This is a genomic window from Marinobacter sp. Arc7-DN-1, assembly GCF_003441595.1.
GTDB lineage: Bacteria > Pseudomonadota > Gammaproteobacteria > Pseudomonadales > Oleiphilaceae > Marinobacter > Marinobacter metalliresistant.
On record NZ_CP031848.1, the window covers coordinates 343,943 to 401,613 of the forward strand.

Below are 57,671 nucleotides of genomic sequence, written 5' to 3' on the forward strand. Positions count from 1 at the left end.
TGGCGATTCTCGATAAACACCAATTTGCAGAAACCCAATTCTTGCCAAAAGCAAAACTCGAAAACCCGAACCCTACCAGCAATTTCGATTTTCGCATTTGGAAGGATATTCAAGAGCGCGTCTTGTGCCGTGCAACTCGAAGTACTGGGTGGAACGGTAGGAACTATGACTCAGTGAATCGCTCAGATTTCTATACTTGTCATAGATTGATCCGATTTCGCCGAAATCAGCTGCTGCTTAGGGATAGTATTCTGAAACAAATTAGTAATCAGCTCTCTAGAATTGGTAGACCTTACAATGCTGAGTTCTCGGTTGCGGTTTCAGTCACTACCCAATTACCTACCGTTGAAGAGTTAAATGAATTAGAAATTAGTTTGGAACGTGAAGAGGCGGGATTCGATGAAATTTTGGATTTTTGCTTCCAGCGTTGACTCGCTTGTCTTTAAATGACGGAAAAATGAAGTGAGGATTTCAAGAGCAAATAATGAGTTTAAGTCCATACTCTCGGCATTTAAGAAGGCGGATGAGATTTTAACAAGTTTATATTTGCCCCTTGGTACGAGTACGGAGTAAACGAAGAATTTGTGCAAAACGAATTTGCGCAGATGGTGCAAGGTGCGGAGCGCCGTGATAGACGAACATGACGAGTTCATGCACGGGGGCGCTCTCTACATTTTGCCTTCCGTGGCCGAGCATTCTGCAAGCGTTTTATTTAATGAGGGCTGAGAGGTGATCGCAGAAATTGTTACAGGTCTTGCCGCCGCTGCCAGCATCTCTGGAGTTACACTGAAGATGCTCCTTTCGCGTAGTCGAGCGAGCAGAGTTGAAGTAGAAAAGTACATCAAGTTTTTGGCTGGCAAAAAGGTCCTAACAGCTCCTTTTGAGCAAGAGGTTCTGCCGGCTGTTATTAAAAGTCTTGAAAACATTAAACATGAAACAGAAGCAGCTAGGCTTCGAATTGGAGATGATTTGGTTGACATAGTGTTTCTCAACTTGGTACTCAAACTGAGCGAGGAACTCATGCTCTTATATGAAATCGATGATTCAGATCCCAAAAGGAACATGAAACTGTTTAGAAGTATTCAGGAGATCCGAGCAAGATTTGCAAGAGCAATAGCCTTACTGAGCACTGCATTTAAGATAGATCTGGCCGGTTCAAGGCTTGTGCCATTGGTTACTGATATGAATTTCCGAGCTAAGCGTGGTTAAAGCCGGCCAGTGAAGGCATGCGGACGTCCTTTACATCACGTCCTCGGCTTCATGCCAAGTGTGCGATACTGGTGTTGTATTTATCGAACACTGGAGGGGAAGGAGTCGGGCAGGCCCTGACTAACTGGAACCTCCTGTGAGGGGGCTAGCTGGCCCCCGGTTGCGGCCTAGCAAGCCGCTGAAGGTGGAAAGTTGTGGAGGCGTTGGTGTTTGATCGAGGTCGAGTCTCGTAAAAAGCGCAAACCCTACGCTAGCTACCAAAGCAGCTTGAAGCTGTCGTTCAGAGCCGATTCGCGGTAGGCGATGAGCAAGCGCCTGGCAAGGCGCTATATAAGTGCCAGGGTTAATACCTGGGCGCCCAGGTCGAGATTCGAGGCTCTTGCCGATGAAAATCGATCTGAAAGTAGTGGTATCTATTAACGTAGCGAGCGTGATAGTGGCTCTGACGGGTTTGCTGTCACTAGTAGCGAAATTAGCTGGGTACCTCTAGAAGTCCTGGGCCGGGTTTCGGCTCGGCCCAGGCACCCAAAAAATAACCAGTGTAGGCACGTCGATTCCCACTAAATTGCGCCTTCGGCTTCATTGCGTGGGCTCACATGCGGCAAGCGTTATGCACTGCTAATAGGAGACACTTACTAGTGAAAGAAACCCAATACGTAACGGTTGACGGTGAACCCGTCACTGTCGATGGCGATCCGGTAACCGTGACTGTCGAAGGGGTTGCTGAGTACATTGATGCATCTCGTGAAGTGCTCGATGACGATGTTGCCGATAGTGTCTTGGATTGGCTTAGAAACCAGTTTCCAGACTGGTCATATGTCATCGATAGCATTGACTCGTTCATTGGGGTCATGAGGTCCGGATTATCCAGATTCTTGGATCCAGACAACATCGAGTTGGTAGTACAGTTACTCCAGAGTTGGTTCTACTGACTCGAATTTGTATAACCGTCCATTCCATTTCGTTACAGCCCCGAAGGACCTCCACCGGACGATCTTTTCTACGCTTCGGCTCCTAACTAAAAAGGCCTTTGAACAACGGCGTTAAGCGTCTTCAAGCATCGGTCACCATGCCCATGATCCACGCTTGGTGTTGAGGTGGACCCAATCAGTTGGACAACCTGATGGTGTTCCTAAGCTATGATCCTGTTGTTTCCCTGGCTCAGGCTGCCAAGGCTATGGTTTGCCCATAGTACACCTCATCTGGTGTTTGATAATCAAGGTTTTGGTGGTACCGGGTCTGGTTGTAATGCCGGAAGTACCGGTGGAGCGCCTGTTTCAGGTGCTGTCCATCCTCGAATGCAGTGAGGTAGACGCACTCATGTTTGACGCTGCGCCAGAGCCGTTCCACGAAAATGTTGTCATGGTAGCAGCCTTTGCCGTCCATGCTAATCCGGTAATGCCATGCTCTCGTTGAGACATTGTGAAGGCCTCGCTGGTGAACTGGGCACCCTGATCAGTATTGAAGATTTCCGGCGCTCCCATGGCGCTGTAGGGCTCTTCCAGGGCATCAATGCAGAAGTCTGTGTCCATGGTATTGGAAACCCGCCAGGCCAGCACCTTGCGGCTGTACCAGTCGATGATGGCGACCCAGGTACAATGAAAGCCCCGAGCCAGCGGAAGTAGAGTAAGAGGCAGGGCGTAGTCGGACTATTTCCCTGCCTCTCCTCTCCGAACCGGACGTGCACCTTTCAGCGCATCCGGCTCTCCGCCTAAACGCTGGCGAAGGCCATAGCAACTTCGGGAAAGCGAGAGGTCCACGTGTTTTCTGGACTCTGTCCCTCAGGTAGGGATTACATCTGGAAGACGCCAACGGAATCGCTTTTTCCCGTGACCGACCGAGTCGGTATAGGATAGCTCCACTGAATAGCCCCTGATTGGTTTTGCCATAGCAGCACCCCAAGTCTTACTTTGACCTGAAGCCGGGACTTTTGAACCAGTGACGCATCAGCGTTTGAGCCGGGAGCGATATTTTGCGGCCCAGCCAATGGGCCAGTTTCCAGAACACGACACCCATCGATGTAGCTGAAGACTTTCGCTTTGTAATCGACGAACTGATAGAAACGCCGCCCAGCCTTTCAGCTTTCGGTTGATGGATTCGACATGTCGATTTTGCTTTCACTATAATTGCCCTGACAGCTTAGCGGTTAAGATGCTGCAAAGTTACGTGCCTTATCCCGGGGGATCGTCGCCACCACCCGCATATCGCCATAAACGGCTTCGCTTGCGATGATGCGATGCCCCAGGAACACGAAGCCGTCGTTCACATGGGTAATCTTGGTTTTATCCATGTTAAGTTTTCAGCTTAAGAGTTCCTTCCAGCATCTCCCGGCATTCTTCTCTAATCGCCCTCTGCCTGGGCTTTGGTGCCTCTTGACGATAACCACAAAGTCATCGGCGTAGCGGCAGTATGCGACAGCTGGCTTCCATTGTCGGTTCTCTCGGATGGCTGAGCTTCGACCGATCTGGATACTGTGGTTCCAGTACCATCGATCTTTCCGGGCTTTCTTGCCAAGGTAGCGCTGGTTCAGGTGCTGATCGAATTCATGCAACATGATATTCGATAGCAGTGGTGAGATAACGCCACCTTGGGGCACGCCTTCGCTTGCCGCCCGGAATAGGCCTGCATCAATGTGACCGGCTTTGATCAATCGCCAAAGAAGGTTCAGGAAGCGTCGGTCCCTGATTCTGCGGCGTACAGCTTTCATCAGCAGCCGGTGATGCACGGTGTCAAAGTAGCTGGACAGATCCCCTTCAATGACCCAGCGTCCACGCGTTTCACCATTGTCCGTCAGTTGTAGTTTTACTGTGCGGATTGCATGGTGAACGCTTCGCTCCGGTCGGAACCCGTAGGAGAGCGTATGGAAGTCGCTTTCCCACATGGGCTCCATCGCCATTAACATAGCCCGTTGAACGATGCGGTCGCGCAAGGTGGGGATGCCCAGTGGCCGTTGCTTGCCGTTGGCCTTCGGGATATACACCCTTCGAGCCGGTAACGGCTGATAAGCATCAGAGAGTAAATCGTGCCTGATTTGCCTTCAGAATGGTCGGCAGTCCTGGCCTGAACAGTCCAGCTGGTCTCCCCGTCTATCCCGGGCGTGTTTTGCCCCTTTGGAAGATAGGTGATCCGAGCTGCTTCTGTAAGCCAGTCAGGCTGTGCTATCAGGCGCAACAGCCGGTCCACCCGGCGAGCGGGGTCGGCTGTTGTCCAAGTCGCTAGCTTGCGTTGCATTTTCGCCTGATTTATCAAAAGGTCTTCACCTTGTTTGGTCAGGTAGTTTGCTTGGCCAAACACGTTTAAACTGCTCCCTTCGCGCCATGTAATGGGCTTTCCCCATCGCGGACTACTACGGGAGCTCCGCCAGTCAATTGGCATCGGGGTCATGCCCCTTTGGCATCCAATATTGACCTTCCCCGGTTCACCCCTATCTGGACTCCAGCATGCTGAGGAGGGCTGCCCATCGCACTCTTTACCCTTGCTTGCCGCAAGTTGACAGGAAGCCAGCAGTCCGTTCTGTGATGGATACTGCTGTACCAAAGGCCGCTCAGCTACTAATGTCCAGGCTTCCTTCGTTCGCAGCGCTTACATTTCAGACCTGCCTCACCTTCCTGTACGGCTTATCAGGTCACGTAAGCCGTGTGACATTTCAACCCACAGAGGCGGATGAATGGGTTCATGTTCTTCAGCCTTTCAAACACTGCAGCCTTGAGGATCATCTTGGCTTAGTGACGCTCGCCTCAATCCGCTTGTCAGCGGGTTTACATCACCCTGCGGGCATACCGCAGGTCACTGCCGCTCAGGCCTCACCACCCTCAAGTAGGTGGGATTGTTTCGTTACCCTCTTCATGAGGTAATGGTTCAATATTCCAGATAGACTCGTGGTTCAATTTGAGCTTCCGTGCTCGCCCTGAACTCCGGGCACACTATAACTGATATCAGCCGCCCACACCTGATTGGGGCGGTCGATCATCAGCCCTTTGAGCAGGTACGGATAGATCTTGTGCCCGTCACCCGGAATGCTGGTTCTGGGCCGCGGATACACGGCCTGAATGCCCATGATGCGCATCAGCCGTTGCACTCGCTTGCGATTGATCTGATGGCCCTTACGCTGCAAGTAAACACGCATCTTGCGAGAACCATAATACGGTGTTTCCAGATGCTGCCGGTCGATCAGATACATCAAATTCAGGTCCTCCTGTGGCTGTTCACGAGGGACATAATAGAGGGCTGGCAGACAAACGCGAAAAATAGCGCAAAAACACTCTCAACCTATTGAACTACTGATTTTTTGGTCACCCAACCTCCCGAGTACATGCCATTCTGGCCGATAAGCGGAACTTGGCCTTGTTGTCGACCCCGCATACTCTACCCGACTGGGGACTGACCTTAGCGGATGCGGATTGCCTGGAAGACGTCGTGCCGAAGACCGGGCTGGTTTCGAGTGAAGATGCTACAGCGTTGTGGAGCGCTCGGCGCCAGCTTTTTTAAGCCGGTTGCCGGTCACGGTGCAAGGGTGTCTACCAGGGCGACAATACGCTGAAGGCCTCCTGTCTCTGAAAAAGTGAGGAGTTACCTGTCTCACTGGAAGGAGAAGTTCCTTAGCTGGCCTCGGAATCCGCGTGATGTTGCATATTGATCTGGCGCAAGCCTGATCCCAGATCAATGTGTGACTTATGTTGGCCTCAATGATTAGCTTACGATTTACTGTTACTGAGTCAGCAATAGCAGGACAGCGATATGGACCCACAAATCCCTCGAGATCAGTTTCCTTTCACCAGTGCTCGGGTGGCAAGGCGCTGGCGCAAGTTTACTGGATGAGCGCTTGAAAGACCTTGGGGTTACCCAGGCTCGATGGTTCACCATGGTCTGCCTGCAGCGTGGTGGTGGAGGATTGACCCAGCGGGAGTTAGCCCATTTGATGACCATCGAGAATCCGACATTGGTCCGCCTGCTTGACAGCCTCGAGGAGCAGGGTATGGAGGCTATTCTCTGTGCTGCGGTGCACGGCATCTTTGCCGAGGCTTCGGATCAGTATCTTTTGGCTGCGGGTTTACAGTCTCTGGTGACCACCAACACCATTCCACACAGTACCAACGGTATTGATGTCAGTGAGTTGCTGGCGCCACCGATCAGGCATTTTCTCAATCAGGACAGGAGTAAGAGTCGATGAATATTACATTCCTTGGTGGCGCAGAGACGGTTACCGGATCCAAGTTCCTGATTGAAGCGGGGGAGACGCGGGTTCTGGTTGATTGTGGTTTGTTCCAGGGTTACAAGTGGCTGAGAAAGCGCAACCGGCAGCCATTGCCGCTGGATATAGAATCACTGGACGCAGTGCTTCTGACCCACGCCCACCTGGATCACTCGGGCTATATACCTGTGTTGTACAAGCAGGGGTTTCGAGGGGCGGTTTATACCCACCACGCTACCCGTGATTTGAGTGAAATACTGCTGGCTGATAGCGGCCATCTCCAGGAAGAGGAGGCGCATTACCTCGGCCGCCATAAACTGAGTAAACATGAAACTCCGGAGCCTCTGTATGACCAGGATGATGCGGACGCCTGTATGGAGTTGTTTCAGCCGGTAGACTTTTACGAAGAAGTCCAGCTCGGTGATATACGCTTCCATCTTCGGCCGGTTGGGCACATTCTCGGTGCTGCCTGCATCATTATTGAGACGGAAGGTAAACGCATCGGTTTTTCCGGCGATGTTGGGCGCCTCAACGATATTTTCATGAGGCCACCTGCGCCTCTGCCAGCTCTGGACATGCTGATGCTGGAGTCAACGTATGGCAATCGTCGCCACGACGATGCGGACCCGTTGTCGCAGTTGGCAGACATCGTTAATGAAACCGTCGACAAAGGGGGCAATATATTGATTCCGGCCTTTGCTGTGGGCAGGGCGCAGGTTTTACAGCATATGTTCACTACCCTGATGAAGGCGGGGCGAATTCCAGTGCTTCCAATTTACCTCGATAGTCCCATGGCAATCGATGTTTCCGAGATTTACTGCCGCTACGAGGATCAGCACCGATTGAGCAGTTCCGAGTGCCACGAAATGTGTAGCACCGTTCATTACAGTCGCAGTGTTCAGGACTCCAAGGCGCTGGCTGGCCAGGCATACCCCCACGTAATTATTGCCGGCAGTGGCATGGCAACAGGTGGACGCATACTTCATCATTTCAAGCGCCTCCTGGGCCAGCACCGCACAACTGTTATTTTCGCCGGCTATCAGGCCGGGGGAACACGAGGGGCCAAGATGATTGGCGGAGCGGAAAGGATCAAGATCCACGGTGACTGGTTTCCTGTCAAAGCCAGATTGGAAGTGTTGAGTGGGCTTTCCGGACATGGAGATTTCACAGAGATCGAACAGTGGCTGGCTCAAAGTGACTTAGCCCCCGAAACGCCGATCAACTTGATTCATGGAGACCCTGATGCGCTGGAGGCCATGAAGGATCACTTGCGTCAGAACACCCGGTTTGAGGTGGAGGTGGCAAGCTACCAATCCATTTTGCGTCTTTGACGATGCCCTGACGGCCATCTTCGAGGGCGACCTGAATGAGCCGCTTAAGATCCGGCAACGACCTTGCTCGCGGCGGCTGCCGAGTGCTAGAGTGGGCGATCTCATTGGCTGGAGTGAGAGGCAGTGGCCCTGATCCCGGCTCCAACCTGAACAGTAATGTCATAAGGAGTGTTTGGTGAAATCCCAATCCTGGCTCTGGTCTCTGATAGCGGTGTTGGTGCTCGCCGGCGGTTCTTATGGGGTTTTTGTTCTGTTTGGGGAAGAGCCCTTGCCGCAGGGAATCGTCTATGGCAATGGCCATATCGAGGGGCGGGAAGTGTGGATCGCGGCCGAAGTGGCCGGTCGGGTCATCGAGCACCATCTCGCGGAAGGCAGCAAGGTTTCGGCTGGCGACACGGTAGCCGTGATCGACCCCGCCGATGCCAGAGACCGCCTGCGCTCGGCACAGGCCGAGCTGGCCTCGGCGCGGGAAGTCCGTGACGGCTTCGACAGCCAAATCACCACCTGGCGTCATCATCTCAAGAATGCCGAGAAACAACGGCAGCGGATCCGGGACTTGCGGTCCCGCAATCTGGCCAGCTCGAGTGATCTGGATCAGGCGGAAAATGCCGTCAGTGAGGCCCGGGGCCGACTTGAGTCTCTCCAGCGGCAGAAGGATGCCGCCGAAGAACAGGTGGCTGCAAGGGCGGCGCAGGTGGCACTGGCTGAATCGCAACTGGACAAAGCGGAGGTTGCCGCGCCGCTCTCCGGAACCATCCTGATCCGGGCGGTGGAGACGGGAGAGGTTGTCGATACCGGCCAGCCGCTGGCCACGATGGTGAATCTGCAGCAGCTCGAACTCAAGGTCTATGTCCCCGGTGATATCCTCAACCGGATCAGCTTGGGGGATCCCGCCAGAATCCGCGTGGACGGTTTGCCCGGGGACTTTTCCGCCAAAGTCGGCAGGATTGACGATTTCGCCCAGTTCACCCCCCGCGATGTCCACATGCCCGACGAGAGAGTTCGGATGGTCTATGGCGTTACCCTGGTGCTGGATAATCCGGCCGATGCTCTGAAACCGGGTATGCCGGCAGATGCCTGGATTCGCTGGGATCCGGACGCCGAGTGGCCAGCGACCCTCTCGGTTCCGGCGCGCTGAGCCGTCATGTCTTCCCCGGAACCCATCGTCGCCAAAGGCCTTGGCCGCCAATTCGGAGACAATGTTGTCATCGAGCCACTGGATGTTTCCGTTGATCGCGGCCAACGAGTGGGCATTGTCGGTGCTGATGGCGCTGGCAAGACGACGCTGTTACAGATGTTGGCTGGCATCCTGGACCCCACTGTGGGGGAATGCCGGGTCCTGGGCTTCGATACCCGTCGTGAGGCCAAGCAGGTTGCTGCCCGGATTGGCTATATGTCCCAGGGATTTACGCTTTACGATCGACTCAGCGTCAAGGAAAACCTGAGCTTTGCCGCTCGCATCCGGGATGTGCCCGACGAACTCTATCGGGAGCGTTCAGAAAGGTTGCTATCCATGTCGGGGCTTGGCCGCTTTACTGACAGGCCCGCCGCCAAACTGTCCGGTGGCATGCGGAAAAAGTTGTCGCTATGTACCAATCTGGTCCATGAACCGGAGCTGCTGATCCTTGACGAACCGGGGCTCGGCGTCGACCCCCTGTCCCGGCGCCATCTCTGGACCATGCTCGACCGCTTCCGGTCGCAGGGCCTGACCATGGTTGTGGCTACCTCCTACATGGACGAGGCGGAGCGCTGCGACAGGATACTGCTGCTGGAACAGGGCCGCGTTCTTGCGGATGGGTCGCTGGAAGAGCTGCTGAGGCCCGCCGCCGGAAGGGTGTTCACTGTAAATGCTGGAGATACCGGACGAGGCTTGCGGGAGTTGTCCGGCATCCTGGCTCAAATTGACAGCGTCCATTCAGTGCAGTGGTTGCCGGATCACCTGCGACTGGTGATGAACGCGGACATCGCTGAAAACCAGCTCGCCGAGTTATTGCCCGAGGGAACCCACCTGGCGGCGGCCGAGCCCCGGCTCGAGGATCTGTTTGTGCTGCGGACGGACAGGAGGGCCGGCGAGCAGCAGTTTCCGGAATTGGCCCGGCAAGACAGGGGAAAAGAGGAAGGGCTGGTGGCCACCGGCCTGAGCGTCCGCTTCGGACATTTCAAGGCCGTTGACCGGGTGAGTTTCGAGGCGCCATCTGGCGAACTGCTTGCGTTGCTGGGGCCCAACGGGGCGGGCAAGACAACCCTGATCAGGGCCTTGTGCGGGCTGGTGGCCATCGATGAGGGCAACGCCCGGGTGGCCGGGGTGAGCTCCGGCGGGGGTAGCACCGCATTGCGCCGGCAAATTGGTTATATGTCACAACGGTTTTCACTCTATCTGGAACTGACCCCCTGGGAGAATCTCCGCTTCTTTGCCAATGCCTACGGCCTGGCCGGAGGCGCGGCGCGGGCTGCGATCGACTGGGCCAGGGAAGTAACGGGGCTGACAGATATTCCCGACAAGCTCACCGGTGATCTTTCAAGTGCCTTGCGCCAGCGTCTGGCGCTGGCCTGCAGCCTGCTTCACCGGCCCCGGGTCTTGTTCCTTGATGAGCCCACCTCGGGTGTCGATCCCGTCGCCCGGTACCGTTTCTGGCGGGTTATCCGTGAGCTGGCCGCCAGCGGTATGACCGTGCTGGTCACTACCCACTACCTGGAGGAAGCGGCCTATTGTGATCGTTTGGCGTTAATGCTGGACGGGCGGCTGCTTGCACACGGTAGCCGATCATCGCTGAATCATTCGCTCGGCCTCGAAGCCGACGCCACGGTGGAGATGCTCTTCACGGCGGCCATAGAACAGGCGGGAACGGCCAATTCCCGGGCGTTGGGACCATGAAGGCTCATCGGCTTGGAGCCCTCATCGTCAAGGAAAGTCGCGAGCTGATTCGCGACCCGGTTACCATTGCGTTGGCCGTGATCATGCCGCTGATCATGCTTTTTCTGTTCGGCTATGCGGTCAATCTGGATGTGGAACAGGTTGCCGTGGGCATTTACGATCTGGACAACACGCCGGCAAGCCGCGACCTGTCAGCCCGTTTCGACAGCTCGCGGTATTTTCAATTAGAGCAGAAAACGACCGATCTCCGCGATCTGGAGTCGGCACTGCAAAGCTCGACCATCAGCATGGGCGTGGTGATTCCAGCCGGCTTGGCCCGGCAACTGCTCAGAGGCGACGAGGCGCCTGTCCAGGTGATCGTGGACGGCGGCTATCCTGTTCTGGGTCGATTGGCATCGGCCTATGCCGAGGCGGTAATCGCAAATTTCCCCGCCCCGCGTCAGAGCGCCGTCCGGGTCCAGGCCAGGGTCTGGTTCAATCCCTCCCTGCGCAGCGTCAATTTCGTCATCCCCGGGTTATTTGCCGTGATCCTGATGGCGTTCCCACCCCTGCTGACCGCCCTGGCGATCGTGCGTGAGAAAGAGACCGGTACGATTGAGCAGATCTATGCATCGCCGGTCACCTCAACCGAGTTTGTTGTCGGCAAGCTGGTGCCCTACGGTCTGGTGGCTTTCCTGGAGATTCTTATGGTCATGGTGGTGGGGTTTGCCTGGTTTCAGGTCCCCATTGCCGGCAGCCCGATACTGCTGCTGACGTCCGCTTTCGTTTATGTGCTGACCACGGTGGGTATCGGCCTGTTGGTCTCATCCCTGGTCCGTACCCAGTTGGCGGCCATGTTGATAACGCTGATTGTCACCTTGATGCCGTCGTTTTTGTTTTCCGGTTTTCTGTTCCCTCTGTTCACCATGCCTCTTGCCCTGCAACTGTATAGCTGGCTTTTCCCTGCCGGTTATTTTATGGAAATCTCCCGGGGCATCGTACTGAAATCAGCCGGCCTTGAAGCCGTTCTGCCAAATCTGATGATGTTGATCGTCTATACGGTCCTGGTATTTGTCTTCGCGGCCTGGCGAATGAAGCAGAAGGTGGCCTGATGGGAATTGCCTTATTTGGTTTGTTGCGCAAGGAGCTCGTGCAGTTCTTTCGTGACCGGTTGATACTGACCCTGATACTTTGGCTTTACACCATTGAAGTCGTCATTTGTGCCGTTGCGCTCAGTTTTGATGTAAGCCACCTGCCCCTGGCGGTGGTGGACGAGGATCGCAGCGCCTTGAGTCGCTCGTTGATCCAGAAATTTGCGGTGAGCGAAACCTTCGACCTGAAATTTCAGGAAACCCGTGTGGCAACCGCCACTGACCTCCTGGAGAAAGGCGATGCCACCATGGTGTTGGTCGTTCCCGCCGGGTTCGAAGGTGCTCTTCTCGCTGGCAAGAGTGCTCAGCTCCAGTTGCTCCAGGACGGCACCAATTCCAACATTGCCGCCAATGCCGTCAATGATGCTCTGCAGATCGTCCAGCGCCAGGAGCGCGAAGCGCTCCCTGCTGCCGGGAAGAAGGGGGTCGCGGTACCCCTGATCCGTATCTGGTATAACCCCGATCTGACAACATCGGGTTTTATCGTGTTATCGATGATTGCTCTGGCCGGTATGATGGTGGGCGTTATTCACCCGGCCGCCTCTATTGTCCGGGAAAAGGAGCGAGGCACTATCGAGCAGCTGCTGGTGACGCCCATTTCCACCCTGGAACTGTTCCTGGCCAAGGTCACACCCACGCTGATCATGGGCGTACTGTCCATCTTTCCGAGTTTGGTGATTGTCAGAGTCTTTGATGTGCCCCTTCAGGGCAGTCTGCTTTTATTTCTGGTGCTGACCGCCATCTTTTTGCTCAGTGCGATTGCGCTGGGCGTACTGATTGCCGCCTACAGCCGGACCCTTCAGCAGGCGTTGCTGCTCTCCTTTTTCGGACTTTTCCCGCTGATGTTCCTGTCGGGCAGTTTGACGCCGGTAGAAGCCATGCCGCCTTTCCTGCAAAGCCTCTCCCTGCTGAGTCCACTGCGTTATTACATGGATATCATCGTCGGTATTTTCCTCAAAGGCGCCGGCCTGGCGGTTCTCTGGGATGAGGCTCTCGCCTTGCTGGTAATCGGTGTCACGCTGTTTATTTTCTCCCTTTGGGTCTTTCGACGCCGGGTACAATGAGATCGGTTGGGTGAGTGCCTGACGTTTGTCGCTACACGGCCAAGAGGATACGGCGCATAGGCATCAGGATTACCGTGATTATTCATTTTCATCAGTAACCTGAATCAATGGGATGGACTCCTCCTCACCTCACCGGCATCTACGTGCCAAAATGGTGAGTGATTTGGCGAGAGTCAGTGGGGCGATTTCATCCATGAACTCAACCATCATCCCTGTGTTGATTTTGCCGAGCGCAAACCGAACAACCAGCTGCATGTCGTCTACGATGGAACCCATTGGTCTCTTGACGAGTTAATGGAACTGATCAAAACCCACGGAGGCGGGTTGCAGGCCGGGTGGTGGACCCAGCGGAAACTGGCGTGGTGTCGGTTTACAGACGACAATGTTCGGGCCAACGCAAAACATGATCCGTTTTGCTGTTCCAAAATCCCACCTATGAAGCGTAAATAGAAACGACAATAACCGGAGGTTGAATGAGCAGGGAGCAAGACAGAACCACTCGCTATCAGGAAGGCAGTCTCACCCTGCCAGGAACCGTCATGCTGGGTACCGGCGTCATGATAGGCGCTGGTATTTTTGCGTTGACCGGACAGATGGCACAGATGACGGGCGTTCTGTTCCCCCTGGCGTTTCTGGCGGCCGCCGTGATCGTCAGCTTCAGTGCTTATTCCTACATCAAAATTTCCGATGCGTACCCGTCTGCGGGCGGTATCGGCATGTACTTACACAAGGCCTACGGAAACCGGCTGCCGACCGCATTTAACGCCTTGCTGATGTACTTTTCCATGGTGATCGCCCAGAGTTTTCTGGCCCGCACGTTCGGCTCCTACACCATGCAGCTCTTCGGTGGCGACGAAAGCGGGCGAATGGTGCCCATTCTCGGGGTGTCACTGATCCTGGCAGCGTTTCTCATAAATCTGCTGGGTAACCGGATGATTCAGGGTGTGGCTTCCTTTATCGGCGTCCTGAAAATCGGCGGCATACTGATTTTCGGGTTGGTGGGGGTATGGGTCGCCGACTCCATATCGGTTGACTTCTCGAATCCCGGAGAGGCCGGAACTGTGGGCAACTTCCTTGGAGCAACCGCGCTCGGAATTCTAGGGAGACTCTGAATAAGTCTCAAAATCAGCGATAATACGGTCATCGTTAACTGCACAGGATTCGTTGCCACCATGGATCAGATCACCTTCTCCGAAGCCGAGTACCAGACCAAGAAGCGTAAAACCCGCCGCGAGATTTTTCTGGAACGGATGGACAAGCTGATTCCGTGGAAGCAGTTGGAGAAGAAGGTAGCCCTATATTACCCCAAGGGCCAGACTGGCCGGCCACCGTATCCGCTGCCGACCATGCTGCGAGTCCACTGCATGCAATTGTTCTATAACCTCAGTGATCCTGCCATGGAAGACGCATTGTATGAGATCGAATCCATGCGCCAGTTCGCCGGCCTGAAGCTGGACCGATTGCCGGACGAAACCACCATTCTCAAGTTTCGTCATTTCCTGGAGCGCCATGGCCTTGGCAAGGTGTTGTTCAAAGAGGTGAACAAGCACCTGGAGAAAAATGGTTTGATGCTGCGTGAAGGCAGCATTGTGGATGCTTCCATCATTTCTGCACCAAGCTCCACGAAGAATGAAAGCGGCCAGCGCGACCCTGAGATGCGACAAACCAGAAAAGGCAACCAGTGGTACTTTGGCATGAAGATGCATATCGGCGTGGACGATACGCTCGGCTTGATCCACAGCATCGATACCACCGCTGCCAATGTCCACGACATCGTGTCCGCCGGCAACCTTCTTCACGGTGACGAGCTGCGCGTGTTCGGTGATGCCGGTTATCTTGGCATTCAAAAGCGGGATGAGCATAAAGATCGCCAAAATGTATCCTGGTTCATTGCCAAGCGCCCCGGTTCTCGTAAAAAACTGGACGACCGAAAGCTAAAGGCCGAGAAGCTCAAAGCCAGCGCCCGGGCCAAAGTGGAACACCCATTCCGGTACATCAAGCAGGTCTTTGGCTATAGCAAAGTTCGCTATCGCGGCTTGGCCAAAAACAGTAACCGATTGCACTTGCTGGCTGCGTTCAGCAACCTGCTGATGGGTGAAAAATACCTGCTGGCGTAGGGTCAGTGCGCCTGTTTTCCGCCAAAACGGCGGGAAATAGGCAAAAATCGAACAAAACAGAGGGTGATAACGCCAAAATCGCGCTTGAATGGCTTTTTTTCGAGTTGAAAAGCGATTCAGCGATAAATCAGGCGTTAATCAGACCCTCCCTAGCTTTCAAGGGCTTCACCACCATTACCAACAGCGGCTCCGAAGTAATAGACCCCAAGCGGAACGTAGGACGGGCGATCATTATTTCCATTGCAGCCTGCGTGGTGATCTATACGTTGGTTGGTTTTGCTGTTGCCAGCAACTTGTCCCTGGCCGAGATTATCGAGACACAGGACTACTCCCTTGCCGCCGCCGCCCGCCCGGCACTGGGGGAGTACGCCGTGTGGTTCACCGTTGCCATTGCCATGATGGCTACTGCCGGAGGCATTCTGGCCAGCATTTTTGCGGTCTCACGCATGCTGGCCATGCTGACGGAGATGAAGCTGGTCCCCCACCGGCATTTCGGCATGCCTGGCAGCATCCAGAAGCACACCCTGGTCTACACCGTGGTCCTGGGGCTGATCCTTACGGCCTTCTTCGACCTCTCCCGAATTGCAGCACTGGGGATCGTGTTCTACCTGATCATGGATATTGCCATCCATTGGGGTGTACTTCGCTATCTACGCGAAGACGTGAAGGCCAGCGCCTGGGTGCCAGTCATGGCCATTTTGCTGGATTTGCTCGTTCTTGGGGGCTTTGTGTGGGTCAAGCTGAATACGGACCCGTTTGTCATCCGTGTTGCGGTGGCCACCATGATCGTTATTGCAGTGGCAGAGCAGATTTTTTTGAAAAAGTCCGAGAATTCCCGGCAATCGGGAGATGAGGAATCTCATGCTCATGATCACCATTAACCGGCATTCGACGTGGAGGGCAGTGCTATGATGGAAGGTAATATGTTTGGCAACACCATGTGGGCAGGGCACTGGCTGTGGATGCTGGTGATTGCCATTGTAGTTGTGATTCCGGCCTGGCGTATTTGCCAGCGTACCGGGTATCCGGGCTGGATGGGCATCCTGATACTGATTCCCATCGTCAATCTCGTATTACTTTATTTCATTGCGTTCAGTGACTGGCCAAGCAACAGAAACAATGACGGGAGATCTTGATGAACAGTACGAAAACATAGGCACCGCAAAGGCAAAGGGACCTTGAGCTGATTGTGCCGGGAATGGGGTCAGACCACTGCGCCGGCATTATCAACAAAACGATTGGCCGCTTGGACGGAATCGACCAGATAGAGACTAACATTGCCAAACATAAGGTGAGTGTTCGCTCCCTTGCGTCGGGGCCTGACGGGGAAGCCTTAAAACACGCTGTGGAGGGTGCCGGTTACGATGTGGCCTCCGTGAGGGAAGTGGGTGGCAGGACTTTCAGGGTCACGGTACCCGGAATGGGGTCCGACCATTGTGCGGGTATTATCAAGAGTACCCTTGCGCGACACGACGGCGTGCAGACGACGTCAACCAACATAGCCAATCACACAGTGAGCGTGGTGGTCGGCTCGGATGGGCCGACAGAAAATGAGCTGAAAGAGCTGATAGAGGGCGCCGGATATGATGTTGCTGCTGTCGCTCTTGAGGGAGATGCCAGTCAGGAGGAGGACTCGGCCGTTGAAGAGGCCTATCTGAAGCTTGCATTACGCAGGTTCTGGATCGCTGCGGTACCGACAACACTGATCATGGTGTTGATGATGTTTCATATGTTCTGGCAGCCCATTCCGGGGTATCTGGCTATTATTGCAGTGCTCGGCTTCCCGGTAGTGTTTCTTTATGGCGGTGCCGCTACCCACAAGGCTTCCTGGCGTTCACTGAAGAATGGCACCTTCAACATGGATGTGCTCATTTCCATGGGCAGCCTTCCCCCCTACCTGATTGGTCTGGTGGGCTTTGTCTATCCGATGACCTCTTTCATCGAAATGGCCGTTACCATCATGACCTTCCATATGCTTGGTCGGTACCTGGAAGCAAAAGCCAAGGGCAAGGCCTCGGAGGCCATCCGGAAATTGCTCACCCTCGGCGCTAAGACCGCGCGCGTGGAACGGGAAGGGGAAGAGGTCGAAATTCCCGTGAAGGATTTGGCTCCAGGCGACATCATGATTGTCCGGCCCGGTGACAAGGTGCCCACTGATGGTGAAGTGGTGGATGGTGAGAGTCATCTGGATGAATCCATTGCCACTGGCGAGTCTGTCCCGGTATACAAAAGCACGGGAGACACGGTTATTGGTGCCACCATTAGCAAGGAAGGTCGCCTGAGAGTCAAGGCTACCCGTGTTGGTGGTGATACCTTCCTGGCCCAGGTGGTGAAACTGATCGACGAGGCTCAGGGCTCCAGGGTGCCAATCCAGGAGTTTGCTGACCGCATGACCGGTCGCTTCGTGCCGCTGGTTCTTGTTATTGCCCTGGGCAGTCTTGTGGTCTGGCTGTTTGCAGGCGATACACTCCGACCAATCCTTGAATGGGGCGCCGCTTTCCTGCCGTGGGTGGACCCGACGGCGGCCACGCCGGTGCTGGCTATCCTGGCGGCTATTGCTGTGCTGGTAATTGCCTGCCCCTGTGCATTGGGGTTGGCAACGCCGACTGCGCTGATGGTGGGTTCGGGCGTCGGCGCCGAGCGGGGCATCCTGATTCGCTCTGGAGAGGCCATTCAGACCTTCAAGGACGTCAAGGTAATGGTCCTCGATAAAACAGGCACCATTACCAGGGGTGAGCCGAAGCTTACCGATGTAGTACCCGCCGCCGGCGTTTCGGAGACCGAGCTGCTGGAGCTTGCCACCGCGGTAGAAAATGCGTCTGAGCATCCCATCGCCCGTGCCATTGTGGACGGTGCCCGGGAACGTTGTTGATTTCCGCTCCACCGGCGCCAGAGGTGTTTCGGGAAGGGTCGGTGAGAGCACCGTGCTGATTGGTAACCGCCTCCTGCTGGAAGAGCAGGGCGTTAATGGGCTGGATGCCTTGGACAAGAGTCTTTCCGACCTTGAGGATCAGGGCAGAACCGCCGTTATTGTTGCCCGTGATGGCGAGGCCTACGGCATTGTCGCGGTAGCCGACACGCTCAAGGACGAATCGGTGGCCGCCATTCGGGCCATGCACGAGCAAGGACTGTATGTTGTGATGATTACTGGTGACAACGAGCGTGCAGCCAACGCCGTTGCCCGTGAAGTGGGCATTGACGAGGTTCGCGCCGGGGTGTTGCCGGAAGGCAAGGTGGATGCCATTCGGGAACTGCAGGAAAAGTACGGCAATCATGTTGCCATGGTGGGTGATGGCATTAACGACGCCCCGGCACTCAAACAGGCTAACGTAGGCATTGCCATAGGCGCTGGTGCGGATGTGGCTATCGAAGCTGCTGACGTTACCCTGGTCCGTGGCGAATTATCTGGTGTTGTTGACGCCATGGTGCTGTCACGTGCGACCTTCAAAAAGATCGTTGAGAACCTCCTATGGGCCAGTGGATACAACGCTGCGGCTATTCCTATAGCTGCGGCGGGGCTGCTGCACCCGATGATTGGTGTAGTGGCGATGACTGTCAGCTCGCTCTCGGTCATTGGTAACTCAATGTTACTGCGTCGGCGTTACGAGAAGGATCACCGGTAGGCCGGATGAGCCCTAGAAAAACGGCCTGGCCGGTAGGGAGTCCGCCGGCTGGCCTTTGCAATGGCTTGGAATGTCAGTGATGGACCAGTCGATCAGTCACGGAGGGGCTTGGGGTATCGCGATTATTTTTATCGTGCTGGTATCCTGGTTTTTCTATCGTTATTTTGCACCTAGAAGTTGGCGCGAGTGGGCGGGCGCCGGGGTGGTACAGGCCTTTATCATCGCTCTGTATGCCGAGATGTACGGCTTCCCGCTCACCATTTACCTGCTAGGAGTCTGCGCGGCAGAAACGTTTTGAGCCCTCGTTTCCGCCAGACCGGATCATTGTCTGGCCGGAAGGAGTGTTCGCGATATCGGATCGGCTCCATCATCGCTTTCGATCCAGCCAGTTAACCGGTTAAAAGGGGCATCGCAGGGCCCCAGCTGTACCTACCGTGAGCCAAAGGCTGCCTCAGCGACTTATGCCAGCCTCATCAGTGAACTCATGCGCCTGAGATTGAGCGACAGACAGACAAGATCCCATTCACCCTGCACCGCCTGAAGGCCCCGCAAGCCGAACTGCCGGAAGCCCAGGACATTCTTGATCCAGCCATTCACCGCCTCAACCATGTGCTTGCGCTGAGCGTAGACTGCTCGCCCCTCCGCCGTGGTAAGCTTCTCCTCCATGCGGGCCGTCGCCGGGTACCGGCTCGCGTTTATATCTCCGGTTTTTTTGCCTTCCCGGCGCAGCGAGACGTAGCCATCTATGCCTTTTGTCTCCAATGCCTGCAAGTCTTCCTCTTTGCGATAACCCGCATCAGCCAGACATTGGCCCGGGTAACTTCCCAGAGTTTCTTTTACCTCGCCCAGCAGCGGCACCAGACAGCCGTTATCACTGGGGTTGTTACCCTGGCGGTTGCCCACGATGATCTGGAACTCGCCATCCACGGCCAGTTGGCCGTTATAGCATTGCTGGAACCCATCATTCGTTTTCATGATCCGGCTTTGGGGGTCGGTAAAGTTACTCTGAGCCTTGTCCTCCGGAACTCCATAATCTCTCTTGAAGTTCCGGCCACCCTTGGGTGAGCGGCGATCATCGTCTGGATGCCGGCCTTTGGCCTCATCTTGCGTTTTTTGATCCGCTTCCAGTTTCTCCTTCGCTGCCCGGATCTTGTCCAGCCGCCCCTGACGGTGCTGAAGCTCTTCGGGTAACTCGTCGCCCCGCTGATCCGGGCCAAACTGTTGGTCTTCCGATTCATCCACACGGCGAGCCTGGCCACAAAGCTCATCAACCTCTTTTGACAGACGGGCTTCTTCCTCCCGCATGCGGTCATAGCTCATGGCCTTGTGCTTACTGGCGTTGGTTCGCTGAGAATCGATGATGCCATGTGGAATTACCTTCCCAAAGTGGATCGCACCATCAAGATTCCGCCGTCGATGATGCTGCAGCCTTGGATGGGGTCCAACTTCAGTAATGATGATCTGGTCAAGGAAAGCTCCTTCGTTGACGACTACACCCATGAGTTGGCCGGGGTCGATGACTCTGGCGAGGTGACTGTCTACCGGGTCACAACGGTCGCACGCAAACTTCTGAACTCACTCGAAACCCCTTTTCAGTTTGAGGGCACCGACCTTCGTGTCTCTATCGGAACCAGCATCGGGATTGCAATGTACCCTGAAGACGGGGCGGGAGCGGAAACGCTGGTAGAGCGGGCAGACATGGCCATGTATGCCGTGAAACAGAGGAAAAAAAACGACTTTTATTTTTACAGCTAAGCATGATGGACGACAAAAGACCGGACAACACGTCGCCCTAAACCCGCCATCCAAACCACTCGGGCTCCCCCAATGAAAAACACCTGAGACTTGAGCGACAATAGCCTTGCAGTAGGCTTTAAAACATAGTCTGGAGGAATTTCAAGAAACCCTGTTCACATCGTCGGAATTGTTGCCAGCGCTCAAGCGATCCAACAGCTCATTCTTCACGCTCAGCTCGGTTTCAAGCTGCTGCACCTTCGCTTTCAGTTGGTCGTTCACGCGCTGCTGCTTCTCAAAGGCAGCCTTTCGTTGGCGTAACGCCACGGCTTGCTGCTCTAGCCGCACCGTTTTGTCGGCCAGACGACGATTTTCGCGCTCCCGCTCGCCCAGTTGCTGAGTCAACCCATCCGACTGCTTTCGAACTTCAGTCACCTCCGTGAACAGCCGGGTGATCTCTCGGGTGGCCTGGGTCTGCTCGTCGCGTTTCACGGCCAGGGCTTGTTGCAGGTGGCGTTGCTCTTCCTGGACTTGCTGGACCTGCTGCTCATGCCGCCGCTGATCCTGCTCGCGCTGCTCTTTCACGGAACCGCGATAGTGCTCCAACGCCTGCCGGGCATGCTTGTGTTTTTCTTCGAGTGAATTCACCTGGCGTTGCTTGTCCTGAACCTGCTCAGTCAAACTTTCAATACGTTGGGCCTGTGCGCGGTTATCGCCTTCGAGTTTTGAGAGCGCCCCACGCAGCCCACGGACCTCCGCCTGTAAATCATCCCGCGCCTGAGCCAACACGGTATTTTGTGCCTGGTGTTGCCTGGTTTCAGCGGTCTGTACCGTTAAGGCTTCCTGCAGGCCGGCCACCTCGGCTTGTTGGCGCTGTTCGGCCTGCTCGATGGTCTCCTGCGCATCCTGGCGTAATTGCCGAGCCAGTTGGCCTACCAAGTCGGTTACGTGGTTGCTCAGAAGCGCTTCGTCGTCCAGACGAGTACTTTCACGCGCCTCAATCGCTCTCAGGTGGTTGCTGATGGTGGTCTTTGAGCCGGTGTTGCCCAGCTCGGTTCGTATGGCGTCGATGGAGGGGTGAACATTGCGAGCCAGAAGACGTTTACGGGCGTCCTCGACCAGGGGTTGGGTGATGCCGCCTCGGGCCATGATCGTGTCCTCATGTTTATTTCGTACTTTGGTACGTAATATGTAATTACGTACTATATACACCAGAAAGTTCGTTGGAAAGTACAGCTTTACAGGCATGTGATAATCCAGAGTTATCCATTGTGATACCCATTTCGACGACTATACTGACCAAAGCCCGGTACGATATGGCGTTGGTCAACTACCCCGGCCCGAGGCCATACGCTCACAATGAAGGAGCCCACAAGTGCACAAACAAGCCGACCCACTTGACCAAGTGTTTGCCTTTCGGGCGTTTGATTTTCGGAACCGATTTCCAGACCCATTACCGAACTTCCGTGCCGCCCTGGAATGCCTGCAAAGCGAGGACGCCTATATGCCGGATGTTGAGGCACAGATCAGGGCCTACCTCAAAGACGGCCGCTCGATTGCCATTCCAAACAGTTTCTTCTGGGTGGAGCAAAAGCCGTTTGCGTCATTGGCAGAGGCCCAAAGCTGGGTGCAGGCCCGCCAGAAACGAGCAGCCAAGGGTTCTCCGCTGGATAGGCTCGCCGGTTCACTGATCTCCAACCCCGACGATCCAACTGAAAAACAAGTGCGCGATGCGGTGACTATGACGTTCACAAAGATGGTTTCAAAGGCAGACAATGAGGCCGTGTGCGCGTCGGCAGAAAGGTGGTTAAGGGAAGCGATACGAGCACTGCCGAAGTCGAACGACGTCGGTGCGCCCAATGACGATTGATCGGTACGTTAGCGCCGCCACACGGGACAATACACGGCGCAGCTATCGGTCAGCGGTCGAGCATTTTGAGGTGACCTGGGGCGGGTTTCTGCCCGCAACAGCCGACAGCGTGGCTCGCTATCTGGCCGACCATGCCGGACGTCTTTCTGCTGCCACCCTGAAGCAGCGCCTGGCGGCGTTGGCTCGCTGGCACTGGGACCAAGGTTTTCCAGATCCGACGAGAGCTCCTTTAGTACGCACGGTTCTGAAGGGCATTCGCGAAGAGCATCCCTACCGGCAAAAACAAGCAAAGCCGCTGGCCATCCCCCAGCTCCAGCAATTGGATCAGTGGCTAGCAGGACAGATCGCAGAGGCGCGGCAGCACGATGCCCGGCGTCTCGGGACCTGGTTGCGTAACCGGGCCATGGTCTTGCTCGGATTCTGGCGCGCCTTTCGCAGTGACGAACTCTGTCGGTTAACCATTGAAGACATCACGCTGGCCCCCGGTGCCGGTATGTCCTTGTACCTGCGGAGAAGTAAGGGGGACCGTCAGGCCGAAGGTCGCCTGTACAAGGTACCCGCTCTGAGGCAGTGTTGTCCGGTCGAGGCCTGTCAGGATTGGCTGGACTTTTTGAACCAGCCCAGCGGTGCGCTATTCAGGGCGATTGATCGTTGGGGAAATATTTCCAATACTTCATTGCACCCGAACAGCATCGTGCCGTTGCTACGTCAGCTACTGTCTGACGCAGACATTGACGCAGCACAAGCGTTCAGCAGCCATTCGCTGCGACGCGGTTTTGCCACTTGGGCCAGTGCTTCCGGCTGGGAAATCAAAGCGCTGATGGAGTACGTCGGTTGGCAGGATACCCAGACCGCCTTGCGATACATTGAAGCTAAATCGCCGTTCGAGCAGGCCCTGATGCAAATTCCAACCGAAGTGGCGTCCTGCTGCCGGTCAGCCGCGCTTGGCGAGCGTATCCGAGCCAAGTTACCGGGCATTAACCGTTCAGCTCACCCTGGAGCCGCAACGTCCTCGCAGCCGGAAACACCATCAGGCCCGCACGGTAATCGAAGCCCACTGCCTGAAACCGTTCGAGATGGAACAGCAGAACAATGGGGACTACCGCATTGAGGTGCCTGCAACGTCGGATGAGCAGCTGGACGAAATGATGGACGACTTGATCGATGAGATACACCGCATTGCGTCCGATAAAGCCTGCTGGGTGGAGACACTGATCAAGGACCCGGCCACCGGGCAAGCATGGGATTGAGCCGGTTATGAGTGCTATTCAGGAAACAGCCTATCCACGGTTTCGGACGGATATCTCGCAACAGGAACTTGATGCAGTATACACGCCCACGTCCGGCGAACAGCACTGGGCTCGTCGGCGCACCCGGCCGATCCTGGAGCGCTTCTTTTTACTGCTTCACCTGAAGGCGTATCAGAAACAAGGGTTCTTTTCCTCGTCGGTCGATTTGCCGGGCGATTTGCGTCGTCACATTGCGCAGTGCCTTGGTCTCGACAAGCAGCCGACCAAAGCCCAACGACAACAGTATGATCGTTCTGCCACCCGTAAACGCCATATCCCGTGGATTCGAACTTATGTGGGCAGCCGGACTCTGGACGAGGCGGCTCATGCTTGGCTGTCCAGTCAGGCCATAAAAGCCGCCGAGTCCCGCGAGGTGTTGGCCGATATCATCAATATTCTTCTGGAAGAATTGGTACGTCACCGTTTCGAGATCCCCGGCTTCACGGTGTTATTGAGGCTCGCCAAGGATTCCCGGGCTATCGTCAATGACCGCTGTTACCGATCCATCGTCAGCGAACTCAACGACGAAACAAAGGCACTGGTCAATGACTTGCTGATATCACCACCAGGAATCGAGATCAGCGGCTGGCAACGTCTGAAGCGTGAGATTCGCAAGCCGACGAATAAAGAGATCCGGTCCTACCTGCAACACCTCAAGTGGCTGAAGGATATCGTCGAACAATTGCCGGGCGTCAAATCAATTCCCGTGACCAAGCGGCGACAGTTCGCCCACGAAGCACGAGCGTTGGATGTGGCCAAAATGGCTCGAATCCCTGCGCGTAAACGCTATGCCCTGGCGGTGATTCTGATCCGGCAACAGTATGCCCAATCGCTGGACGACACCGCTGAGCTCTTGATCAAGCTGATGAGGCAGCTGGAAAACACCGCCCAGCAAAATCTCCTGGCCTATCAAATGGAGCAGACCCAGCGCACCGATCGACTGGTGTCGCGCTTTAAAGACGTGTTGACTGCCATGGAGGCCGAGCCGAACCCGTGGCAATCGCTTCAAGCCGTTGTCGGAGACAAGCGCCAGGAGTGGCTGGACGAATGCGAGGAGCATCTGGCCTACGCGGGCAATAACTACCTGCCTTTCATGTTGCGACCGTTTCGAACCAAGCGAAGCCTGCTGTACAACTGCCTGGAAATACTCACGTTTCAAAGCACCTCCAGCGACTTGCTGTCGATTCAACTGATCGAGTTACTCCGGAACACCCGTTCATTGAAAGCCGAGACGCTGGATTTGCGGGTCCATGCGCCGGATCTGGTCGAAAGCATCCAACAGACCAAGTGGACGCTCGAAAAGTGGCGCCGTCTGATTTTCATCCGGCCGGACAGTCTGACGGTTCACCGCAAATATCTTGAATTGGCCGTTTTTAACCTGGTGAAGCAGGAGCTGAAGTCGGCCGATATTGCGGTCGTTCACGGGGATCGTTTCGATGACCATCGCGATCAACTGGTGAGTTGGTCGGTTTACGAGCAGGAAATTGACCAGTACGGGCTGGAAGTGGAGCTTCCCATCGAACCGAAGGCTCTCAGCCGCCATCTCAAGGATCAATTGACTCAGGTGAGCCGCTCGGTGGACTCCGCCTTCCCGGACAACACACACGCCGCGATTGAAGACGGTCGCATCGTAATCAAACGCAACCAGAAACAGGGGCTACCGACCAATTGGCAGGCGCTCGATGACGACATCACGCGTCGGCTTGGCACCCGCAGCATCGTCGACGTTCTGGTCGATGCGGAGCGCTGGCTTGGGTTACATCGGGAATTCGGGCCGCTGTCAGGCTATGAGGGGCGCGTGGAAAACCCCCGGTTGCGGTTCATCGCTACGCTTTTTTGCTACGGCTGCAATCTGGGTCCCTCCCAGACAGCCGACTCCATCAAGCAACTAAACCGTCGCCAGGTGGCCTGGCTCAATCTCAATCACGTCACTGAAGACAGGCTAGACCGCGCTATCGTCAAAGTCATCAACGCGTACAAGAAGTACGAACTGCCCGGATACTGGGGTACAGGTCGGCGGGCCGCCGCTGACGGCACCAAATGGAATCTTTACGAGCAAAACCTGCTCAGCGAATACCACATTCGCTATGGCGGCTACGGTGGCATCGGTTACTACCACGTCTCCGACACCTATATCGCACTGTTCAGCCATTTCATCCCCTGTGGCGTTCACGAGGCGGTGTACATCCTCGACGGACTGCTTGAGAACCAGAGCGATATCCAGCCGGATACCTTGCACGGTGATACGCAGGCCCAAAGCTATCCCGTTTTCGGGCTCGCGTATCTACTGGGGATCAAGCTGATGCCGCGTATCCGGAATATCAAGGATCTGAACTTCTACCGGCCCGACAGGCGATTCCGTTACGCGCATATCGAAGAACTGTTCAACGGCCATATAGACTGGGCACGAATTGAACGACACCTCCCGGATATGTTGCGTGTGGCCGTATCCATCAAGCTCGGTAAAATTACCGCATCCACGATCCTGAGACGGCTGGGAACCTACAGCCGCAAGAACAAGCTGTATTTCGCCTTCCGGGAGCTGGGCAAGGTTGTTCGGACCGGCTTCCTGTTGAATTACATCGACGATGTGGAATTGCGTCAGACCATTCACGCCGCAACCAATAAGAACGAGCAGTTTAACGGGTTTGCAAAATGGAGTTTTTTTGGTGGCGAGGGCATCATTGCGGCCAACCTCCGGCATGAACAGCAAAAGGTGGTGAAGTACAACCACCTGGTGGCGAATATGCTGATCTTACACAACGTCGAAGCCCTCAGCCGGGTGTTGCGCGATATGGCAGCGGAAGGGATCGCCATCACCGAAGATGTCCTGAAAACGCTCTCGCCGTACCGAACCCGTCATATCAATCGTTTTGGAGATTACACATTGGACTTTAGACGTCCGGTAGGGCAGCAGTTGTTTGATTTGAAACTTGCTGAGCTTACCTCTCAAAGAACGTCCGGTGATCAGGTGAACCCCAAATATGAGCCGAAATAGAAACGGCTAAACTATTAATTATTCATTGGGTTAGGGGCATTTTTAGACAATTTTTCACGTTTGTCTGCCAACCCTCTAATAGATCGAGGAACGGCTCAGCTTGAGCAGCTCACACTGGCGCGAAATGCTGACCTGGGGATGACCACGCTCGATCATCGTCAACCGCTGTTGACGGCTTACTGATCGAGCTTGCGCGACAAAAAATCGCGTTCTACCGTCAGTCGGCCGATCTCGCGATAAAGCTCGTCAGAACTGGGCTCGTTGGACTGCTTGCCAGACTTTTTCTTGCCTTCGAAGAGGTCCGGAGCATTCTCCAGCAGCTCACGCTTCCAAGTGCTGACCATGGTGGGGTGGATCTGGAAACGGGCAGCGATTTCGGATGTGGTCTGGTCACCCTTGAGGGCGGCCAGGGCGACTTTGGACTTGAACGATGCGCTGTATTGCTTGCGTTTCTTGCTCATGATTCTCCTCCTTGTGGAGATGATGAATCAGAGCTTAGGCACCTGTCCAAATTTCGGGGTCCACTTCATGGGCCAGAGCCCCCCATACGTGACGATCTAGAGAGGGCAGGGCAGCGATGTGAACGCTACACGGACAAATGGGCTGAAAATTGCAACTTGTCAGGTAAGCTAACTATCGGCTACTCCCGGGGAGTTCGGCCAGGAATAATTACTGAGCTCTAAACTTTATTCGTTTGCTGGACTAACTAACATATTTGTACCCAGCATCTTGCAATGCTTCCTTTAGTGACTTCTCGGGAGGTTCCTCGTAGATGAGCGTTGTTGACGGTGACACATGGCCGGCGATTTTCTGTGCGACTTTAACGGACTTCTTTTGTTCATGAATGATATTCGTCAATAAAGTCCTCCGGCCACTGTGGGAGCTGGCTCGCTCAATACCTGCCCATTGCCGCTGCATGAGAGCGAAGTGTTCCTGGAGAGTATTGGGTGAATACGGGCCTCCTTTTTGAGTCAGGAATAGAGGATCGGTCTTTTTCACTGAAGGTTGCGCTGCCAAGCGGATCGCAAGGTGATTTTCGATAGCTGTTCTCAGTGCAATGTCATCCATGGGAAGATCCCGCGATTTACCACGATGTTTTTTGACCTCAGGATAAAAATCCTCCGGTTTGATCTCGGCGCCGGCCTTGGCCATGGCTTCAATTCGCTGAACAAGCTGGTGGAAGTCGTGAACACTAAAACTGATCCGACGCCGCTGATACGTGGATTTGGACCGCTTCAACGCATCGGCACCCTTAGTGTAAGCCGCAGGCAACGCAAGGATTTCCTTAAGTTTGAAAGAGCGCTGACCAGAACTAGAACTTCCAGGGCCAAGCTCGGCGACGTCTTTGATCTGGAGTAGCGCGATCTCCTGAACTCGAAGTCCGAGTTTGAAGCTGATCTGAACCAGCGCTGTATTCTTTTCCGGGTAACGATGCTCTTTGATCTCACCTAAGAGGTGGGCGAACTGCTCGGGAGTGAGCACGCGTGCCTGGCCGGTTTTGCTCATCGGAGAAGCTCCTGGTAAGCCGCTAGAATGCGAGGAGAGGGTAAAGATAAAATCCGTAATAATGTTATTTTAACGGATTTATAGCATTTGGACAGGAAATGATTGCTGAGGGCAGCTATAACTGGCTGATACGCGCCTGACGAAAGAAAGCTTTCGTTGCCGTGTTGGTGATCCTCAAGTCCTTATCCCATGAAAGTTTTCGAGAGCTAGACCGTGCTCATCCTAAATACCTGGGAAGAGATCATCGCTTCCACGCAGGCTATTCCAATCCAGAGAAAGGTCCAGGGCGTTGGATCGCATTAACTCAATAAACCTACGTCTTAGACCTCATGTTCTTCTGCAATCCCAAGCCGTGTGTTTCATTCTCACGCACGTCGCAAACCATCAGCAGTGACTTAGAAGCTCGATCCTAACTTAGGCGGAAAAGGTCTGACGCATGCGCGATTTTGAGCCTCAAAAGCCGTTATTGACGTAAATCCAAAAAAGACCTAAGAAACAGGGCTATAGGCGAGTGGACGACGAATTTAGTACTTCCTGTGAAAATTTAGGACTTTCTGTGGCTATTCTTTAGCACTTGCTGTGGTCGTCCACTCTGATCAACCAACACAACTAAACGTCACACAATACTGCGCATAATGTATATTATGTTAAATCAGGTGCGGTGTATCTTTTTGCTCACGAGTTTTTGGTAATTACACTTTGCGGCGAAATGATTCCATTTAGAGGAAATCCTGGTAATCCCCTGTTCAAACTCAAGATTCGTTGTCTAATCACGGATTCCTCACACGGCTAGTAAATCTTTACGTCGTATCCCAACGCGCGGAGAGATTTGCTGGTTCGACCATTCCTTGGTGGAAACCAATCTGGCTGGGCCCACCCCGCCAGTTCTGCGAGTTGATTTATTCCTATGTGAGGGATTTTGAGAACTGGATTGTGTTGGGCTTCGAATAAACGGTTCGGCAAATCCTTCCGCGGTCCTCCGTATAGCACGTACCTGACAAGTTCCGTAAAGCTCTGCCCGCGCTCATTGCGTTGGGTGCTCAGCCAACTGGCGAAACGTTCTACTCGATCAGTCAGCTTTACTACTGTCCCGCTTGGCAAGCCCAGCATGGACGCCGGGAATTTAGATACGTGATCCTTCGTTGAGTGATTTGCCCAGATAATGGCAATTAGATCGTCCTCCTTAAGATTATTGACTATACTAGGATCTAGCAGTGACCTGATAATAGGCGCTCGGTCATACAGATTAACGTCCTCCTCTGAGGGAGCTTTCGGTTGGGCTTGCCACCAACTAAGTGCCCGTTTCAGTGCTGCCCTCGGATTAGCTCTGTTTTCCCAGTAATATTTTTCATAGGGATGGCCACCGCTGCCAGTGACCTTATTGTAGTAGTAGGCATGTAGAAACTGATCTGCCTGCCAAGATGGGGGTATGTCGGGACGTAGCCAATCTGGTTTATGGTTTTCCACTACTGATGCGATATCGCGTAAAACGGTTAACCCATTTTCCCATTCCTTTAAAAAATTTTGTTTTCGTTTTTCCACCGATTGTTTTTTATCGACGAAGGCCGGACCGTCCCATATTGGCTTTCGTCTTTTCGATTTAGCCATGTCGTCGAGACTTTTCAGCACCTTACGGCGTTCTTGATATAGTTCTCTTTGCTCGTTAACAATTTCCTGTGTTAGTGGAAATGCAGCCTCTAACGATTCAAGGTACTCGAAAAAATCAGCGACCTGCTGTAAACCGCCAGCATTTTCCAACTCTTCTTCGCTGAAAAAAATTCCGGCTTCTAGGTTCGTGACCCAAGCCCGGTCCGTCAGATTTGCTGAACCAATATAGACGCCATAACCCTTCCACCAAATTGTCTTTGCATGGTGAACATCAGGGATCATGTAACAGAAAATATTCTGGCTGGTGGAATTCAACAGTGTTTCGAGTAAGTTCGGGGAAACCGGTACCGTATGGTCGTACCGCATCCAAATATCCAACCTACGTTGATACTGACGGCAATTTTCAATCAGGGTTTCGGAGTCGCTTCCATAAGCAATTGCGGCTTTGACCCAGTCAACCTCATGGTTCGGGCCTGGCAGCTCACTTCTCAAATAATTATTGTTCGCATGGTTTGCGATGAGCTTCATTATGCTCTCCGAATATCTGAAGTTTAAGGCTCCGCTCAGACGGTTTCCACTAAAGAGACTTGTGTTCGCAAGCTGCCAACAGGCTTTTCGCGTAACGGATCGCTCGCCAGTACACGTGACGCTCGTTGACAATGAATAAGAATATAAAAAGAAAAATTGCCGAGACGGACAGCGCGCCTAAACCGGCCCAATTATGGAAAAGGCGCTGTGTAGTGAGAACTTCTGCTCCACCAACCAGGAAGGTAGTATTCACAGTCACTGCAACAACAGCTGACACCAACCCTAAATCCCGTAGTGCAAGAAGATTTCTAGCATAGCCGTAGGCAACGTTATCTGTGTAAATCATTGGGTACTTCTTTTTATCTCTGGTGTTCTCACGTAGAAAGTTGGTGGCGCTCTCATAACGAGCGTCAGCACAGCGAGGATCTGCTAATTCCTCCTGACGTGTTGGGAGCGACAGACCATTGATGCGTCCTTCCAGGTTTTGGTGATACCTCTGCTTAGAGTAATCGTCCAGTTTTGAATCGGAATGCCTTAATAGCAATGTAGTTGGTGCCCCGCCCCACTTCGAGAATAAGCGAGTTTGCATTCTGTTCCCTCGGTTTGAAACCCAATTTGAAAGAAAGCCAATAACACCAAATGCAAGCAAAAAGGCCATTATTGCCCCACCAAATTCCTGAACCTCGGGCCACCAAGCCAAGGTAGTCAACGCGATAGGCAATACAACAAAGAAACTGGGCTTAATTCTGGCGCTAATTACGTAGTGGTCGAAATACTTTGCCAACGTCTCCATATCAGGTCTCCTCCTCGAAATCCCAGTGATATGGTTCAGGGCTGAGTGATGACCAACCTTCACGACCAGGCGAACCTGAGTGATGGCATATACCCATGCCTCTCGTCGCAAGCACCTTCGCTCCACGATGAGTAAACGCATTCAGCACTGATTTTCGTGGGTGTTTCGGTTCTCCATTTTTCGCCGTTGAGGCACGTCGTCTGTCAAGGTAGTTGGCACCTGATTCAGTTGGGCTCTAATGAGCCACGCATTGTTCTTTAACAGTTTGCTCTTCTGGTAATGGATTCAACCACACAGCTCCGATCGGCTCACAGTTCCGGATGCTGGTTGACCAGCGGCCAGGGTTCTTTTCTCTGGCCTTTAGCAAGGTGATCTTTCGGCGTGCCAGTATGTCAGCGTCTTTGCCTGCATGGCGGTCTGCCGGTGTCACATAGCGGATAGCGCTGTGACGGTGTTCTTCGTTATACCAGCCGATGAACTTCCTTACCCAGTCACGTGCCAGCTCCAGGTTCTCAAAGCCTTCAGGCGGGTATCCCGGACGCTGCTTGGTGGTGCCGAACAGCGATTCGATATAGGCGTTGTCGTTAGACACACGCGGCCGGCTGTAGGACGGCGTGACACCCAGTTTCTCGAACGTCGCCGGTAACGTGCCACCTTTCATGGCACTGCCATTGTCCGAATGCACCACCGGTGGGTTGTTGATACAGCCTTCACGGAGCAGCGCTTTGCGCAGCACGATTTCACTATTGGCGGCGCTTTCTGCATCGAAGACTTCGGCACCCACGATCTTGCGGCTGTAGACGTCGAGCATGAAGTACAGATAAAAGAATTGACCCCGAACCATAGACTTTAAGTAAGTCACGTCCCAGCACCAGACCTGATTCGGTCTGGTCGCCTCGTGCCGGCGTGGCGGGCCCACTCGTCCGGATGATCGTGTGCCCCGGCGATGGTTCTCATTGTGTTCGGTCAGAACGCGATAAAATGACGATTCTGAGGCGATGTACCAGCCATGGTCATCCAGCAACAGCGGCACGACCTGAGACGGTGGCAGACTGGCGTAATCGGACTGGTGGCAAACGGCCAGGATCATGGCTTTCTCCATTGCGGTCAGTGCATGAGGCGGTGTGTGTTTTGGTGCGCTTGGCCGGCCATCCTCATCACCGGCTTTCCAGCGGCGATAGGTGTTGGTGCCAATGCCCAGCTCGGCACAAGCGCTTTTCAGGCGCGCGCCATCCACACGGGCCTCATCAACCAGCTCTAAGGCATGCTGGCGATCTCGGGTGCTGGTCAGTCGTCCTCGTCCCCCCAGATCGCCTGGGCCTTTTTTCGCAGGGCCAACAGCGCGGCTGTTTCAGCCAGGGCGGCGTCTTTACGCTTCAGTTCGCGTTCAAGTTGCCGGGTGCGTTTTTTCTCCTGCTTGACCGCTTCACGAGAGCGTTTTTCGACCTTTTCATCGCGATCATTGGCGATTTCACAACTCTGGCGCCAGCGTCGAATCTGCTCGGGATAAACGCCCCGTTTGCGACAATACTCATTCAACTCGGACTCGCTCAGTGCGGCGGTCTCAAGCACGGCATTGAACTTATCGCGAGAACTCCAACCTTCCGGATCTGAACCGTGATCTGGCAGTAACTGTCCATTTTTCCGAGCTTCGTTTCGCCAGTTGTAAAGAGTGGCATCGGAAATACCTTCTTCCTCTGCCACTACGGCAACTGGCCGGTTATTAGGTGGCAGTAACTTTTTAAGAATGGCTTCGCGACGCTCCGGTGAATATTTCATGAAAACCTCTGTCTCTCGCCCCACTTTATTGAGAGAGTCTAACATCGGGTGGGGTTCCAACTACCTTGACAGAGGGGGGGCAATAGCTGTAATGGGCCGCCTTTCGCCCTCTTGGACCGGAGATCCAATTAGCCGATTTAATACAGTAGGACCAACATTTCGACGGCTTCCATGATGCGGAACTTGGATAAAGCTAAGTGAAGCGGAATCTATGCACGCATCGATCTCGTCTGCTGCATGATGAAGCGCATCAATACCAGAATCGCCTGTAAACACTAATCGCTTACCATCGACCACTATCTGCGTGATGACACTTGTGTTGTTCTTGGGGGATGTGACTCCATTATCATCAATGTGGTCGTTTCCCCATACGGCAAATAGGCGCTTCATCATGGCTCCCGCTTTTCTTAGGAGCCCTTCTGGCATCGAATCATTAGCTTTTGCTGGCATTCCATCGAATTCTGGAATCAGTGATTCATAGTATTCCAAGGTTGGACCGAGAACTTTGACTGCCCTACTGCTATGGGTCAATCCGGTAAAGGGCTCTCTGATGGGGATCCCTCTTGATTTCGCCAATTCAAAAAGAAGGTGAGCCCTATTGAGAGATTCCCTGAGGCGTTCGCCAAGGCTGTTGTCGGTGAAACGACCATCTTGGAATTTACTAGCTAGGCCAGAGTTGTGCTCCCAGGGGAGATGTAACCACAACTCTCCAACTTCAAGTTCTTCCAGCACCTCGGCCAACCCATTGATATGGTCTTGGTCTGGATGAGTGCTGATGACGAGGTCAACTTTTGTGGTTTTGTAGTGGCTTTTGATGTGCTCTACGACTTTTGTGCCGTCTTGGGTAAAACCGCCATCAATGACGATCACCACTTGGTCCGCACGTGTCCCATGAAGATTACCAAATCTCATGGCGATTGCATCGCCACTCTTTGTTTCTGAATTTGTACCGAGAAAATCTACTTCATATCCCATTGGTCTACTCCTATATGTTTATCACTCCATTTGAGCGTTATCCATACAGGTACAATGGTTATGCCAAGTTGATAAAATTTTTATCAGATTGTTTTTAATGGCTTTTTCGGGGCATGAAAACGAAGTCGGTACTTTGCAATAGTAAGCAAAATCACAAAATGATAATAGGTCTTACGGATCGAGTTCGTTGACCCTGCCCTGGGAGTCTACTTCAAGAACGGGCGTTACAAGCTGGTATACTGTTGCATTCAAATCGTATTCATTCCAACGTTCGGCATGGTGCTCTTGATTGAGAAGGTAAATGTCCGTGGATTGCTTGGCCTCCTCTTCGATATCAAGCCCGCCCTCATAATACAGTCCTGCATTTTCAGACAGGATGTAGCGACGGTGGAGGCGCTCACCGCCCTCCACCTGTTTCCATCTGATGATTCGGATCTGACCGCCGTCTGGAATGACATCACCCAAATCTTTAAGCCGACGCTTTAGCTCATGCGTAGCCGGGGAATCTTCACGTTCGTAGATATGATATTCACAATCAACCTTTGTCGGGTCAGGAATGCATGAAAGCATCGCAGCCAGACCGTTCCGCCACTTTGGACGCCCAGGATTAAAATAGGGGTCGGCAAATCGAAGCTTTCGACAATTCTGTAGAACTGGCGCAGCGGCTGACGCAAGTTGATACGCTGTTCGATCCACTTTGCCTGTAGTTTTGGCTGAGAACAGTGGTTCGCGAGGATCGCACGTATCAGCATTAATGAGCCCGAGCTTGGAATCATCGCGATCACAAATTATCGCAGCGAAAGGCTTTTGGGAGTGAGCTGTAATCGCGTTAGACAGCCATGTATTTCCAGGCTCGGGGTATATGCGGTTGGATGCAACGAGTGTTAGCCAATCCTTTCCTAGACTACTTAGATATTCGACCACTCTTTCCTTTTTTAAACCATCTGGCAGTTCATCCGCCGCCTCAATGGCACGTCTCTTCCAGTCCTTTGGAAACCTCGATATCAGGCGTCCCTTATCTGCTCCGAATTGGCTGATAAAAAAACGGCAAGTTTCAAAGCTGGATGCGATAACATTTGGATCTACAGCAAATTCTTTGAACACTAAAAAAGCTCCCTTTTTCTCTCCGGAAAGAAACCGTGAGGCCAACGGTCCAAAAACTCGCCGTCTTCAGTTAGGCGAAGAGGAACAATATCGGTAGCGTCGCCCAAAGGGTTGACGTAATAGACGGCTATGTCATCCGGGCAGATTCCGTTCACCCCCGGGGGTAGCTCATCATTGGCTGTTTCGAAGAGACGCCGAAGAAAACGCAGCATCATATATTCGCTGTGAGTTTCGAGGATAAAGACTGTGTCTCGAGCTATACCCTCTTCTTTGATGGCATGAATGAACAGTTCACCGAGTTCTACCTGGAATTTGGGATGAACATGAAGCTCCGGTTGCTCAATTGCAACGATGTTCTTGTTATGTCCAAGAGCAGCAACGAGCACGGGTAGAACCTGTGAAATTCCGGTTCCTAAATCCTCAGGATGAAGTTCTATGTTTGTTCGAAGATCTTTCAGAGTAATTTGACGCTTTGTGGGTGTACTCTTCAGTTCCTTACTCAGCCATTCAGGATCCTGAAGAAGTTCGCTATCACTTTGTAGAGCTACCATTAGAGGTGAATCGACATACAGAGGTTTGTACTCCCCAAAGCGAATCTCGTATCCGGCATCAAGCCTTTTATCATCAGCAAGCCAAGCGTTTATTTTATCAACAAGCTGGTCGCCCTCGTTGTAAAGTTGGTCCCATGCTCCAAGACCTGAAGACCACCGGTCCAGGCCTGGGGAAAGTTCTGGAATATAATGGCGTCCGGGAATTTCGCGCAAGGGTCCCAAGTAAAGAAACTCTCGGAGGCAGTCTCGACTTAGCTCCCCTGCGCCAACTATGACCCGCGATATATAATGCGTAAACTGGCTGAACACATCAGAGTCAACGTCCTCAACTGCATCTCCTGGGGCACTCAATGGTAAGAGTGTGTCGAATTCGGGCAAGGCTCCGAAAGATGAGACAATCTGTAGTGGTGTTACGTTCTCCACGCCTGAGATGGAGGAAGCCTGAACTGTTAGTTCATCAACAAGAGATTGAAGCACATTACCGACAGTTTCCGCCTCCGGATCCTCTTCCCTTGGCACAGCAAACATAGAGTGTTCAAAATTAAGAGACTTTAGATTAGTTTGTTTTTGATCAGCTGAAGTGGCTAGCGTAGCAAAATGTTCTCCATTAAACCCTACACTATAGAACGACACATAAGCATGATTGAGTTGTCTACTCCAGCTCACTCCTAATTTCACATCAAGGGACTGAACTTCCGAGAGGTCCGGAATTTTTTGCGTACCTAGTAGCTCGCCCAGCCGGACGTGTTCATCCTCCTCAGCGCTTCCGAAAATATCGTGATAGCTGGGCAAAAGCGAGTTTTCCAAAAATAGACATATACCAATTTCTATTGTGGTATCAGGGTCGTGTAGATGGACCAAATTTCGGAACCCACCCAGATTGAGCTTTCCACCTATTCGGGTAGTTCCAGGATCACAGTTATTTCTCTCCAGAATTTCTGATAGATAATGAAGAGCTTGAACGATGGTACTCTTTCCGGCGCTGTTCGGTCCGTACAAAAGCGTAATAGGTTTGAACTGTATTAGCTGCTCTGTCGAGCCAATGGCTTTGAAGTTACTCAAATATAGAGAGCTGAGCCGCATGGACCACCCCTTGGTTTATAAGAGACCGGAAAAAGCTTTTTGACTTAATCCATTGAATAGATCTAAAGCATCTTCGGTAAAAGATTGCATTTCCGAAGTCAATTTTTCCAAGCGGGACAAAGTCAAACAGATTTTCTTTTGCGCCTCTACAGGCGGGAGAGGAACATCGAAGTTATTTAGTAACTTCAAGTTAACTCCAGTTTGACCGGCTGTCCGTTCCGATGCAGCAATAACACGGTTCTGGTAAGCGGGCAGCCGTAGAAGATGAAAGATGAAATCTTTTGTAATACCACCTTTTGGTATAGCTTTCATGAGTGCAACATTGTAAGAGCCGCTCAACCCCCTCAAAATTTGAAAGACTGGCGGCCCGTACCTCGCGATCATCACGTCGTCAACATCAAACTGTCTTTTTGCCAATTCCGCAGGGATATACGTTGGATAGCGATCAGACTTAAAGTCCCGAATCTGAATAAGCCTTACATATCCATCTCTAGGTTCGTTAACAAATGTCGATTTTGGAGGCTGGCTGCCACCTTTAAAATCTATCACGTCGCCCATCCTTTGGACGTCCCATCCTTTGGGGTTCGTGACGGGGTCACCATACATATCTAAAAAAGCAGCGCACAAGAGTTGATCGGCCAATTGCATTGCCTGTAGGCGATTGCGACGCAAACTGTAGGCTTTATCAAGAGTGGCAGCGATGCGTTTTTGTTCATCAAAAGATGGAAGCGGAATGCGGGATTTCTTTATGATTTTATCTGAAACGGCTGGGTAGTTGGCACCTGTTGCCTGCTTAACCATCTTTTCAACAAAGGCGGGCGTTTGTACCCAGTGGAACAAATACTGAGAGTCTAAACTTGTATTGTTAGGCCTTAGTACGCAATACCCCGTTGATGCTGTCGCACCGTCCATTTCTTCATTAATCACGGCAACTCCATTAAGGTTAGGCCTAACTGTCGAAACAAGCACGTCACCCTTACGAACAATATATCGCGCCCTGCTAGGCGCATCTTGACCTTGAAGTCTAGGTACGGAATCAGGAATAACCTGCTTCATTTCTTTGTCAACCGAGCTTAAATCGATATATTGAAAAGCATCGCTACCGATCGATTTTGGATTCCAAGACTCCACTTTGTCGACATGGTCAATAATTGGTGCCGTAATATACTGCATTACAGCAGACCCTCCAGTTCGTCCATTTCCTTTAGAATTTTAGCCTCTAGGTCTCGCAACCTCGCGAGGATTTCCTTTGGCGGGTCATACGCTTCCTCTTGATAGACCAATTCTTTGTAGGGGTTAATTGAAAGATCATAACTATTTTCTGCTATATCCTCTTTGCTGACCCAGAAACATGCTGATGTCCTGTCATTCTTATCGGTAGAAGCAATTTCTTTGTCGCGTGTTTTCCAAGCTTCCAGCACCTTTGGAAGATCACCTGCAAAATCATCTCCATAGAGTCGCTCGCGCTTATCATCGAGCGAAAATCCATCATCTTGCAGGTCGTAGAACCAAACATAGTCCGAATTCCCGCCCTTAGTAAAAACAAGAATCGCCGTGGCTACACCGGCATACGGCCGAAACACCCCACTCGGAAGATTGATAACTGCCTCAAGTTGGTTTTTCTCGATGAGCAGCTCACGCAAAGCCTTGTGAGCAGTGGAGGACCCGAAGAGTACGCCCTGAGGAACGATAGTTGCCGACCGGCCTCCAGTTTTCAGCATCCGAAGAATCTGCGCGATAAAGAGAAGCTCTGTCTTTTTGGTTTTCACCATTCGCAAGATGGGGGGGTTGATGGTGTCTTCGTCGAGGCTACCCTTGAACGGTGGGTTGGCCAGAACGATATCAAAGCTATCGCGCTCAGCCTTAGGAAATTTTTCGGCAAAGCTCTGCGCCAGCGTGTCCTGATAATGGATATCAGGATCTTCAGCTCCATGCATATGGAGGTTCATAGCCGCGATGCGGAGCATCGTGGCGTCGAAGTCGAAGCCGTGGAACATCTTTCCTTTGATGTGGGCCCACTGATCCTGGTCGAGGAGATCGCCCGTGTAGATCGGTTGGTCTTCGGTCTTACCATTCTCCAACGTCACAGGCTCATATATGACCCCTTCCGGGGACGTGTAAGTTTCCAGCAGATGCTCTAAGACAGCGACGAGAAAGCCGGCTGTACCACAGGCTGGATCCGAAACAACCTCATCGGGCTTGGGATCCAACATCCGAACCATCAGTTTGATGATGTGCCTTGGGGTTCGGAACTGACCGTTAATGCCCGCTGTCGTAAGCTTGCTCAGAAGGTATTCGTATAGATCTCCTTTGGTATCGCCCGCCTCCAGCGGCAACTTGTCAATCATCCTAACTGCTTTCTGAAGTAAGCTAGGTTTATCGATAGCCAGGCGAGCATCTTTCATGTAGTCGCCAAAGCGCGTGTCGCTGTTGTGCTCACGGATGTGTTTGAAGACTTCGTCGCGCACCAAGATATGAAGGCGTTCAGCATCTTCTATGTGAATAAAGTCTGACCACCTTATGTGCTGCTGATCCTCATTAAAACGACGGCGGAAAGTCTGGCCAGTGCGTTTGCTACGCTTTTCATCACGGGTTTCGTTGATATCGAGCAGGCGGCAAAACATAAGGAACGTGATCTGTTCTACCACTGTAAGCGGGTTGGCAATACCACCTTGCCAAAATTCCTGCCAGAGCTTGTCGATTTGGTTCTTCAGTTCGCCGGTGATCATAGGTTTTGAATGTTTCCTGAATGACTGTAGTTAAAGCGTGATGATTGCTTTGGGTCGGCGGTGTTTCTGAGAAACAACCCGCAATAGGGTGTTAATGTACTATCTCTAAGCCGCCCTTCCCTTCAGTGTCCATAGTTCTAGGTAGATTGGGTGGCCGGCCGTTCTCCGAAACTCTGCACAATTGCCAAAAGCTGCTCAATTTGTTGCTCACTTTCAAACACTTCGTCCAAGTCGCCGACAGCAGCAAAAGGCATCTCATATAGATTCTTGACCTCAAGGGCACCGCTTTGAGCAATTTGGCGTTTGAGCATACCCAAGAACTGCACTTGCTTGGACGTGAGTGAAGGATACGACTGGATAAATGCAGCAAATCGGGCGTTCACCGCCTCAGCGTCCATGCCCACGATGCTACGCAGAATCTGATCCAGTGGCGCAGCAGACCCATAAAAGCTCTGCAAAGTGTGCAGGTCGACGTCTGGATGGCGAGTGTGCACAAGAGCGTTAAGATTATCCAGTTCCTGCTCGCTGACTCCCTCACCTTGGCGGATTTTTTTCAAAGTCGAGTCAGAGTCGAACAGGTCAAGAAGAGCCTGTTCAACTTTCGAACGGTACGCTCTCATGTCGACTGAACTGAGGTAAGTGCTCTGCTGCTCTCGCACCTCTCCGCTGTCAGCAAGGTCAATTACTGGAGGCTCATAGCTCGGCGGCGTGCCTTTATCTCTATGCCTGACAATGTCACGCAACGCCACACGCATCGTCTCGATTTCCTCTAATGAGGCATCGTTCCAGAATTGAGGCTCACGAGCCTTCTTGATGTCTTTAGCTTTTGCTTTGACCTGGTTGAGGTTCATCTGCAAGCTGGAAAGTAAGTTTAGAACATCGCCCTTCAGATCCTCATAACGCGCACTGTTCTTCAGTTTCTCATACTGAAGTTGAGTCAGTAGCAAGTCCCATTGGTAAGCATCCGCGTGGCCGCGAATATCAACCCACTGCATGAGAGGCGCTATTTCGGTCTCAAGCAGGTTAATGGTTGTGGGAGCAAACTGGCGAATGACATCCAGTTCGCCGAGCTGGCGCTTCAGTTTCCATTTATCCCGTACGGCGATAGTCTTTTCATTAAGACCGTTGATGGCCTTGGCCAGCCACTGAGCCAGAGTATCGAAATGATCCACTTCCGCCTTGTTGAGAGATTCGTTCGCCAAGGCTAGCCTGGCTTCGAAAAGGCGCTGCATGAGCGGTTTACTCTGGCTAACCGTTACTTCGCGCTGTTTCATACCGTGATATTCAACCACTCCCCAGTGATCAAATATCTGGAATCGTCTTTTGTCTTTGCCTGGACCGAACAAGTCTTTGCAGAGGCGAGTGCCTCGCCCAACCATTTGCCAGAACTTGATCGGTGACTTCACCGGACGAGCAAATACCAGATTGACAACTTCAGGGACGTCGATGCCGGTATCGAGCATATCCACTGAGATGGCAATTGTGAGCTGATCGTTGGTGCCATCCCCTTTGAAGTCGTCGATGAGCGACTCGGCTCGGGGGTCGTAGTTGTCGATCACCTGGCAGAACTTTCCGGCATATTGCGGATACATCTCGTTGAACAGCTCTTCCAGTAGCTTTGCATGACGGTGGTTACGGGCAAATACAATGGTCTTGCCAAGGGTTTGTCCATCTGCCTGACGAATACCCTCATCCATGAGGTTCTGGAGAATTTTTCGGTTGGTGTCCTTGTTATAGATGGCGCGGTCGATCTCTCCACTCTCAAAATCAAGCGTGTTGGGATCGATACCATCCTCTTCCAACTGCGCCAATTCCTCAGCGCTCAACGCATGGCCTTTGATTCCTTCGCGCAGAAACTTGGTGGTGTGCTTGACCACTTCGTAAGGGACCAGATATTCCTCCTCCACGGCACGATCTAACGAGTAGTTAGCGGTTGGATCCTTGAAATCACAGCCAAATAAACGACAAGTTGAACGACTGACCATCTCGACCGGTGTTGCCGTCAGGCCAAGTTGCAACGCATCGAAGTAGCGGAAGAGGTCTCCGTAGACGTTATAGATACTTCGATGGGATTCATCGGCAATGATGAGATCAAAAAAACCAGGGTCAAAGCTTTGGTAGACTTTATCCATTGCCGGATAGGTAGCGAGAAAGATGCTATTCATGTCATCGTTAACGCTCTTAGAGGTCAAAATGGACACTGGCGCAGATAGAAATTCACTGAAGGCATTTTTTGCTTGTTTACGAAGTTCGCGACGGTCACAGAGGAACAGTACGCGCTTCACCCAACCGGCACGCATGGTGACGTCGCTGATGGCAATTGCTAAACGGGTTTTGCCGGTTCCTGTGGCTTGTACGACCAAGGCCTTCCGCTGTTTATCCTCATAGCGTTCGCATACGCGCTTCAAAGCTTCATGCTGGTACAGGCGCTCACCAAGAATCTCCGGACGAGGTGAAACACTATTCAGCGCCTTGCGTTCACGCCTCTGACGAACTAAATATTGCAAACTGGTTTTCGAGTAAAAGCCGTAAAGGCGGCGCGGCGGGTAACCTTGTGAAAGATGATCATCCCATATCCAAATATCATGACCATTGGTGTAAAAAATAACCGGGCGCTGCCCATGCATCTTTTCGAGGCCATCTGCATAATGCCGTGCCTGGTGTCGGCCCTTTTCTGCATCCACTGCGGTCTTTTTCGCTTCGACAACAGCCAATGGCTTTCCATTGTCATCCCACAAAACATAATCAGCAGAACCTTCTCCCGACTTGGTGGGCTGATGAAGGACTTTTTCTTCCTGCGTGACAGATTCGGTATCGCCACCGTTAGCGCCTACGTACCAACCATGCTCGGCCAATTGCATGTCGATAAGACGCTTACGGGTTGTCGCTTCGTCGAAAAGAAGTTCGTTGGCGGCGCGTTCGGCCTTGAGATGGACTACTTCTAACTCTTCCGCAGTCTTCTCCAACTGCGAAGCTCGCTGTCTTTCAGCTTCCAGCTCCGCAAGAAGTGATTGCATCCGGGCTTCTTGCTTTGCGTATTGTTCAAGTAGAGCTTTACGCTCCTTTTTGAACTCGCCCTTCGCTGATTTCGAAGGGGTCGGTTGAACAAAGTCATCGGCTGGCTGTTTACCCACTTGCCCGTAGGTTATCAATAGCCAACGCCCCAAGTCCCATGCCTCACGCAGCAGCCACAAAGCACTGTTCACAGAGGCTCTATCCCCATGAGCTGCCTTGTTGCCATGCATTCGAAGGGCATGCAATTTGTCGATGACTACTTTTGGAGTCACTGCCTCAAGGGCATCGTTGTTCAAAAGCTCCATAAAGCCAGACATAGGGGGACGTGGAAGCGAAAGTTCCTGATAAATGATTGCAACGGTCCGCTCTCCGAATGTTCGTAGCTTAACCAGCGCACTCTCAGGGTCGCCGTGAGCGTATTGCTCCGCGAATCCTCCAAGGGATGCTAATTCAGGCCATTGCTCTCGAAGAAATTCGAAATTTTGTGATTGCATAATTTCGTCCATGCCCAACTTACCGCACGCAGTGTGCCAGGTTTTTATAGGATCCCCAGTTTTTCCATTTTATTCGTCAGTACCTGCTGACTTTTCAAACCCAGTAGCTTCGCAGCCTTGGTTTTATTACCGCCGGTTTGTTTCAGTGCTAGTGGAATGTAGTGTCTCTCAACCTCTTCACATATCACATTAATATCAATGGGTTGAGTGATGGTGTCCGCCAGAAGCTCACGACTTGATGTTGGCAGTGCAAGGATGGCCTCTTCAAAGGATGCTGGTTCGATAAGAGGACCATCGGTCCAGACTGCCGCTCGCAGTAAAGTCGACCGTAACTCTCGGATATTACCCGGCCAACTGTGAGATGCGATAATTTCTCTTACCGAATGATGAATATTTTTACGTTGGTAGCCGCTTTGGTCCGCCAGCTCATCGTTGACCTGCTCCATTAAAAAGTCAACGAGGCCGTCTAAGTCTTCTGGACGAGACCTCAGTGCTGGTAGTTTGATGACGCCGACCGCCAACCGGTAAAACAAATCCTCACGAAAGGATCCCTCGGAAACCCGCTGCATTAAATCCCGATGAGTGGCCGCAATGATCCGAAAGTCGCTCCTCTGGGACTCTGCCCCTCCCACAGGAGTGTAGGTCTTCTCTTGCAGTGCCCTAAGAAGCTTTACTTGAAGGTCTAGGGAGAGTTCACCGATCTCATCAAGAAACAGGGTCCCACGGTCGGCTTGGGCGAAAAAGCCAGAATGGTCACGATGCGCCCCAGTAAACGCCCCTTTCCTATGGCCAAAGAGCAATGACTCAGCCAACTCTCGGGGCAATGCCCCACAGTTTACCGCCACAAACGCGCCGTTAGAGCGGGTACTGCCCTGGTGAATTGCTTTTGCGAATACCTCCTTACCGGTGCCCGTCTCGCCTAAGAGCAACACGGGCACGTCTCGAATGGCCATCTTTTTCGCTTTTCTTAAAGCCTCCCCAAGTCCACCCTCTGTGACGATGCCTTCGAAGGCGTTGTGCATCTCGCCTTCTTCCAGATTGAGCCGCATGAGTCGATTGTCGGATCTTTCAATCGCCTCATTGGTGAATCTAGCGTCTATATCAAATGGAAGCTCGACAGAGTTGACATGCTGTTTACCAGAGCCCTTCTCATACCAAGATTCGATACAGACCGAGGGAAACCTGGTTTTGACCAGCAGTATCCAAACCGCTGTCATTGCAGGTGTGCCCGGGCTCAGGTGGACCGTGCGTTGAAACTCGGGGAAATCCTTATCCACGGAGATCAGGGCTTTTTCAGCGATGGGGTAAATTTCCTGATAAGCCGATGGGGAAGATAACGAAACCGGCCTGTATGAGATCAGAGAGTCAGGTGGCAGCTTTTCTGAGAGCCAGTCACGATAAGGACGGACAACTTCCTCAGAATAATTGTATAGAAAGTGGAATGCCTTAAACGGACGACCCGCCGCATTGGCATCCTGAATGGCAGCATACACTGGACCAGGGCTCTCGCCCTCAACGGCAGCTAAGTCGTGGCTTCCTATCCATGTAATCAGAATTCGTTCCATTGTCCGCAGTCTTTTAGGTGTCGTTGATGAGCATCGGCCTGGCGATAGGCTCGAAAGATTATCCCGGCAAGCTAATCGTCATACGCTGAGGCTATGCCATAAGGTAAGACTCTAATTCTAGGCTATATTTTTAATCCCAAGTGTAGCCCACTCCATTGTGCCTGTTTTGGAGCTTTTGCGCAGTAATGCTATGAAATCGTTAGAGAGACGCAGAATATGGAATATTCAGACGTGAGTCGCGAAGAATTGTATGACCAAGTTTGGCAAGCTCCAATGACAAAAGTTGCTCAACAATATGGAGTTTCCTCCAGCTATTTAGCTCGCGTCTGCACTCAGCTCAATGTTCCAAGACCCGAACGTGGGCACTGGAGTAAATTAGCAGCGGGCCACAAAGTCTCCGTGCCCACTCTTCCCAGTGCCACGCCAGATCATGATTTGATCTGGTGCCGATCCGGCGCAATGGACCCTACCAAGAATGTTGTTGAGCCAAAACCACTCAAATCCTGTAAGCGACGGGCCAGTCGAAAGAAAAGCATGCCCGGCAATTCAATACATCCACTGATTCGAGGCGCTCGGGACATGTTTCTCAAGGGGCGTGAGACGGGGAACGGATATCTCAAACCTTACAAGTGGAACCTCGTTGATATCATAACCTCTTCTCAGCAGCTCGATAACGCGCTGAAAATCGTGAACACGGTGTTTTTAGAGTTTGAAAGGCGAGGTTGGGAGGCCAGGCTCGAAGCCTCGAATAAACAGTTTCACAGACCTCAGGTTGATGATCGGCCTCAAGGCGGTAAAGATCGTTATGACGTGAACCATTGGTCACCAGGGCGCTCTACCCTCGTCTACCTCGGATCCGTTGCTATCTGTCAATGGCCATTTATTTTGACCCACCTTTGGCCAATAAAATTGACCCACCTTTCATAGTCTAGCCTGTCGTTTTCTGCTTCAGCCGATAGCTTTCTCCTCCCAGCATAAAGATGTGTGAATGGTGGATGACCCGATCAATGATCGGCACCGCCACGTTGTCGTCGTGGAAGAACTCGCCCCAACTGGTGAAGTCCTTGTTGGTGGTGAGGATGATGGACCGGTATTCGTACAGGCTGTTGATCAGCTGGAACAGGTTGTACCGGGCCTGCCGCGTCATGGGCAGGTAACCCAGTTCATCGATGACCAGCAGGTCGTACTTGGCCAGTTGGCTGACCCGCTTTTTCAGCTCACCCTTCATCTCGGCCAGCTCTAGTTCTTCCACCAGATCGAGAGCGTTGCGGAACAGCACCCGGTAGCCGGCCTCCACAGCTTTGTGGCCAATGCCGATGGCCAGGTGGGTCTTGCCTACACCGGGCGGACCGATGAACACCAGGTTGTTTCGCTCGTCGATGAACTGGAAGTCCAGCAAGGCATTGACCTGGCGTTTGGTAATGGTGGTCTGGTGCCGGTAGTCGAAGCCCTCCAGGCGCTTCTCCGCTGGGAACGCAGCCATTTTCCGGTTCCGGCGGATGCGTTTGTCCTGGCGCTGGGTCAGTTCGTGCTCGGCAAGCCGGTCCGCGAAGCTGAGATAGGACATCTCGTTGGCTTCAGCCTCGGCCAGCAGGTTGGTCAGTTCGTCGGCGGCCGCGCTCAGGCGCAGGCTGCGGTAACGGGCCACGGTCTGTTCAAGCTGGCTCATGGGTCACCCCCTGGCCACTGGAGCGGCCAATATGGCGGTAAGCGCTCAGATCCAGTGTTTCTTTTGGTTCCGATAGCGGTTCCGGCTGTCGCTCCCGGAGAACGGCGGCCTGGGCTGCTTCCAGATAACTTTGCAGCCGTGTCGCGGTCATGCCGGGACGCTCTGCCAGCGTCGTAATTAATGCCGGATCCACGGGCGCATGGCGCTTGAGCAGGTCACGGGCAGCCACCAGCTGGTCCTTGTAGATCTTGGGCTCGGAACGCTTGAGCTGTTGGCACAACCGTGGCCCGATGTCACTGCCGATCAGGTCGTTGATCTTACCCTCAAGGGTGGCCACCCGCTGGGCATGATCCCGGTAGTGGTGGGTGTTCTTGATTACCTTGCCTTTATCGGCACACAGAGCATGGCTGGCAATGACTTCCCCTGTGTTCAGGTCGCTGATGTGGAGTTGGCCGCCGGACTCCAGAACGCCCACCCGGGCCTGCTGCCAGGCCATGGGCACAGAGTACTTGTTGGCCTTCCAGGCGATCAGGCCGGTCTTGTCGGCTCGACGTGTCTCGTGGGCCACAGATTGCACGCAAGCTGGTGACAGGTAAGCCTCCAGGTGTTCTCGCTCATCCCGTTCGAAGCGTTCCCGGGGTGGTTCTCCGGTGGTGCCGTGGATGCGGACATTGGCTACGCTCTCAAGCCAGTCCTGCACGTGCTGGCGCACGTGCTCCTGGTCCCGGAAGACTTCACCGTAGAGGCAATCCTGCTTGACGTACTTCACGCCAGCTTCCACCTTGCCCTTGCTCTCCGGGTCATAGCCTTCGCAGGCATGGATCCGGAACCCGGCCGTGGTGGCATACTCATGGAACCGTTGGTTTAGCGTCAGTTCCCGGTACTGCTCGTTGATCACCACCAGCTTGGTCTGATCGTAGACGCACTCCTCTGGCAGGCCACCGAAGTAACGCAGGGCTTCGTCATGGAGCTGGATAAACGTCTGGGTATCCAGCGGGCGGAAGGCCAGACCCACGTACATCAGCCGTGAGAAGGACAGCACGAACACCACGAAGTGGAGAATCCGCTCTTCGCCACCGATCAGCACGCCGCGCAACTCACCCGGATCCACCTGACACTGAACACCCGGCACATCGTCCAGAATGGGTTCGTAGTAGCGCATCTGGGCCGAGGCCACTTCCTCCTTAAGCACCCGCACATAGCGTCGGATGGTGCGATCCGAGGCCGACAACTCGCCAACCCTCTCTTGCAGCTTGCGGGCAATCTTGACGGCGCTGAGCTTGGGAAACTGCTGGAGCAAATGCACCAGATAATCCCGGTGATCATCGAGTCGCTTGCTCCGCGAGGGGTCTGCAAACCGTTCTGAAATCGCATCCACCTCCATCCGCAGGTACTTGCGAACGGTATTGCGGGACAACCCCAGTTCCTGACTGATGGCGCGGATCGACAGCCCTTTGCCGTTATCGTGCAGTGCCTTGATCTTGTGTATCACAACCCACTCCTTCACTGACATGCCCCCGGCCATGGATAAAAGCGGGGGACAGTAGCTGGTTCTGTGGCCTGACGGCCACCCGGGGGTGGGTCAAAATTAATGGCCAGTAGTGGGTCATTTTAATTGGCCACTAACACTATCGGCCTGACCCTTATCGAAGACAGTCATGAAGTTGAAGTTGTTTACGTGGACGGTAAATATACCCCTACGAAGGACCTGAAAAAGTCCCAACCCTGGATGGCTTCTCGATGGCCTAGCAAGCGTGATTTCCCATCTGGCCAATTCCGCCTTCGTGCCTATAGCCCCTATCTCAGAACCACGTGGCAACGGGAATGGAAAATTCGTGATGGACAAGATTTGAGCCGGTTCGCGAAAACCGTGGCACGAGAGCTGCGTAAAGCGACGACCGAAATTTCTGAAGAGTTCGCTGTGGCCTCGGAACAGATCCGCCGTGAGCGGGAGGAATGGGCGCGCCAACGAGAGAAGTGGCGCATTGAACACGACAATAAGATCCGGCAAGAGGCTGTAACCAAAAGCACGGTAGCGCTCGAAGGAATTATTTCGGATTGGTGTCGAGTCAAGAAAATCCATGAATTCTTCGACGAGCTGGAGACCGCGATTGGTCATTCCCCAGATGAGAGAAAGGCTCAGCTACATGACCGATTACATTCAGCTCGAGAATTAACGCGGATTCCCGACGTGCTGGAGATCCTGAAAGCTTGGAAGACTCCGGAAGAAATCTACGAGGAGAAGAAAAGGCGTGGCTAACGTGAGAGTTACGAATACACCCCCTCCACCTTTGAGCGGAGCCTTTAATCAATAATTCTATGTTTGTTAGTGACTTGGGAAGGTTTCTTCCAGTATCCTTAAAATCTCGCCTTCTAGTTTACTAACTATCTTGGCCAAGCACATGACCGTTCCTCCAACTTTTTAAGATTACTGATGCTGGAATTAATAGATAAAGTAAGCCTCGCTTTTGGCCATGTCACACGGCTCTTCTTTCTCGGGATGTTTTTCATCGTCACCGCTGTAGTAGCAGCATCAAGTTATGTGCTTCTGGTTTTAGCACCGTTCGAATACAGCTATGGGCAAGACGATCTAGCGTTTGCTGATTTGATTGCTTTGGCGCTGCTTACCTTGGCCTCCTGGCGTTACTTCCACCGGGGGAGACAAAGTCAAACGCCCCTTTGGCCCCTTCTTAAACGATTCACGTTTACACTCACCTTCGTCACGTTGCTGCTTCTTTCGGCGTTGGGAGTTTTCGCCTCTATGGCCCTGGTTGAGCCGACTTTGGCAACTGAACAACTCTCCGGAGGAGGAGACGACCTACTTTTGTATAGCATTTTTTGCATCTTCATCGTCGCGATTTACGGCGCAACGCCATTGCCTGCTCTATCAGGCACAAACTTGGCAAGTCATAAACCATCAGCGGTTCAGAAAACCGACGACAACGAAAGCGACCGCTTTGAAGCAGAACCGCCTACTCTCTCCCCTTCAACCGACAGAAAATCGTAAGGATACAATGTGAAGCTGCATTCGGCCATTCTGGGGCTGTCCATTTTGATCGCGCCCCAAGCCCTCTTCGCCAAAGAAGCCCCTTTTCAATACAGGGATGCCAATCTATTGGTTCAGTCTTGCCAGGAAGCGGTTGATGTCTTTTCCTCGCATGAAAAAACGGGCTATTTGGCGGCTTACAGGACATCGCTCTCTGAAGCGCTTCGTGCTGGCTACTGTATTGGAGTCCTTGAGCAATTCTCAGATGCGTATGAAGAATATTGTGAGGGCGATGCGGGGTGGTTTGAAAACGCCAAACGAATCGCCTCATTGACTCTGACTCAGCGAGAATCAGCGACTACCACAACGTTCGAAATTCTTGAAGAGTATGCCTGTGGATACTGAGGGGCTTTCAATCCCCGAAGCCATTCGCAAACTTTTTGGTATAGACGTTGCGAAAGAGAGCCCATTGTTAAAGAACAAGGCTATGTCTTTCGTCCGCAACAAGCTCATCGCTGTTCGAACAGAACTCAAGGTTGATCGGAAATCGGTTTATTTGGAGGCTGACCAAAGCAACGCCCTTCACAATGCGTTGATTTTGAATGCGGTGTTTCCAAATCCAAAAGACGTCAAAAGGATCTTTGAAGATCAACAGTACCGCAGTCAGTGCGCGACAGTCGTCAGGCGAGTGCTGACCGATCGCGGATCTGTATTAGGCCAAGCGCTTCAGTCTCAGTCCTCAGAACAGATGGCCTCATTTCTTGCCAATAACGAACGGGATTTGCGTCGGGAATTAATGCCAAATCCATTTCATGTGTTGCCTCAGGTTGCGTTGGGTGACAATACCACCCTCCTACACGCCCTCCTCGCCCAGGCGGCATCATTAGAACCTTCGGATTCGTTCCTTCTTGCTTACCTAAACGGAGACTGGGAAACAGCCCAGGAACTGTCCTCTCAGATATCTTCTGGCAGCCCAGAGTTGTTTGCCCTCAAAACGGAGATAGATCGAAAGCTTAGAGAAGCCCATGAATTCAGTGATTTACTAGATTTATTTCGAAACAAGTGAAGTTTTTTCCTCACAGGGGTTGGTAGTGCATTGCACTGATTGATTCTGATCACCGGGCGTTAAAGCCCTCTTTGATCCAACCAATCGTTTTGAGGAAAAATATTATGAAGGTTAAATTTGTCGGTGCTATCGATGGCGTAACAGGTTCCTGTTCTTGGCTCAAACACGAAGCTTCGGGCACCCAGCTGTTAGTAGACTGTGGGATGCACCAAGGGACCCACGACACACAATTCAAAAATTACGAGAAATTCCCTTTCTGCCCTTCTGAGATTAAGTATGTCCTGCTGACCCACGCCCATATTGATCACTGCGGACTCCTACCCCGCCTAGTCAAAGAAGGTTTTCGGGGACATGTGTACTGCACCTCAGCAACGCGGGATGTCGCAAAACTGCTTCTAGAGGATTCAGCGCGACAGCAGGAGGACTACTCTCAACAGCACGTTGATCAGATTAAATGGCACGCCATCGACCGGCACAACTTTGCATGGAAAGACATGCTGCGGCTATCGGATGGGCTCAGCGTCAACTTTTTGCGCAGCAGTCACGTTCTGGGTGCCGCCATGATTTCGGTTGCCTGGCAGACAAACGATAAAAACGAGAGCGGTCAGCCGGTTCTGAAAAGTATTTGTTTCAGTGGGGACATTGGGTGCCAAGACAAAACCAATTGCTACCTTCCCCTGATGAAAGACGGTTTTGAACCTTTTCCGAACGCGGACTACCTGGTCGTAGAGTCGACCTATGGCGCAACAGTCCGTGAGAAGGCCTACAAACTCGCCCAAAATAGATTGGCTTCATTATCCGCTGTTGTTGAAGGAACGATCTTCAGCAAAGGGGGGAAAGTCTTCATTCCAACTTTCTCGTTTCACCGGGCTCAGGAGCTTATCGCAGATATTATCTGGCTGGCCGAGGATGAGGCTTGCGAGGATGAGCCGATATTTTGCGACGGCAGACCATTGCGAGTCGCTTTGCACAGCTCTCTGGCGATAAAGTTGTGCAACGTTTATGGGCAACACTTGAATGCCCGTGTCTCATCTGGAAAGTACCAATATTTAAACAATGAGCTTCCAGAGCGGATTGGCATGACGGGCGATCAGCTTTCCAAGATATTCTCTGATTTGGGTTCAGGCCGAAAAGTCACGCTACCCGGTTTGGAAATTGTTCCAGTAACAGGAGGCGGCAAAGACGGAAGTCGGGCGAGAGATTGGGCTGACGTCATAATCGCCAGCTCAGGCATGTGCGACCACGGACCGGCAAAGCACTATTTGAAACGACTTGGCAGGGATCCCAAAAACACTGTGGTCACAACAGGTTTTATGTCGGCAAGCTCAGCTGGCAAAAAATTTGTTTCAAATGCCCTGGACCCTGAAAGTGACCACACCGGTGCCGAAGTCATCGAAATGTCACACTACTATTCTGCACACGGAGACCAAGCAAAGCTTCTTGATCACATATTTAACCTGGAAGGACTCACAGATAAGATGCGGGAAACCACTGTTTTCATAAACCATGGTGAAACCAGTCGTAAGTCGGTGTTTGAAGAATCAATCAGGAATCGTGCTTCGCTGCGGAAACATGGTGATCGACGAGTTACCGACATTCAGATTGCAGACGGAAAATGGTTTAACCTCGACTCAGGGTGTTATGAAGATGGCCCAAGGCCAGAGGATGAGCTACGCGAAATCATGGATGCAAAGGGGTTGAGCGCTGAAGATGTTCGGGACTTGATTGAACGTCTTGGAAGAAAACCAAACTCCGGTTCAATAGACTAAATTACTTTGTTTTGAACTGATCCTTCGGTGACCTGGGTGGATTCCGTCCACTGAGGTCACCAAACTTCGCAACTCAGATTGAGGGCGGACCAGCGATTCACTAATGCCCAGTTAAGCAATTCTCCAAATTTCAATTTATTGGGACAGTTTGGCTTTTTCCTGATTAACCCGTTGAGCCTGTAACAACTACGCCAAAGAACCACTGACGTTTTCTTTAGAACATGGGATGCTCATCATCGTTTTAAACATGTCTCTTTTGAAGAACCATTCTCCATACTCTTGGTAGGAATTTGAAAGCACATATATGTTGAGATCGTCGTCTAGCCAAAGAGTATGAAAACCAAAATGACGATGACCATAGATGTCGGAGCAAACTGATATAATTTGCTCGGAAAAGCCATTTGGCATCTCCATCTCTACATGTGCCGCCACTTTCTCGTTCACCTTAATACTTTCGATACCACCACTGGCCAAAAAGTCTTGATCAAGGGGATCGCTTACGAAAATTAAGATCACCTCTAACGCGGGCCCTTGCCCGAAATTTTCTGCTTCCAGAAAAAAGCTTTTAAACTCGTTTTCTTCTTCAGATTCTAATGGGCAATACATTTCGAGTTTCTCGAGGTTTTTCCCAAGCTGGTCACCGTCAACTACTCTCAAGGTAACTACAGGTCTCACCTGTAGGTCTCTGTCACGTTTCGCCTGTTTCCGGTTTTCATCGATATTTATCTTCAGAAGCGTAAAAGCAACAATCACACTGAAGCCACCGAGGAAAAGGGGTGTTACATCCCTGATGTAGTCTCCTTTTGAGAGATCAGCGCCGGCAAGGGCCGATACGCCAATAAAGGAAAACCCAGCTGCTAGCACTATAATAATATCGACCACAACAAACTTAATATATTGCTTTGTCTTGCGCTTAAACTTCATGTCTCAACCATTGGCTCCAGATGCTCAAGTCAATCCTCAATAAACGTTCGCTAATTCGTGTTTATTGAAGCCTCGCAACCCGAATTATCCAACCCTCCGAGGACATACCAGACGGTACCCTGTTAAAAGCTATCGCATGCTTACGAACAAGCTCGATTACAAACTCGGTCGCATCTATCATTTTGTCTCCGGTCTGTAATAGGAGCCTCCAAGCTACTCCCGGATACGCCGTCATGAAATCTGTATCAGAGTACTTCAAAACGCAGAGCCTCTCGTTCTCGGATAGGTATATGCAGGGCTCTTCCTGCCGTGAAGATTTCATTTCAACGAGCAAGAGACGAAGCTGACCATTGTGTTGATCAAAATCCAGGTAGTCATAGCCAAGTCCATCCCACCGATCGGCGAGGTGAAGGATCGTCCGCCACTGTTCTTCAGTGCAAGGTAATTCCGGAAACCTAACATCCTTCAGTAGTTTCGGATTAGCTTCTGAAATTCTTGCATACTCCTCTGCGACCCTTTCCAGCAATATTTTCTGGTCTTGGAGTTCGAGCGCGGCCGCCCTTTTTGCGGCATGGATCGAGTTCAGCTTCTCAGCAAGCTTTCCACTTCTGGCTTTGTTGATTTGATCGTTTGTACGCTGCTCTTCCGAAGAAACTTCAAAAATACGGCCGGTGTACCGTTGGGACTGTTCCGATTGGGTTATCTTCGTAGGCTTCAATTCAGATATCATGTCTATCTGCGCTTTAAGGCCCATTTCGTCTGCTTCGCGTTCCGATTTTCGAAGCTCTCCATCTAGACGGCCCTTCAGATCGTTGAACTCCTCCTCGGTTACCTCAAGGGCCGATAAAATCCATCGTAGCGGATCAAAATCATACCTATACCTTACTGGATCTTTTCCGAGGAGGGATGCCCACTTCGCTTCATCGAAATCACTAAACGTTTTCGTAGCGTCGAGGTGCGACTGGTGATGACTCACAAACTCTAATAAACGCGCCTGATTGGCATGCTCTGGGTTGAGCGGGTCTAAATGAGCAGCAAATTCCCCGGATAGTTTTTCCCGGATCTGGTCAAAGCGAACTCCGCAATCCTTGAGCAGGGTTTGATCGCGCCAATTCGCTTTAGTGAGCTTGACGTCGGTTACCTCCGACAGTTCGCTGATGAGATGCTCGACCTTGCTGTCAGGAAACCATTGATTAATCAATGTGCGGGCGTCCTGGACCGCATTCGCCGGGAGTTCGAAGCTTTCGGGCGATTCGGGTGAGTCCATCATCTGTTTGAAGTGAAAAGCTAACTGGGGACGACGGAATACTTCCTCAGCGAACCACTCACATACACGGTATCTAAATTCACGAGATGATCGGTCCGCAGAACTGGAAACATAGACGATTAGATTTCTTTTGGAGTCGGATCTCAAAGGCTCCCATAACAATTGTGCTTGCAAAAGAGACACTGAGGTTGCACGCAGCTCGACTTCTTCAGTGCCCAGCTTTTCGTTTTGTTGAGCGTGTTCACCTTGAAGAACAACAAGTGCCTGCCAGCGTTTTTGAATCGTTGATTCGTCAACTTCTGCCAGCCCTGGCAAATCACCATAACAGGCAAGGGAAAGGAAACTGGGAAGATAGTCGGTCTCGAACAAGTGACGGAGGGGCTCGCTGTCAACGAAGTCTGAGCCGACAGTGATCGGGCTCTTAAGAGAGACTTGCTGAACTTGATTTAGCTTATTTGCCAGTGTTCCTAAATCGCCGTTGGCAAGCCACAAATAATGATCGCCATCTCCAATTTTGGATCTTGTTTTCCTGAGCGCCTCGGGTATGTACCAAACTCGGTCAGATGGACCAGCAATCCCTCTTCGAAGAGATTTACTCTTTTCAAAAAATAGAGGGATTCTGTCCAGAAGATCAGGTGGCGTTTGGTGACCTGACGTAACTAGCACTCTATTAATTTGTTTAACTAACTGTCGGTAGACCGACCGTATTCCCCCGGATATAGGCGTACCATCTGAACACCCGTGAGCGATATCCTCGAGTGTAGCGATGAGCTTCTCCAGATCACCCGTTTGATCGACGGAACGAACTCCGAGGTCATCTAGAAAAGTTTTTTCGAGAAGAGAAACCGAATCAATTTCAAGAACTGGAAAGCCCTGAACCTTCCCCTGGGTTACGCCAAGATAGGCCTTGAAAGGCTCGATGAAATCTACTGATCCTGACGATACCTCTAGCCAACGTTCCTTAGCTAAGTCTTCTAATGCCTTTTTGACTCCTGTCCTTTGATAGTCACTACTCATCCACACGCCATATGATTTGGCGAGGAGCTTCAAAGCATTAGATTCAGATACTTTGTTTCGCAATATTACCGGAACTTCCCATTGGCCAACCGCCCCCTTCGAAACCAGTGGAACCACATCCCACACCCCCCAATATTTCAAGATATCAGGGTATTTAGGTCCCAGAATTTCCTCACAGGCCTTCTCATCAATTTCACTCACCCGTTCCAAATCCAGGTGATTTGATAAACTCGGAATATAGCTGGTCATAAAGGACTCGTTTACAGGAGCCCAAGAACCCGACGGCAAAACCGGAACCTGCAATCTTTGGGACGGAAAGACTTCGTCCCTCCCAAGGAATCTCCAATGCGTATGCGCTAACGAGCCTTCGCTCGGGTCCGGAGAATACACATCGCGAGCAGCCGCAAGGAAAAGACGCTTCTCCGCGTCACAGGATGTATTAAACTGTGCCCTCCGAATCGCGCGAAGGATTGAGGTGGCGTCGTAATCGGCCCATAAACCGCGTCTCTTGAATGTATTTGCCACGTTTAACGATCCCGGAAAGTTCCAATCCGTAACGACGATTCCGGGAAGATCGATTGAGTCTCCCTTCAAATTACTGGACACCCTGCCTCTACAGAATAGAGTTACGTTGGAGTTCTTTGCGGCCGGCCTCGGCAATGAACATGTTCCGGTCACGACGGGATCATCTGGATAACTTTCACTATCAAACCGGGTTGGAACAATTTTCAGCCCTTCCTTTGAAAAACAAGCCAGATAAGGATCAACGGAGAGAAGGTCGTGGTTTTCCCCCCTTTGATAACGCCCTTTGGCTGGAAGGTAGGTCCCTATCAACCGGTAAAGCTGATCAAAATAGCTCTTATGGCGAACAACGGGGCTCGATATAGCAGAACCAATTAACTTCGAAAGCAGCGCCCCGTTTGCCGTCAAACGTTTAGAGATAGCCTCGGCAAGAACACCTTTACCGCAAAGCATTTCGAATATATACGGAAGTTCGGCCACCCTCTCATCGGACAGAATGTTGGAAAACAGAGACTCAACGGCGGTATCAAGCAGTAACCGGTTGTACCGGTTATTCTGGAAATCGATCTGTTTTCTAGATTCGGAGAGGTAAAAGTCGCCTTGGATATGAAGAGGGCTTCCAGTCTCAACCTCAGTAGGGAGGTAACCGTGGAACTTTCCAGTTGCCATCTCTCGGATCTCAGCCGGAACAGGAAATCCAAGAACCAGTCTGGGTTGGCGATCTAGCTCAAAACCCAAGCTTCCCATTGCATCTTTCAATTCTTTAGAGTGAATAGCCGTGTCGACGTCAACTCGTATCCAATTATCGGCTGAGGTGTAGAGTTGTTTGTTAACCTCCTTAGATCCGGACCTCACTCTAAGGTTTAGCGGTGCTCCGTCAGTACGGATGTCACAAACAAAGTCCAGCGGCGCGGATTCCAGCTCCTGGAGAGGGCCAGATAGAAGCTCGTCGAATGCTTCCGCTGCAATGTCCTCAAGCTCAATTGCCGTGACGGCACCCTGCTCTTTCCAAGCAGGATTAGAAATGAATTCTGGGAAGTAAAAAGACGGGGCCTGGCCCCGGAATTTTTCTTCTACGGTGGAGCTTTCCAGTGTTTCGCCAATGAGGTTTGCAGAATCGATATCTTCCCATTGCTCAAGATGTTTGGTTTCGAGTGGCCAGCGTAAACGTATTCCCCAATTCCCAGTGTCCGAATCGCCTTTAGTCCGAACCGAGACTGAATTGCAAAATTCCCAGATCGACTTGAAACCCACGCCTTTGTTTCCAATCGCCTCACCCGGCTTCTTATTCGTGGTATCAATTGAGCAAAGAGCCTTAAGGTCTGAGCGAGGCTCGTTTTGTCTTGCTCTCGCCCCAAAGGGCTTTCCATCATTCGCAACTGTCAGTGACCGTGATACAGGATCAACTATTATCCAAATATTGGCCTCAGCACGATCCACGGCATTCTGTAATAGTTCATATAAAACCCTGCCGCGATAGTCGTTGGTAACTGCTCGTTCGTGAGCGATATGCCCCGCTACCGTGTCCGGATGCTGCTGATAAAGTTTGCATTTTTCACGGACCATCTCTCCAACAATGGCTTTCACGAGCATAGGTCTGTCCTTGATCTTCTAATTTGACCGGGCCATCAGAGATGGTGGCGTTTGAACGTTCGACTACATAGCCGCTGGGTATTAACGCCAGGCAAAAAAATCGCTCGATCCACTTGTAACGAGCACGCGCCCTAATTTAGCAGGTTTTGTTGGAGGTACGTTTTGACCGCCAGCGGCACGCGACCCATTTCAAAATTTCAACGGCCTAATAAACTCATTCCAAAAATGCTCAGCCATCCCTTCGTTGGTGAGCAATGAACCCCGACCAGGGCCAACCATTCCACCCATCATCGAACGAAACCCTAGCATTATCCCGTCATCTTCCAGCGAAACCGCATCGTTGCAGCTAGTGTTTGAAACCCCCGATTGGCTGTAGCAAATATCGCCGAACCCCATGTCGGAGCCGGAGCGCCAAATTCCACAGTGGCAGACGCGTTTCCCTTTGTTATAAAGCGCTGCCTCGAAACTGTCAGCGTCCTTCTGTTGAAAATCCTGGTCCAGCGTTGGATTCCGTTCACAGATCTCATTCAATGAGTTTTGGAAGAAGCGCGATAAAAACTGAATCCCCTCTCGCTTTGCAATATCTTTGTCGCGATCGCTGAATTCCTTCTTAATCCCTAAATTGCTGCTGCGAGGACCGTGCCCGAGGGATGAAGACAATGTGGCTGGCTGGGAGCTAGTCGAAACGGCAGATGAT

The 57,671-nt window shown here is 52.3% G+C and carries 42 protein-coding genes and 9 pseudogenes (2 of these 51 running past the window's edge); 29 read left to right on the forward strand and 22 right to left on the reverse strand.

Annotated elements, in window-relative coordinates; all coding sequences use genetic code 11:
- From D0851_RS01665 to D0851_RS01675, 3 genes are all read left to right on the forward strand, one after another.
- Nucleotides 1-431, forward strand: partial view of a hypothetical protein gene (locus D0851_RS01665; protein ID WP_117617073.1) — the 3' end only. The gene continues 571 nt to the left of window position 1, outside the view; the window shows 431 of its 1,002 coding nt (coding positions 572-1,002); its start codon lies beyond the left edge, outside the window; its stop codon occupies nt 429-431.
- 298 nt (nt 432-729) lie between these two features.
- Nucleotides 730-1,209, forward strand: a complete 480-nt coding sequence (locus tag D0851_RS01670; RefSeq protein WP_117617074.1) for a hypothetical protein — start codon at nt 730-732, stop codon at nt 1,207-1,209.
- A gap of 638 nt (nt 1,210-1,847) precedes the next feature.
- Nucleotides 1,848-2,141, forward strand: coding sequence for a hypothetical protein (locus tag D0851_RS01675; protein ID WP_117617075.1), 294 nt, complete (start codon nt 1,848-1,850; stop codon nt 2,139-2,141).
- A gap of 253 nt (nt 2,142-2,394) precedes the next feature.
- Here D0851_RS01675 and D0851_RS20395 read toward each other — a convergent pair.
- From D0851_RS20395 to D0851_RS01695, 3 pseudogenes are all read right to left on the reverse strand, one after another.
- Nucleotides 2,395-2,852 (reverse strand): annotated as a pseudogene (locus D0851_RS20395) (DDE-type integrase/transposase/recombinase); the annotation flags it as partial.
- Between the two features lie 68 nt (nt 2,853-2,920).
- Nucleotides 2,921-4,440 (reverse strand): annotated as a pseudogene (ltrA, locus tag D0851_RS01690) (group II intron reverse transcriptase/maturase).
- Nucleotides 4,441-5,134: 694 nt separating this feature from the next.
- Nucleotides 5,135-5,401: pseudogene (locus D0851_RS01695) on the reverse strand (IS3 family transposase); the annotation flags it as partial.
- A gap of 545 nt (nt 5,402-5,946) precedes the next feature.
- On the opposite strand from D0851_RS01695, the pseudogene D0851_RS20910 reads away from it, so the two are divergent.
- The 15 genes and pseudogenes from D0851_RS20910 to D0851_RS01765 form a co-directional block, all read left to right on the forward strand.
- A pseudogene (locus tag D0851_RS20910) lies at nt 5,947-6,187 on the forward strand (MarR family transcriptional regulator); the annotation flags it as partial.
- A 188-nt stretch (nt 6,188-6,375) separates the two neighbouring features.
- Nucleotides 6,376-7,731, forward strand: coding sequence for an MBL fold metallo-hydrolase (locus D0851_RS01710; RefSeq protein ID WP_117617079.1), 1,356 nt, complete (start codon nt 6,376-6,378; stop codon nt 7,729-7,731).
- 175 nt (nt 7,732-7,906) lie between these two features.
- Nucleotides 7,907-8,869 carry an HlyD family secretion protein gene (locus tag D0851_RS01715; protein ID WP_162893663.1) on the forward strand — a complete coding sequence of 321 codons (963 nt, stop codon included), beginning with the start codon at nt 7,907-7,909 and terminating at the stop codon, nt 8,867-8,869.
- A gap of 6 nt (nt 8,870-8,875) precedes the next feature.
- Nucleotides 8,876-10,606 (forward strand): ATP-binding cassette domain-containing protein, encoded by a 1,731-nt coding sequence (locus tag D0851_RS01720; RefSeq protein ID WP_008172530.1) that lies wholly within the window; start codon nt 8,876-8,878, stop codon nt 10,604-10,606.
- The gene (locus tag D0851_RS01725) at nt 10,603-11,697 is read left to right on the forward strand and encodes an ABC transporter permease (protein ID WP_008172528.1); all 1,095 of its coding nucleotides are present in this window, start codon (nt 10,603-10,605) and stop codon (nt 11,695-11,697) included. Before D0851_RS01720 ends, D0851_RS01725 begins: the two co-directional genes overlap by 4 nt.
- Nucleotides 11,697-12,800: an ABC transporter permease gene (locus D0851_RS01730; RefSeq protein ID WP_008172526.1), complete on the forward strand. Its 1,104-nt coding sequence runs from the start codon at nt 11,697-11,699 to the stop codon at nt 12,798-12,800. The genes D0851_RS01725 and D0851_RS01730 overlap by 1 nt, the downstream gene beginning before the upstream one ends.
- Nucleotides 12,801-12,965: 165 nt before the next feature.
- Nucleotides 12,966-13,250, forward strand: a pseudogene (locus D0851_RS20995) (hypothetical protein); the annotation flags it as partial.
- Between the two features lie 23 nt (nt 13,251-13,273).
- Nucleotides 13,274-13,900, forward strand: a pseudogene (locus D0851_RS01740) (APC family permease); the annotation flags it as partial.
- Nucleotides 13,901-13,972: 72 nt separating this feature from the next.
- Nucleotides 13,973-14,917, forward strand: coding sequence for an IS5 family transposase (locus D0851_RS01745; protein ID WP_117617081.1), 945 nt, complete (start codon nt 13,973-13,975; stop codon nt 14,915-14,917).
- A 104-nt stretch (nt 14,918-15,021) separates the two neighbouring features.
- The gene (locus tag D0851_RS01750; protein ID WP_227539403.1) at nt 15,022-15,798 is read left to right on the forward strand and encodes an APC family permease; all 777 of its coding nucleotides are present in this window, start codon (nt 15,022-15,024) and stop codon (nt 15,796-15,798) included.
- 27 nt (nt 15,799-15,825) lie between these two features.
- A complete protein-coding gene (locus D0851_RS01755; RefSeq protein ID WP_068812734.1) occupies nt 15,826-16,053 on the forward strand; it encodes a hypothetical protein in 228 nt (75 codons plus the stop codon).
- A 62-nt stretch (nt 16,054-16,115) separates the two neighbouring features.
- A pseudogene (locus tag D0851_RS20755) lies at nt 16,116-16,229 on the forward strand (cation transporter); the annotation flags it as partial.
- Nucleotides 16,230-16,337: 108 nt separating this feature from the next.
- Entirely contained in the window at nt 16,338-17,789 is a 1,452-nt protein-coding gene (locus D0851_RS20760; RefSeq protein ID WP_205422250.1) for a heavy metal translocating P-type ATPase, read from the forward strand.
- Nucleotides 17,755-18,540, forward strand: a complete 786-nt coding sequence (locus D0851_RS20765; RefSeq protein WP_205422251.1) for a heavy metal translocating P-type ATPase — start codon at nt 17,755-17,757, stop codon at nt 18,538-18,540. Before D0851_RS20760 ends, D0851_RS20765 begins: the two co-directional genes overlap by 35 nt.
- Before the next feature lie 79 nt (nt 18,541-18,619).
- Nucleotides 18,620-18,811, forward strand: a pseudogene (locus tag D0851_RS01765) (isoprenylcysteine carboxyl methyltransferase); the annotation flags it as partial.
- A 188-nt stretch (nt 18,812-18,999) separates the two neighbouring features.
- Here the strand turns inward: D0851_RS01765 and D0851_RS01770 are convergent.
- The gene (locus D0851_RS01770) at nt 19,000-19,860 is read right to left on the reverse strand and encodes a transposase (protein WP_227539405.1); all 861 of its coding nucleotides are present in this window, start codon (nt 19,858-19,860) and stop codon (nt 19,000-19,002) included.
- 45 nt (nt 19,861-19,905) lie between these two features.
- Here D0851_RS01770 and D0851_RS01775 point away from each other — a divergent pair, with 45 nt between their 5' ends.
- Nucleotides 19,906-20,295: an outer membrane lipoprotein-sorting protein gene (locus D0851_RS01775; RefSeq protein ID WP_264756461.1), complete on the forward strand. Its 390-nt coding sequence runs from the start codon at nt 19,906-19,908 to the stop codon at nt 20,293-20,295.
- A gap of 141 nt (nt 20,296-20,436) precedes the next feature.
- Here D0851_RS01775 and D0851_RS01780 read toward each other — a convergent pair whose 3' ends face one another.
- Nucleotides 20,437-21,522: a DNA-binding protein gene (locus D0851_RS01780; RefSeq protein WP_117617082.1), complete on the reverse strand. Its 1,086-nt coding sequence runs from the start codon at nt 21,520-21,522 to the stop codon at nt 20,437-20,439.
- A 127-nt stretch (nt 21,523-21,649) separates the two neighbouring features.
- Here D0851_RS01780 and D0851_RS01785 point away from each other — a divergent pair, with 127 nt between their 5' ends.
- From D0851_RS01785 to D0851_RS01795, 4 genes are read left to right on the forward strand one after another with little or no spacing between them, the layout of a single operon-like run.
- Nucleotides 21,650-22,144 (forward strand): hypothetical protein, encoded by a 495-nt coding sequence (locus tag D0851_RS01785; RefSeq protein ID WP_068812474.1) that lies wholly within the window; start codon nt 21,650-21,652, stop codon nt 22,142-22,144.
- The gene (locus tag D0851_RS01790; protein ID WP_227539406.1) at nt 22,134-23,255 is read left to right on the forward strand and encodes a site-specific integrase; all 1,122 of its coding nucleotides are present in this window, start codon (nt 22,134-22,136) and stop codon (nt 23,253-23,255) included. The genes D0851_RS01785 and D0851_RS01790 overlap by 11 nt, the downstream gene beginning before the upstream one ends.
- Complete coding sequence (locus D0851_RS20405; protein WP_227539407.1) at nt 23,221-23,394, forward strand: hypothetical protein; 174 nt, start codon at nt 23,221-23,223, stop codon at nt 23,392-23,394. The genes D0851_RS01790 and D0851_RS20405 overlap by 35 nt, the downstream gene beginning before the upstream one ends.
- A gap of 7 nt (nt 23,395-23,401) precedes the next feature.
- Nucleotides 23,402-26,431 (forward strand): Tn3 family transposase, encoded by a 3,030-nt coding sequence (locus D0851_RS01795; RefSeq protein WP_227539408.1) that lies wholly within the window; start codon nt 23,402-23,404, stop codon nt 26,429-26,431.
- A gap of 176 nt (nt 26,432-26,607) precedes the next feature.
- Here D0851_RS01795 and D0851_RS01800 read toward each other — a convergent pair whose 3' ends face one another.
- The 12 genes and pseudogenes from D0851_RS01800 to D0851_RS01865 all read right to left on the reverse strand — a co-directional run bounded on the left by D0851_RS01800 (nt 26,608) and on the right by D0851_RS01865 (nt 44,161).
- A complete protein-coding gene (locus D0851_RS01800) occupies nt 26,608-26,892 on the reverse strand; it encodes a helix-turn-helix domain-containing protein (RefSeq protein ID WP_061333982.1) in 285 nt (94 codons plus the stop codon).
- A 241-nt stretch (nt 26,893-27,133) separates the two neighbouring features.
- Nucleotides 27,134-27,937 carry a site-specific integrase gene (locus D0851_RS01805; protein WP_117617083.1) on the reverse strand — a complete coding sequence of 268 codons (804 nt, stop codon included), beginning with the start codon at nt 27,935-27,937 and terminating at the stop codon, nt 27,134-27,136.
- 789 nt (nt 27,938-28,726) lie between these two features.
- The gene (locus D0851_RS21000; RefSeq protein ID WP_117617084.1) at nt 28,727-30,073 is read right to left on the reverse strand and encodes a phospholipase D-like domain-containing protein; all 1,347 of its coding nucleotides are present in this window, start codon (nt 30,071-30,073) and stop codon (nt 28,727-28,729) included.
- A 49-nt stretch (nt 30,074-30,122) separates the two neighbouring features.
- Entirely contained in the window at nt 30,123-30,866 is a 744-nt protein-coding gene (locus D0851_RS01815; RefSeq protein ID WP_117617085.1) for a cellulose-binding protein, read from the reverse strand.
- A 235-nt stretch (nt 30,867-31,101) separates the two neighbouring features.
- A pseudogene (locus D0851_RS01825) lies at nt 31,102-32,645 on the reverse strand (IS3 family transposase).
- Nucleotides 32,646-32,705: 60 nt separating this feature from the next.
- Complete coding sequence (locus tag D0851_RS01830) at nt 32,706-33,620, reverse strand: MBL fold metallo-hydrolase (protein WP_117617086.1); 915 nt, start codon at nt 33,618-33,620, stop codon at nt 32,706-32,708.
- Between the two features lie 171 nt (nt 33,621-33,791).
- A complete protein-coding gene (locus D0851_RS20130; RefSeq protein WP_162893664.1) occupies nt 33,792-34,724 on the reverse strand; it encodes a hypothetical protein in 933 nt (310 codons plus the stop codon).
- Complete coding sequence (locus tag D0851_RS01845) at nt 34,724-36,358, reverse strand: AAA family ATPase (RefSeq protein ID WP_117617089.1); 1,635 nt, start codon at nt 36,356-36,358, stop codon at nt 34,724-34,726. Before D0851_RS01845 ends, D0851_RS20130 begins: the two co-directional genes overlap by 1 nt.
- 15 nt (nt 36,359-36,373) lie before the next feature.
- Nucleotides 36,374-37,531, reverse strand: coding sequence for a restriction endonuclease subunit S (locus D0851_RS01850; protein WP_117617090.1), 1,158 nt, complete (start codon nt 37,529-37,531; stop codon nt 36,374-36,376).
- Nucleotides 37,531-39,087 carry a type I restriction-modification system subunit M gene (locus D0851_RS01855; RefSeq protein ID WP_117617091.1) on the reverse strand — a complete coding sequence of 519 codons (1,557 nt, stop codon included), beginning with the start codon at nt 39,085-39,087 and terminating at the stop codon, nt 37,531-37,533. The genes D0851_RS01850 and D0851_RS01855 overlap by 1 nt, the downstream gene beginning before the upstream one ends.
- Nucleotides 39,088-39,224: 137 nt before the next feature.
- Nucleotides 39,225-42,608, reverse strand: a complete 3,384-nt coding sequence (locus D0851_RS01860) for a DEAD/DEAH box helicase family protein (protein ID WP_117617092.1) — start codon at nt 42,606-42,608, stop codon at nt 39,225-39,227.
- A 32-nt stretch (nt 42,609-42,640) separates the two neighbouring features.
- The gene (locus D0851_RS01865) at nt 42,641-44,161 is read right to left on the reverse strand and encodes a sigma 54-interacting transcriptional regulator (protein ID WP_117617093.1); all 1,521 of its coding nucleotides are present in this window, start codon (nt 44,159-44,161) and stop codon (nt 42,641-42,643) included.
- A gap of 216 nt (nt 44,162-44,377) precedes the next feature.
- Between D0851_RS01865 and D0851_RS20135 the strand changes: the two genes are divergently transcribed.
- A complete protein-coding gene (locus D0851_RS20135; protein ID WP_162893665.1) occupies nt 44,378-45,088 on the forward strand; it encodes a hypothetical protein in 711 nt (236 codons plus the stop codon).
- A gap of 1 nt (nt 45,089) precedes the next feature.
- Here the strand turns inward: D0851_RS20135 and istB are convergent, their stop codons facing one another.
- Both istB and istA read right to left on the reverse strand, forming a co-directional pair.
- A complete protein-coding gene (gene istB, locus D0851_RS01875; RefSeq protein ID WP_092034459.1) occupies nt 45,090-45,830 on the reverse strand; it encodes an IS21-like element helper ATPase IstB in 741 nt (246 codons plus the stop codon).
- The gene (gene istA / locus D0851_RS01880) at nt 45,817-47,322 is read right to left on the reverse strand and encodes an IS21 family transposase (RefSeq protein ID WP_162893660.1); all 1,506 of its coding nucleotides are present in this window, start codon (nt 47,320-47,322) and stop codon (nt 45,817-45,819) included. The genes istB and istA overlap by 14 nt, the downstream gene beginning before the upstream one ends.
- Nucleotides 47,323-47,445: 123 nt before the next feature.
- Here istA and D0851_RS01885 point away from each other — a divergent pair, with 123 nt between their 5' ends.
- From D0851_RS01885 to D0851_RS01905, 5 genes are all read left to right on the forward strand, one after another.
- Entirely contained in the window at nt 47,446-48,090 is a 645-nt protein-coding gene (locus tag D0851_RS01885; protein WP_117617095.1) for a hypothetical protein, read from the forward strand.
- A 174-nt stretch (nt 48,091-48,264) separates the two neighbouring features.
- Nucleotides 48,265-48,837, forward strand: coding sequence for a hypothetical protein (locus tag D0851_RS01890; protein WP_117617096.1), 573 nt, complete (start codon nt 48,265-48,267; stop codon nt 48,835-48,837).
- A gap of 9 nt (nt 48,838-48,846) precedes the next feature.
- A complete protein-coding gene (locus D0851_RS01895) occupies nt 48,847-49,221 on the forward strand; it encodes a hypothetical protein (protein ID WP_117617097.1) in 375 nt (124 codons plus the stop codon).
- Nucleotides 49,211-49,882: a hypothetical protein gene (locus tag D0851_RS01900; protein ID WP_162893666.1), complete on the forward strand. Its 672-nt coding sequence runs from the start codon at nt 49,211-49,213 to the stop codon at nt 49,880-49,882. The genes D0851_RS01895 and D0851_RS01900 overlap by 11 nt, the downstream gene beginning before the upstream one ends.
- Before the next feature lie 104 nt (nt 49,883-49,986).
- Nucleotides 49,987-51,651, forward strand: a complete 1,665-nt coding sequence (locus D0851_RS01905) for an MBL fold metallo-hydrolase (protein ID WP_117617099.1) — start codon at nt 49,987-49,989, stop codon at nt 51,649-51,651.
- A 186-nt stretch (nt 51,652-51,837) separates the two neighbouring features.
- Here the strand turns inward: D0851_RS01905 and D0851_RS01910 are convergent, their stop codons facing one another.
- From D0851_RS01910 to D0851_RS01920, 3 genes are all read right to left on the reverse strand, one after another.
- Nucleotides 51,838-52,575, reverse strand: a complete 738-nt coding sequence (locus D0851_RS01910; protein WP_117617100.1) for a hypothetical protein — start codon at nt 52,573-52,575, stop codon at nt 51,838-51,840.
- Between the two features lie 61 nt (nt 52,576-52,636).
- A complete protein-coding gene (locus D0851_RS01915) occupies nt 52,637-56,974 on the reverse strand; it encodes a sacsin N-terminal ATP-binding-like domain-containing protein (protein WP_117617101.1) in 4,338 nt (1,445 codons plus the stop codon).
- 189 nt (nt 56,975-57,163) lie between these two features.
- A protein-coding gene (locus D0851_RS01920) for a toll/interleukin-1 receptor domain-containing protein (protein WP_117617102.1) crosses the window boundary here: on the reverse strand, nt 57,164-57,671 show its 3' portion. Its footprint extends 455 nt past the window's final position; only the last 508 of its 963 coding nucleotides appear in the window; the start codon falls outside the window, past its right edge — the gene reads right to left on this strand; it ends in the stop codon at nt 57,164-57,166.

Coding starts and splice junctions, on each gene's coding strand:
- D0851_RS01845 (WP_117617089.1), bottom strand. CDS start 36,358: ATGCGGCTCAGCTCTCTATATTTGAGTAACTTCAAAGCCATTGGCTCG.
- D0851_RS01800 (WP_061333982.1), bottom strand. CDS start 26,892: ATGAGCAAGAAACGCAAGCAATACAGCGCATCGTTCAAGTCCAAAGTC.
- D0851_RS01905 (WP_117617099.1), top strand. CDS start 49,987: ATGAAGGTTAAATTTGTCGGTGCTATCGATGGCGTAACAGGTTCCTGT.
- D0851_RS01790 (WP_227539406.1), top strand. CDS start 22,134: ATGACGATTGATCGGTACGTTAGCGCCGCCACACGGGACAATACACGG.
- D0851_RS01865 (WP_117617093.1), bottom strand. CDS start 44,161: ATGGAACGAATTCTGATTACATGGATAGGAAGCCACGACTTAGCTGCC.
- D0851_RS01745 (WP_117617081.1), top strand. CDS start 13,973: ATGGATCAGATCACCTTCTCCGAAGCCGAGTACCAGACCAAGAAGCGT.
- D0851_RS01830 (WP_117617086.1), bottom strand. CDS start 33,620: ATGGGATATGAAGTAGATTTTCTCGGTACAAATTCAGAAACAAAGAGT.
- D0851_RS01915 (WP_117617101.1), bottom strand. CDS start 56,974: ATGCTCGTGAAAGCCATTGTTGGAGAGATGGTCCGTGAAAAATGCAAA.
- D0851_RS01795 (WP_227539408.1), top strand. CDS start 23,402: ATGAGTGCTATTCAGGAAACAGCCTATCCACGGTTTCGGACGGATATC.
- D0851_RS21000 (WP_117617084.1), bottom strand. CDS start 30,073: ATGAAGCTCATCGCAAACCATGCGAACAATAATTATTTGAGAAGTGAG.
- D0851_RS01780 (WP_117617082.1), bottom strand. CDS start 21,522: ATGCCTGTAAAGCTGTACTTTCCAACGAACTTTCTGGTGTATATAGTA.
- D0851_RS20405 (WP_227539407.1), top strand. CDS start 23,221: ATGGAACAGCAGAACAATGGGGACTACCGCATTGAGGTGCCTGCAACG.
- D0851_RS01725 (WP_008172528.1), top strand. CDS start 10,603: ATGAAGGCTCATCGGCTTGGAGCCCTCATCGTCAAGGAAAGTCGCGAG.
- D0851_RS20760 (WP_205422250.1), top strand. CDS start 16,338: ATGGGGTCCGACCATTGTGCGGGTATTATCAAGAGTACCCTTGCGCGA.
- D0851_RS01815 (WP_117617085.1), bottom strand. CDS start 30,866: ATGGAGACGTTGGCAAAGTATTTCGACCACTACGTAATTAGCGCCAGA.
- D0851_RS01755 (WP_068812734.1), top strand. CDS start 15,826: ATGATGGAAGGTAATATGTTTGGCAACACCATGTGGGCAGGGCACTGG.
- D0851_RS01890 (WP_117617096.1), top strand. CDS start 48,265: ATGCTGGAATTAATAGATAAAGTAAGCCTCGCTTTTGGCCATGTCACA.
- D0851_RS20135 (WP_162893665.1), top strand. CDS start 44,378: ATGGAATATTCAGACGTGAGTCGCGAAGAATTGTATGACCAAGTTTGG.
- D0851_RS01910 (WP_117617100.1), bottom strand. CDS start 52,575: ATGAAGTTTAAGCGCAAGACAAAGCAATATATTAAGTTTGTTGTGGTC.
- D0851_RS01850 (WP_117617090.1), bottom strand. CDS start 37,531: ATGCAGTATATTACGGCACCAATTATTGACCATGTCGACAAAGTGGAG.
- D0851_RS01710 (WP_117617079.1), top strand. CDS start 6,376: ATGAATATTACATTCCTTGGTGGCGCAGAGACGGTTACCGGATCCAAG.
- D0851_RS01775 (WP_264756461.1), top strand. CDS start 19,906: ATGTGGAATTACCTTCCCAAAGTGGATCGCACCATCAAGATTCCGCCG.
- D0851_RS01855 (WP_117617091.1), bottom strand. CDS start 39,087: ATGATCACCGGCGAACTGAAGAACCAAATCGACAAGCTCTGGCAGGAA.
- D0851_RS01720 (WP_008172530.1), top strand. CDS start 8,876: ATGTCTTCCCCGGAACCCATCGTCGCCAAAGGCCTTGGCCGCCAATTC.
- D0851_RS01805 (WP_117617083.1), bottom strand. CDS start 27,937: ATGAGCAAAACCGGCCAGGCACGCGTGCTCACTCCCGAGCAGTTCGCC.
- D0851_RS01860 (WP_117617092.1), bottom strand. CDS start 42,608: ATGGACGAAATTATGCAATCACAAAATTTCGAATTTCTTCGAGAGCAA.
- istB (WP_092034459.1), bottom strand. CDS start 45,830: ATGAGCCAGCTTGAACAGACCGTGGCCCGTTACCGCAGCCTGCGCCTG.
- D0851_RS01730 (WP_008172526.1), top strand. CDS start 11,697: ATGGGAATTGCCTTATTTGGTTTGTTGCGCAAGGAGCTCGTGCAGTTC.
- D0851_RS01770 (WP_227539405.1), bottom strand. CDS start 19,860: ATGAGCTATGACCGCATGCGGGAGGAAGAAGCCCGTCTGTCAAAAGAG.